Origin of the sequence: Streptomyces sp. ISL-1, assembly GCF_018614585.1 — a bacterium.
Lineage (GTDB): Bacteria > Actinomycetota > Actinomycetes > Streptomycetales > Streptomycetaceae > Streptomyces > Streptomyces maoxianensis.
On the sequence record NZ_JAGGOI010000012.1, the window covers coordinates 1 to 56986 of the forward strand.

General features: G+C 70.4%; 49 protein-coding genes, 6 tRNA genes and 1 riboswitch (1 of these 56 cut by a window edge). Of the genes, 24 read left to right on the forward strand and 31 right to left on the reverse strand.

Translation table 11 applies throughout. The annotated features are described in order from the left end of the window. Positions 1-313 precede the first annotated feature (313 nt). On the reverse strand, positions 314-910 hold the full coding sequence (locus J7E87_RS10305) for a MarR family winged helix-turn-helix transcriptional regulator (protein WP_215092336.1): 597 nt from the start codon (positions 908-910) through the stop codon (positions 314-316). 145 nt (positions 911-1055) lie between these two features. Here J7E87_RS10305 and J7E87_RS10310 point away from each other — a divergent pair, with 145 nt between their 5' ends. Continuing rightward, entirely contained in the window at positions 1056-2330 is a 1275-nt protein-coding gene (locus J7E87_RS10310; protein WP_215092338.1) for an MFS transporter, read from the forward strand. 18 nt (positions 2331-2348) lie between these two features. Here the strand turns inward: J7E87_RS10310 and J7E87_RS10315 are convergent, their stop codons facing one another. Together J7E87_RS10315 and J7E87_RS10320 are read right to left on the reverse strand one after the other, a co-directional pair. Continuing rightward, positions 2349-3998, reverse strand: coding sequence for a SpoIIE family protein phosphatase (locus J7E87_RS10315; protein WP_215092340.1), 1650 nt, complete (start codon positions 3996-3998; stop codon positions 2349-2351). A 116-nt stretch (positions 3999-4114) separates the two neighbouring features. After that, positions 4115-5635 carry an NAD(P)/FAD-dependent oxidoreductase gene (locus J7E87_RS10320; protein WP_215092342.1) on the reverse strand — a complete coding sequence of 507 codons (1521 nt, stop codon included), beginning with the start codon at positions 5633-5635 and terminating at the stop codon, positions 4115-4117. A 326-nt stretch (positions 5636-5961) separates the two neighbouring features. Here J7E87_RS10320 and J7E87_RS10325 point away from each other — a divergent pair, with 326 nt between their 5' ends. Beyond that, the gene (locus J7E87_RS10325) at positions 5962-6717 is read left to right on the forward strand and encodes a TetR/AcrR family transcriptional regulator (protein WP_215092343.1); all 756 of its coding nucleotides are present in this window, start codon (positions 5962-5964) and stop codon (positions 6715-6717) included. A gap of 221 nt (positions 6718-6938) precedes the next feature. Next, positions 6939-9038, forward strand: a complete 2100-nt coding sequence (locus J7E87_RS10330; RefSeq protein ID WP_215092344.1) for a sigma-70 family RNA polymerase sigma factor — start codon at positions 6939-6941, stop codon at positions 9036-9038. A gap of 70 nt (positions 9039-9108) precedes the next feature. On the opposite strand, the gene J7E87_RS10335 is transcribed toward J7E87_RS10330, so the two are convergent. Next, on the reverse strand, positions 9109-11220 hold the full coding sequence (locus J7E87_RS10335) for an asparagine synthase-related protein (RefSeq protein ID WP_215092345.1): 2112 nt from the start codon (positions 11218-11220) through the stop codon (positions 9109-9111). A 767-nt stretch (positions 11221-11987) separates the two neighbouring features. On the opposite strand from J7E87_RS10335, the gene J7E87_RS10340 reads away from it, so the two are divergent. From J7E87_RS10340 to J7E87_RS10355, 4 genes are all read left to right on the forward strand, one after another. Beyond that, positions 11988-13406, forward strand: coding sequence for an MFS transporter (locus tag J7E87_RS10340; protein ID WP_215092346.1), 1419 nt, complete (start codon positions 11988-11990; stop codon positions 13404-13406). An 87-nt stretch (positions 13407-13493) separates the two neighbouring features. After that, on the forward strand, positions 13494-14762 hold the full coding sequence (gene lhgO / locus J7E87_RS10345) for an L-2-hydroxyglutarate oxidase (RefSeq protein ID WP_308312893.1): 1269 nt from the start codon (positions 13494-13496) through the stop codon (positions 14760-14762). Between the two features lie 273 nt (positions 14763-15035). After that, on the forward strand, positions 15036-15827 hold the full coding sequence (gene trmB / locus J7E87_RS10350; RefSeq protein ID WP_215092348.1) for a tRNA (guanosine(46)-N7)-methyltransferase TrmB: 792 nt from the start codon (positions 15036-15038) through the stop codon (positions 15825-15827). A 60-nt stretch (positions 15828-15887) separates the two neighbouring features. Next, positions 15888-17231 carry a PrsW family intramembrane metalloprotease gene (locus J7E87_RS10355; protein ID WP_215092350.1) on the forward strand — a complete coding sequence of 448 codons (1344 nt, stop codon included), beginning with the start codon at positions 15888-15890 and terminating at the stop codon, positions 17229-17231. Between the two features lie 33 nt (positions 17232-17264). Here the strand turns inward: J7E87_RS10355 and J7E87_RS10360 are convergent, their stop codons facing one another. The 4 genes from J7E87_RS10360 to J7E87_RS10375 form a co-directional block, all read right to left on the reverse strand. Continuing rightward, positions 17265-18230, reverse strand: a complete 966-nt coding sequence (locus tag J7E87_RS10360) for an aldo/keto reductase (protein WP_215092352.1) — start codon at positions 18228-18230, stop codon at positions 17265-17267. A gap of 201 nt (positions 18231-18431) precedes the next feature. Beyond that, a complete protein-coding gene (locus J7E87_RS10365; RefSeq protein ID WP_215092354.1) occupies positions 18432-19496 on the reverse strand; it encodes a M23 family metallopeptidase in 1065 nt (354 codons plus the stop codon). A gap of 11 nt (positions 19497-19507) precedes the next feature. Further along, positions 19508-19662, reverse strand: a riboswitch (cyclic di-AMP (ydaO/yuaA leader). A 214-nt stretch (positions 19663-19876) separates the two neighbouring features. Next, on the reverse strand, positions 19877-21037 hold the full coding sequence (locus tag J7E87_RS10370) for a PP2C family protein-serine/threonine phosphatase (RefSeq protein ID WP_215092540.1): 1161 nt from the start codon (positions 21035-21037) through the stop codon (positions 19877-19879). A 235-nt stretch (positions 21038-21272) separates the two neighbouring features. Beyond that, positions 21273-21346, reverse strand: a tRNA-Met gene (locus J7E87_RS10375). A gap of 305 nt (positions 21347-21651) precedes the next feature. Between J7E87_RS10375 and J7E87_RS10380 the strand changes: the two genes are divergently transcribed. Continuing rightward, entirely contained in the window at positions 21652-22044 is a 393-nt protein-coding gene (locus tag J7E87_RS10380; RefSeq protein ID WP_215092356.1) for a hypothetical protein, read from the forward strand. Between the two features lie 41 nt (positions 22045-22085). Here the strand turns inward: J7E87_RS10380 and J7E87_RS10385 are convergent, their stop codons facing one another. From J7E87_RS10385 to J7E87_RS10405, 5 genes are all read right to left on the reverse strand, one after another. Then, complete coding sequence (locus J7E87_RS10385; protein ID WP_215092358.1) at positions 22086-23324, reverse strand: RNA polymerase sigma factor; 1239 nt, start codon at positions 23322-23324, stop codon at positions 22086-22088. Next, a complete protein-coding gene (locus tag J7E87_RS10390) occupies positions 23314-23730 on the reverse strand; it encodes a YciI family protein (protein WP_215092359.1) in 417 nt (138 codons plus the stop codon). Before J7E87_RS10390 ends, J7E87_RS10385 begins: the two co-directional genes overlap by 11 nt. Before the next feature lie 261 nt (positions 23731-23991). Further along, positions 23992-24264 carry a hypothetical protein gene (locus J7E87_RS10395; protein WP_215092362.1) on the reverse strand — a complete coding sequence of 91 codons (273 nt, stop codon included), beginning with the start codon at positions 24262-24264 and terminating at the stop codon, positions 23992-23994. A gap of 66 nt (positions 24265-24330) precedes the next feature. Then, on the reverse strand, positions 24331-24579 hold the full coding sequence (locus J7E87_RS10400) for a hypothetical protein (protein ID WP_215092364.1): 249 nt from the start codon (positions 24577-24579) through the stop codon (positions 24331-24333). After that, a complete protein-coding gene (locus J7E87_RS10405) occupies positions 24576-24791 on the reverse strand; it encodes a hypothetical protein (RefSeq protein WP_215092366.1) in 216 nt (71 codons plus the stop codon). The genes J7E87_RS10400 and J7E87_RS10405 overlap by 4 nt, the downstream gene beginning before the upstream one ends. A gap of 440 nt (positions 24792-25231) precedes the next feature. Here J7E87_RS10405 and J7E87_RS10410 point away from each other — a divergent pair, with 440 nt between their 5' ends. Next, on the forward strand, positions 25232-25732 hold the full coding sequence (locus tag J7E87_RS10410) for a DUF5994 family protein (protein ID WP_215092368.1): 501 nt from the start codon (positions 25232-25234) through the stop codon (positions 25730-25732). Positions 25733-25880: 148 nt separating this feature from the next. Here J7E87_RS10410 and J7E87_RS10415 read toward each other — a convergent pair whose 3' ends face one another. After that, on the reverse strand, positions 25881-26672 hold the full coding sequence (locus tag J7E87_RS10415; RefSeq protein ID WP_215092370.1) for a DUF1206 domain-containing protein: 792 nt from the start codon (positions 26670-26672) through the stop codon (positions 25881-25883). A gap of 423 nt (positions 26673-27095) precedes the next feature. Between J7E87_RS10415 and J7E87_RS10420 the strand changes: the two genes are divergently transcribed. Next, entirely contained in the window at positions 27096-27299 is a 204-nt protein-coding gene (locus J7E87_RS10420) for a hypothetical protein (protein ID WP_215092372.1), read from the forward strand. Between the two features lie 665 nt (positions 27300-27964). Here the strand turns inward: J7E87_RS10420 and J7E87_RS10425 are convergent. After that, entirely contained in the window at positions 27965-28309 is a 345-nt protein-coding gene (locus J7E87_RS10425; protein ID WP_215092374.1) for a DUF397 domain-containing protein, read from the reverse strand. 387 nt (positions 28310-28696) lie between these two features. After that, entirely contained in the window at positions 28697-28918 is a 222-nt protein-coding gene (locus tag J7E87_RS10430; RefSeq protein WP_215092376.1) for a hypothetical protein, read from the reverse strand. A gap of 173 nt (positions 28919-29091) precedes the next feature. Between J7E87_RS10430 and J7E87_RS10435 the strand changes: the two genes are divergently transcribed. Together J7E87_RS10435 and J7E87_RS10440 are read left to right on the forward strand one after the other, a co-directional pair. Next, positions 29092-29547 (forward strand): peptidoglycan-binding protein, encoded by a 456-nt coding sequence (locus tag J7E87_RS10435; RefSeq protein ID WP_215092378.1) that lies wholly within the window; start codon positions 29092-29094, stop codon positions 29545-29547. Between the two features lie 13 nt (positions 29548-29560). Then, positions 29561-29719 carry a hypothetical protein gene (locus J7E87_RS10440; protein ID WP_215092380.1) on the forward strand — a complete coding sequence of 53 codons (159 nt, stop codon included), beginning with the start codon at positions 29561-29563 and terminating at the stop codon, positions 29717-29719. Positions 29720-30043: 324 nt separating this feature from the next. Here J7E87_RS10440 and J7E87_RS10445 read toward each other — a convergent pair whose 3' ends face one another. Continuing rightward, the gene (locus J7E87_RS10445; protein WP_215092382.1) at positions 30044-30322 is read right to left on the reverse strand and encodes a hypothetical protein; all 279 of its coding nucleotides are present in this window, start codon (positions 30320-30322) and stop codon (positions 30044-30046) included. Positions 30323-30492: 170 nt separating this feature from the next. After that, entirely contained in the window at positions 30493-30684 is a 192-nt protein-coding gene (locus J7E87_RS10450; protein WP_215092384.1) for a hypothetical protein, read from the reverse strand. A gap of 168 nt (positions 30685-30852) precedes the next feature. Here J7E87_RS10450 and J7E87_RS10455 point away from each other — a divergent pair, with 168 nt between their 5' ends. Continuing rightward, positions 30853-31005 (forward strand): hypothetical protein, encoded by a 153-nt coding sequence (locus tag J7E87_RS10455; protein ID WP_215092386.1) that lies wholly within the window; start codon positions 30853-30855, stop codon positions 31003-31005. Positions 31006-31114: 109 nt separating this feature from the next. Here the strand turns inward: J7E87_RS10455 and J7E87_RS10460 are convergent, their stop codons facing one another. Continuing rightward, positions 31115-31873, reverse strand: a complete 759-nt coding sequence (locus J7E87_RS10460; protein ID WP_215092388.1) for an XRE family transcriptional regulator — start codon at positions 31871-31873, stop codon at positions 31115-31117. Between the two features lie 117 nt (positions 31874-31990). Here J7E87_RS10460 and J7E87_RS10465 point away from each other — a divergent pair, with 117 nt between their 5' ends. Both J7E87_RS10465 and J7E87_RS34970 read left to right on the forward strand, forming a co-directional pair. After that, entirely contained in the window at positions 31991-32191 is a 201-nt protein-coding gene (locus tag J7E87_RS10465; RefSeq protein WP_215092391.1) for a hypothetical protein, read from the forward strand. A gap of 252 nt (positions 32192-32443) precedes the next feature. Then, positions 32444-33652, forward strand: coding sequence for a methyltransferase domain-containing protein (locus tag J7E87_RS34970; RefSeq protein WP_251017237.1), 1209 nt, complete (start codon positions 32444-32446; stop codon positions 33650-33652). Positions 33653-33956: 304 nt separating this feature from the next. Here J7E87_RS34970 and J7E87_RS10475 read toward each other — a convergent pair. The 8 genes from J7E87_RS10475 to J7E87_RS10510 form a co-directional block, all read right to left on the reverse strand. Then, positions 33957-34032, reverse strand: a tRNA-Lys gene (locus tag J7E87_RS10475). Between the two features lie 307 nt (positions 34033-34339). Beyond that, complete coding sequence (locus J7E87_RS10480) at positions 34340-37444, reverse strand: FG-GAP-like repeat-containing protein (RefSeq protein WP_215092392.1); 3105 nt, start codon at positions 37442-37444, stop codon at positions 34340-34342. Between the two features lie 202 nt (positions 37445-37646). After that, positions 37647-40637, reverse strand: coding sequence for an FG-GAP-like repeat-containing protein (locus J7E87_RS10485; protein ID WP_215092394.1), 2991 nt, complete (start codon positions 40635-40637; stop codon positions 37647-37649). A 203-nt stretch (positions 40638-40840) separates the two neighbouring features. Then, positions 40841-43108: a DEAD/DEAH box helicase gene (locus J7E87_RS10490; protein WP_215092395.1), complete on the reverse strand. Its 2268-nt coding sequence runs from the start codon at positions 43106-43108 to the stop codon at positions 40841-40843. Positions 43109-43314: 206 nt separating this feature from the next. After that, positions 43315-43869, reverse strand: coding sequence for a hypothetical protein (locus J7E87_RS10495; protein ID WP_308312894.1), 555 nt, complete (start codon positions 43867-43869; stop codon positions 43315-43317). Between the two features lie 105 nt (positions 43870-43974). Then, on the reverse strand, positions 43975-44337 hold the full coding sequence (locus J7E87_RS10500; protein ID WP_215092397.1) for a CrcB family protein: 363 nt from the start codon (positions 44335-44337) through the stop codon (positions 43975-43977). Then, on the reverse strand, positions 44334-44822 hold the full coding sequence (gene crcB / locus J7E87_RS10505; protein ID WP_215092399.1) for a fluoride efflux transporter CrcB: 489 nt from the start codon (positions 44820-44822) through the stop codon (positions 44334-44336). Before crcB ends, J7E87_RS10500 begins: the two co-directional genes overlap by 4 nt. Beyond that, complete coding sequence (locus J7E87_RS10510) at positions 44819-45169, reverse strand: metallopeptidase family protein (RefSeq protein ID WP_215092401.1); 351 nt, start codon at positions 45167-45169, stop codon at positions 44819-44821. Before J7E87_RS10510 ends, crcB begins: the two co-directional genes overlap by 4 nt. A gap of 74 nt (positions 45170-45243) precedes the next feature. Here J7E87_RS10510 and J7E87_RS10515 point away from each other — a divergent pair, with 74 nt between their 5' ends. From J7E87_RS10515 to J7E87_RS10545, 7 genes are all read left to right on the forward strand, one after another. Continuing rightward, complete coding sequence (locus J7E87_RS10515; protein ID WP_215092404.1) at positions 45244-46797, forward strand: metallophosphoesterase; 1554 nt, start codon at positions 45244-45246, stop codon at positions 46795-46797. Between the two features lie 80 nt (positions 46798-46877). Next, positions 46878-46950: transfer RNA gene (locus J7E87_RS10520), tRNA-Glu, on the forward strand. A gap of 39 nt (positions 46951-46989) precedes the next feature. Continuing rightward, positions 46990-47064: transfer RNA gene (locus J7E87_RS10525), tRNA-Asp, on the forward strand. Between the two features lie 22 nt (positions 47065-47086). Beyond that, positions 47087-47160: transfer RNA gene (locus J7E87_RS10530), tRNA-Phe, on the forward strand. Between the two features lie 313 nt (positions 47161-47473). Beyond that, entirely contained in the window at positions 47474-51406 is a 3933-nt protein-coding gene (gene hrpA / locus J7E87_RS10535; protein ID WP_215092405.1) for an ATP-dependent RNA helicase HrpA, read from the forward strand. A gap of 92 nt (positions 51407-51498) precedes the next feature. Next, positions 51499-51573, forward strand: a tRNA-Asp gene (locus J7E87_RS10540). Between the two features lie 276 nt (positions 51574-51849). Then, positions 51850-52044 (forward strand): DUF6274 family protein, encoded by a 195-nt coding sequence (locus tag J7E87_RS10545; RefSeq protein WP_215092408.1) that lies wholly within the window; start codon positions 51850-51852, stop codon positions 52042-52044. Positions 52045-52378: 334 nt separating this feature from the next. On the opposite strand, the gene bldC is transcribed toward J7E87_RS10545, so the two are convergent. Both bldC and J7E87_RS10555 read right to left on the reverse strand, forming a co-directional pair. Then, the gene (gene bldC, locus J7E87_RS10550) at positions 52379-52585 is read right to left on the reverse strand and encodes a developmental transcriptional regulator BldC (protein ID WP_003949541.1); all 207 of its coding nucleotides are present in this window, start codon (positions 52583-52585) and stop codon (positions 52379-52381) included. Positions 52586-53072: 487 nt separating this feature from the next. Further along, positions 53073-53912, reverse strand: a complete 840-nt coding sequence (locus tag J7E87_RS10555; protein WP_215092411.1) for a hypothetical protein — start codon at positions 53910-53912, stop codon at positions 53073-53075. Between the two features lie 187 nt (positions 53913-54099). On the opposite strand from J7E87_RS10555, the gene J7E87_RS10560 reads away from it, so the two are divergent. Beyond that, positions 54100-55182 (forward strand): Glu/Leu/Phe/Val dehydrogenase dimerization domain-containing protein, encoded by a 1083-nt coding sequence (locus J7E87_RS10560; RefSeq protein WP_215092413.1) that lies wholly within the window; start codon positions 54100-54102, stop codon positions 55180-55182. Between the two features lie 277 nt (positions 55183-55459). Next, positions 55460-55711: a DUF3073 domain-containing protein gene (locus J7E87_RS10565; protein WP_108149724.1), complete on the forward strand. Its 252-nt coding sequence runs from the start codon at positions 55460-55462 to the stop codon at positions 55709-55711. Between the two features lie 84 nt (positions 55712-55795). Here the strand turns inward: J7E87_RS10565 and purM are convergent, their stop codons facing one another. Beyond that, the gene (purM, locus tag J7E87_RS10570; RefSeq protein WP_215092415.1) at positions 55796-56866 is read right to left on the reverse strand and encodes a phosphoribosylformylglycinamidine cyclo-ligase; all 1071 of its coding nucleotides are present in this window, start codon (positions 56864-56866) and stop codon (positions 55796-55798) included. Positions 56867-56899: 33 nt separating this feature from the next. Further along, positions 56900-56986: the 3' end of an amidophosphoribosyltransferase gene (gene purF, locus J7E87_RS10575; RefSeq protein WP_215092417.1), read on the reverse strand. 1431 nt of this gene lie beyond the right edge of the window; only the last 87 of its 1518 coding nucleotides appear in the window; its start codon lies off the right edge, out of view; it ends in the stop codon at positions 56900-56902.

Genomic DNA, 56986 nt, shown 5'->3' on the forward strand with positions numbered 1-56986 from the left:
CGGCCTTTCGGCTTTCCGGCGATTCCGACTCTATCAGAACCTTTCGGGCCTGATTCCCGGTCGAACTCGGGTTGTCATTCCGGCTCTTGAGCCGTTCCGACGTCCGAACTCTAGCGGATTTCCCAGGCGACTCATAATCGAGTCTTCGAAATGTATTTCGGCATGCCGAAATACATCTCCGCTGGGAGATCGTGCTGAGTAGGTTGCCGCATTCGCGGCGGGAGTGGCTGCCGCAGAACCGTTCCGGTCCCGTGACAACTCGAAGAACCTTACGTACCGGTGAAGTGTGTGTCAACTCCGCCCCACCCGTGCCCTAGTCCAGGTCGGTGAGCCTGCCGCCGGCGTCCGGCTGTGCGTGTTCCACGCGGCGCAGGACGCGGATCAGGAGCTCGCCGAGCACGCCCCGCTCGTCCGCCGAGAGGTCCTGGAGCAGGTCCTCCTCGAAGTTCGTTGCCATGCGCATCGCCTCGAGCCACTTCGTACGGCCCTCGTCCGTCAGTTCCACGATGACCCGCACCCGGTTGGTCTCGTCGCGGTCGCGGGTGACCAGGCCCTCGTTGGCCATGCGGTCGATGCGGTGGGTCATCGCGGCCGGGGTGAGACCGAGTCGCTTGGCGAGTTCGCCCGGGCCCATCCGGTACGGGGATCCCGCGAGCACCAACGTCTTCAGGACCTCCCACTCGGCGTTGCTGATGCCGAGTTCGGCGACCTGGCGGCCGTAGGCGACGTTCATCCGGCGGTTGAGGCGGCCCAGGGCCGAGACGACCTTCTCGACCTGGGGGTCCAGGTCACCGAATTCGCGCTGGTAGGCGGCGATCTGTTCGTCGAGGCTCGGCTCCTGGAGGCCGGGACCGGGGGCGGACGACTCGGGGCCGGGCGACTCGGGGGCCTCGGGGCTCTCGGTTGGCATGCGCCGAAGTATCGCACGGGGTGCATTGGTGTTGAAGTCCTTCAATGTGTACTGTTGAGGATCTAACTTTAGTATTGAAGTCTTCAGACTTCAGTCCTTCAAGACCTCAAGGCAGGTGAGTGTGACCAGGGCTACGGGTGCAGCGATGCGCCGGATTCAGGCGGGGACCGCGCTGAGCGCGTTCGGACTCGGCTTCACCGTTCCGTACCTCTACATCTATGTGTCGCAGGTGCGGGACCTGGGCGCGACGACGGCCGGTGTCGTCCTCGCGGTCTTCGCCATGGCCGCACTCGTCGCCCTCCCCTTCACCGGACGGGTGATCGACCGGCGCGGGCCGCTGCCCGTGCTGGTGGGGGCCGCCGTGCTCGCTTCCGCCGGCGCGGCGTCGATGGGGCTCGCGGGGAGTGTGCCGGCCGCCGTCCTGTCGGCCGCGCTGCTCGGGGCGGGTACGGCCGTGATGCAGCCGGCCCTCGCCACGATGATCGTCTGGTCCTCGGACGCCTCGACCCGTACCCGCGCCTTCGCCACGCAGTTCTTTCTCCAGAACCTCGGACTCGGCATCGGCGGGCTGATCGGCGGGCACATCGTCGACGAGAGCAGGCCGGGCAGCTTCACACTGCTGTTCGGCATCGAGGCCGCGATGTTCCTGGTGCTCGCGGGGATCGCGTTCAGCGTCCGGCTGCCTCGTTCGCTCTCACTGCAGGAGGCACGGCCCGAGAACGCCGAGGCCAAGGCCAAGGGCGGAATGCGCGCGCTGCTCGGTAACCGGGCGATGGTGCAGCTGTGCGTGCTGGGCTTTGTCGTCTTCTTCGCCTGCTACGGACAGTTCGAGTCGGGGCTCGCCGCGTACGGGACCGAGGCCGCCGGGATCGAGCCGGCCACCCTCGGGACGGCGCTGGCCGCCAACACCGCGGTGATCGTGGTCGCGCAGTTCGTCGTGCTGAAGTTCGTCGAGCGGCGCAGGCGCAGCCGGGTGATCGCGGGGGTCGGGCTGATCTGGGCCGTCGCGTGGATCACGGCGGGGTACGCGGGGCTCGGAGACGGCAGCCAGGCAATGGCGACGGCCGCGTTCATCTCCACGTACGCGCTCTTCGGGCTCGGCGAGTCGATGCTTTCGCCCACCATCGCGCCGCTTGTCGCCGATCTGGCGCCGGAGGCGATGGTCGGGCAGTACAACTCCGCTTTCGCCCTGGTCAAGCAGCTCGCGCTGGCGGTCGGTCCGGCCGTGGGCGGGCCGATGGGGGCGGCGCTGCACGGTCCGTACATCGTGACGTTCGTGCTGTTCTCGCTCGGCATCAGCGTGCTGGCGCTGCGGCTGGGCAGGCGGCTCACTCCCGTACAGGACCAGCCCTCGCTCGTGTCCAGGTCGCGGGTGGTGACGACGCACAAGCCGGCCGAGCAGATGGAGCCCGCTGCCTGACGAGGCACGCGGGAAGGACTACGCGGGCAGCGCGAACTCGCACCAGACCGCTTTGCCGCCGCCCGGAGTGCGACGGCTCCCCCAGGACGAGGCGATCGTCGCGACGATGGAAATCCCGCGGCCCGCCTCGTCCTCCGTTTCCGCGCGGCGGCGGCGCGGCAGGTGGTCGTCGCCGTCCGTCACCTCGATGATCAGGCGGCGGTCGGTGCGGCGGAGTCGAAGGCGCATGGGCGGGGTGCCGTGCTGGAGGGAATTGGCGACCAGTTCGCTGGCGGCCAGCACCCCCAGGTCGTGCAGCTCGGGGGAGAAACGCCAGGAGGCCAGGACGCCGGAGGCGAAGGCACGGGCGCGCGGCGCCGCTTCGACGCCGCCGAGCAGTTCGAGGGCGGCGTTGTGGAAGAGCTCGGCGGACACGCCCGTACGCGTGGGGTGCTGCACGACCAGTACGGCCACGTCGTCGTCGTGCTCGGCGGTCACTCCCAGGGAACGGATCAGCCGGTCGCAGACCACCTGCGGCGTGCCGGTCGCTCCCGAGAGCGCGCGCTCCAGGGCGGCCACTCCCTCGTCGATGTCCTCGCCGCGGCGCTCGACCAGACCGTCCGTATAGAGGACGGCACTGGAGCCGGGCGGGAGGGCGATGGTGCTGGACGTGTGGAGCCACCCGCCGATGCCGAGCGGCGGGCCCGTCGGTTCCTCGGCGCGGCGGACCGTGCCGTCCTCGTCCCGTACGAGGATCGGGAGGTGGCCCGCCGACGCGTAGACCAGCCGGCCTTCGTTCGGGTCGTGGACGGCGTAGACGCAGGTGGCGATCTGGCTGGCGTCGATCTCGGAGGCCAGGCCGTCGAGCAGTTGGAGCACCTCGTGCGGTGGGAGGTCGAGGCGGGCGTAGGCCCGGACGGCCGTGCGGAGCTGGCCCATGACGGCGGCCGCGCGTACCCCGCGGCCCATCACGTCGCCGATGACGAGCGCGGTGCGGCCCGCTCCGAGGGTGATGACGTCGTACCAGTCGCCGCCGACCGCGGCGTCCGTGCCGCCCGGCTGATATGTCGCGGCGATGCGCAAGTCGTCGGGCTGCTCCAACTCCTGTGGAAGCAGCGATCTCTGAAGGGTGACCGCGGTCTCGCGGTGACGGCGCTCGCTGGCGCGCAGTCGCTCGGCGGCCTCCGCGTGGTCGCTGACGTCGGCGGCGAAGACAAGGACTCCGCCGCCTTTCTTGGGGCTCTCGGCGGGCAGGCACGTGACGGTGTACGAGCCCTGGCCGCTGACCTTGCGGGACTTGACGGTGCGGGGCTTGCCGCTGCGCAGCACCTGGTCCATGAGTGGCAGCAGGCCCAGTTCGGCGAGCTCGGGGCAGGTGTCGGCGGCGGCCGCTCCGGCTGGGCGGTGGCCGAAGGCCGAGGCGTACGCGTCATTCACGTACGCGACGCGGTGCTCGGTGCCGTACACCACGGCGACCAGGGCGGGCAGCCGGCCGAGGATCTCGCGTACGGAGAAGTCATCGAGGGCGGGGACGTCGGACAGCGTGTCCGGCTGCTGTTCGTACTCGCCGCGGGCCGCCGGAACGGAGCCTTCCCCTCGCTGAGCGGGGGAGATCCCACGGTCGGTTCGCCGTGCTGCGGCGCGGCGCTGCGTACCGGGGAGCCTTGCGCTCCAACGCGTGAAGTTCACTGACTTTCAAGCCTCAATGGTTGTCGCCAAGGGTCACTCTGTGCAGGTGTGAGCCCACCTATGGTCACACGTCCAGTGTGACCGACCGGACTGACAGTCCTCGTCGTCCAGTTCACTCAGTTCCCTCTGGAGCCGCTCTGCGGGTCGCCGTCGGAGCGGGGCTCGGGGTCGGGTTTCGGTCCGGGCTTCGGTCCGGGCGGGAAGCCGGGTTCGGGCCCGCGTTGGGGTCCGTGGTGCGGTGCGCGGTCGGGACCGTGGCCCGGGCGTTTGCCGCCCGCGGCGAGTTCGAATTCGGCGCGCGGGTGTTCCAGCGAGCCGAGGGAGACGATCTCGCGTTTGAACAGCCCGGACAAGGTCCACTCGGCGAGCACCCGGGCTTTGCGGTTGAAGGTGGGGACGCGGCTGAGGTGATACACGCGGTGCATCAGCCAGGCCGGATATCCCTTGAGTTTACGGCCGTAGATATGCGCGACGCCCTTGTGGAGGCCGAGGGAGGCGACCGATCCCACGTACTTGTGGGCGTACTCCTTCAGGGGGCCGCCGCGCAGCGACGCCGTGATGTTCTCGGCGAGGACCTTGGTCTGGCGCACGGCGTGCTGGGCGTTGGGCGCGCACTCCTTGCCCGGTTCGGCGGTGACGTCCGGCACGGCCGCGGCGTCGCCCGCTGCCCAGGCGTGGTCGACGCCGGCGACGGTGAGCTGGGCGGTGCAGACGATCCGTCCGCGCTCATTGAGCGGAAGGTCCGTGGCGGCGAGGAGGGGCGCCGGCTTGACGCCCGCGGTCCAGACGACCGTGCGGGTCCGGAAGCGGGTGCCGTCGCTGAGTACGGCGACGCGGTCCTCGCAGGAGTCCAGGCGGGTTTCGAGGCGTACGTCGATATTGCGTGAACGCAGCTCGCGGATGGCGTACTTGCCCATCGCCTCGCCGACCTCGGGGAGGATGCGGTTGCTGGCCTCGACGAGGATGAACTTCAGGTCCTCGGGCTTGATGTTGTGGTAGTAGCGCGCGGCGTAGCGGGCCATGTCCTCCAACTCGGCGAGTGCCTCCACGCCCGCGTAGCCGCCGCCGACGAAGACGAAGGTGAGGGCGGCGTCGCGGATCGCGGGGTCGCGGGTGGAGGAGGCGATGTCCATCTGCTCGATGACGTGGTTGCGCAGACCGATGGCTTCCTCGACGGTCTTGAAGCCGATGGCGTAGTCGGCGAGGCCGGGAATCGGGAGGGTGCGGGAGATCGACCCCGGCGCCAGGACCAGTTCGTCGTAGGTGATCTCCACCGGCCCGGTGCCCTCTTCCAGGGTGGCGAGGGTGGCGACGGTCGCCTTGCGCTTGGCGTGGTCGACTGCCTTGGCCTCGCCGATGACGATCTTGCATTTGTCGAGCACGCGGCGCAGGGGGACCACGACATGACGTGGGGAAATGGAGCCGGCGGCCGCTTCCGGGAGGAAGGGCTGATAGGTCATGTACGGGTCGGGCGCGACCACCACGATCTCAACCTCGCCCTGTGCCAGCTCCTGTTTCAGTTTCCGCTGGAGACGCAGTGCCGTGTACATCCCGACGTAGCCGCCGCCGACGACGAGAATGCGCGCGCCGGACGGGGGGCCGGGGGTCGTCCCCCGGAAGTTAGCAGCCTTCACCATCCCATGAGGCAACGGCCTCAGGCGTTTGTCCACAGCCTCAGCAAATTGTGTGACCGGAGGCTTCGCGCCACGCTGCGGCGGCGCTCCGCCGGATGGCGGGGAATGTGTGCAGGTCAGACGATGCGAAAGGGGTGATAGGAGGGGGTCTAAACAGGAACCTTCCGGCCCTTGCTCCGATCGGGGGGCGCTCTGTGCGGAACTACCCCCTTCTGAATTGCCCCTGGCTCAACTATGTTCATACCTCGTCGGGGTGTCCGGTCAAGGCACTTCCGGCAGACTGGGCGGGGAGGTCTCCGGGGGGAGACATCATGACCGGGGGAACGTGTATGACCATTCAGGATTCGCATTGGCAGGCTGCCGTCGCACAGGGTTCGACGGCCGACGGCAACGGACGGGCGGAATCGGGCGGGACCAGCCGCTCGGCACCGCTGCGTGTGGACGCACAGCGCAATCTCGAGCATGTACTGCGGGCCGCTCGCGAGGTGTTCGGCGAGCTGGGGTACGGCGCGCCGATGGAGGACGTGGCGCGCCGGGCCAGGGTCGGCGTCGGGACGGTGTACCGCCGCTTCCCGAGCAAGGACGTGCTGGTGCGGCGTATTGCCGAGGAGGAGACCTCCCGGCTGACGGAGCAGGCGCGTACGGCTCTGGGGCAGGAGGAGGAGCCGTGGTCGGCCCTCTCCCGTTTCCTGCGTACGTCGGTGGCTTCGGGCGCGGGACGACTGCTGCCGCCGCAGGTGCTGCGGGTGGGCGTGGACGACGAGTCGACGGTTGTCGTACGGGACGGGGCGCGGGTGCCCCATCAGCGGGTCGTCGCGCAGCCCGGGCTGCGGGTGGTCGGGTCTCGTCCGGTGCCGGCCGAGGAGCAGGACGACACGGGCGCGGCGGATCTGCTCGAAGTCGTGGGGCAGTTGGTCGACCGGGCGCGGGCGGCGGGTGAGCTGCGCGACGATGTGACCGTGGCGGACGTGCTGCTGGTGATAGCCACGGCCGCGCCCTCGCTGCCGGATGCGGCGCAGCAGGCGGCGGCTTCGGCCCGGCTGCTGGACATCCTGCTGGAGGGGTTGCGGCCGCGTTCCGCATGAGGAGCGCCGGTGGAAGGTAGCTGTCCGCCGCTCTGACCTGCTAACCAACTGGCTTTTGGGTAAGGTCGGTTGAGCCTTTCCCAAAGGAATGAGGGGATAGCTCGGATTCGGGAAGCCTCCCCGGATGAGTGGTTGATGTAGCAGAGGGTATGGAGCCGTGCCTCTCTGTGGCACTCTGGGCCAGTGTTTGGGTCTGATGGTGCTTTACGGGGGCTTCCGCGATGAGCGGTGACGGTCGGGACAAGTCACTCGACGGATCGGGCGGCAGTGAGTCGGCCGGGCTGTCCTCTGGGCAGGTGCCGAGGCAGGGCGGGCCCGGTGGGTTGTCGGGGGTGCCCGGCGCCTCGGGTCCCGCCGATGCGTCCGGCGGCTCGGGTCCCGCTGCTGGGTACGACGGCTCGGGTTCCGCTGATGGGTCCGGCACGCCGGGTCCCGTCTGCGGCTCGGGCGCGTCCGGTTCCGGCGTGGGTGGCGTTCACGAGCATCACGAGCATGCCGTGCCGTCGCAGCGTGAGGGCGGAAGCCTCGACTCCGTACTACCGCCGCCCGAACTGCCGATGTCCGACACCAAGTTGATCCAGCGGATGCGGGGCGGCGACGACAGCGCCTACGAGGAGCTGTTCCGCCGCCACTCGGTCGCCGTCCGCCGGTATGCGCGCACCTGTTGCCGGGACGCGCACACCGCCGACGATCTGACGGCCGAGGTGTTCGCACGGACACTGCAGGCGGTGCGCGGGGGTTCGGGGCCCGAGCACGCTGTGCGGGCGTATCTCCTCACGACCGTCCGGCGCGTCGCAGCCGCCTGGATGAAAACGGCGAAGAGGGAGCAACTGGTCGAGGACTTCGCGGTGTTCGCCGCGGAAGCCGCCCGCAGCTCTGACGTCGCCATCGACGCCGCGCTCGACCTGGGTGCCGATGTGCGCGCGATGCACGAGGCGGAGCAGTCACTGGCCGTCCGGGCATTCCGCTCGCTGCCCGAGCGCTGGCAGGCGGTGCTCTGGCACACCACCGTCGAGGAGGAGTCGCCGAGCGAGGTCGCGCCGCTCTTCGGGCTCACCGCCAACGCCACGGCGGTGTTGGCCAGCCGGGCCCGCGAGGGCCTCAGGCAGGCCTATCTGCAGGCCCATGTGAGCACCGCGCTCACCTCTGGCGGCGACTGCGCGCGGTACGCCGACCGGCTGGGGGCGTATGCCCGCGGAGGTCTGCGGATGCGGGCCGAGCGAGGGCTGCGCAAGCATCTGGAGGAATGCGCCAAGTGCCGGCTGGCCGCGCACGAGCTCGCACATGTCAACGCCGGGATTCCGGCGCTGCTGCCGGTCGCGGTCATCGGCTGGTTCGCCGCCGGGTACTCCCTCAAGGTCGCCGGGGTCGTGGCGGCCGGGGTCGTGGCCGGCGGGGCCGCGGGCGCGGCGGGGGCCGGTGCGGGCGCCGCTGCCGCGGGCGGTGCGTCGGGCTCCTCCGGGGGTGGAGCCGGTGGAGCCGCGGCATCGGAGGGGCTGGGCGCTGCGGCGAAGGCCGGCATCGCAGCGGCGTCGGCCGTCGCGGTGGCCGCCGGGCTGGTGTGGGGTTTCTCGGGCGACGACCCCAAGTTCGCCCCGGCGCCCGAGGCTAAGCCCCCGGCCGCGCAACCCGACGTACCGCAGAAGCCCGCCCCGTCACCGAATCCGGAGTCCCCGAATCCGGAGTCCCCGGCGACGCCCGCGCCGGGGTCGACCACGCCGTCGAGTAGTTCCGCGCCCTCGCCCGCACTCGTGCCGACCCCCGAGCCCACACCGAAGCCGACACCCGCCCGGCCAGGGCCCAGGCAGCCGGCCCCGCCCGCCACCGAGCCCGAGCCCACGCCGAAGCCGACACCCACTCAGCCCGCCCCGCCGCCCGCGACGGCTCTGCGGGTGTATCAGGTCAACCGGCTGGAGTACGGCGTGTTGGGCGACCACACCGCACCGGAGATACGCCTGCGCGGGAGCAGCTGGCTCTGGCAGCGCTCGGGCATGTCGATCGACGGCACGCGGTACGGACATGGGGTGAGCGTGCACGCCAAGTCCTCGGTCACCATCGATCTCAACCGGCAGTGCGCCAGCTATGACGCGCTGGTCGGGGTCGACGACCTGACGCTGGGTCTGGGCGCGTTGCGCTTCTCCGTCTACGGCGACGGCGATCGGCTGTGGCGGTCCCCGGTGATGCGCGGTGGCGAGGCGGCTGTGCCGGTCCATGTGTCGCTCGCCGGTCTGAAGACGATCCGGCTGGTCGTCGAACCGCAATCGGCGCTCGGCTCGGCCGCGCTCGGAGACTGGGCCCAGGCCCGGATCAGCTGCCGCTGACCGGGCACCTCACCTGGGCACTTGGGCACTTGGGCACCGGTGCTCACGGCCCGGGGCCGCCCCGCGGCCGTCACCCCGACTGCAGCGTCGGTCGGGGCGGAACCCCTCCCGCCACCGCTCTCTGCCTCGGTGCCGCCGTGCCCGTCCAGCACGTGCCCCGGCGCGAGAGCAGCCGCCGTAGCCACAGTTCCGTCGAGATCAGGTCCGCCAGGCCGTCCAGCGGGACCGGTTCGCCCTCCGACGCGGCGCGGAGAGCCTTGCGGATGACGCGGGCCTCCACCAGGCCCGCGTCCGCGAGCAGCGGCGCGTCGAAGAGGGCGATCAGGTGCGGGAGCGAGGCACGCAGGCCGGTGCCGGCCGCTGCCGTGGACGACGCGTGGGTTGTCGCGCCCCAGCCGGGTGGCAGGTCGTGGATGCCCGCGCCGGCAAGGACCTTGCGGAGAATTTCCGCGCGGGCGCCCGGCTTGACCCGTAGCGATTCGGGAAGGTCGCGGCAGGCTCGTACGACCTGGTTGTCCAGAAAGGGCGCGTGCAGGCGCTGGCTGCGGACTTCCGCGGCCTGTTCCATGATCCGCTGGTCCGAGGCGTGGCGGGTCAGCGCGGCGCGCGCGCGAGCCTCGCCGGGGCGCTGGACCGACGTCGGGCGCGTCGCCGCCCCCGTCAGGCGAACCGATACTTCAGCAAGTGCCTCACCCGTCAGCCAACGCGCGGCAGGTCCCGGCCGGGACCAGGTCAGCGCGGCGAGCGAGGCACCCAGCGGCCCGGTGCCGCCCCGCAGGCCGCCGGGTCTGTTCGCCTCGAGCAGGCGGTCAGCCGCCGTCTCCAGGCCGGTGCGGTAGGGCGTACGGGCCAGCCGCCGCGCCGCCCGGTACACCGTCAGCGGGATGAACAGCGACTGCGGCGAGGGGCCCTCGGCACGCGCCAACGCCGCGACCGGGCGCAGCAAATGACGACGCCGCCGGTCCAGCAGCAGGTCCGCCAGCCGCGCCGGATGCGCGTCCAGGACCTGCCGCGCACCCGCACCCGTGAAGTGGTCGGCGCTCCCCGCGGCCAGCCTGCTGCGGTGCCGGTCCGCCATGACCAGCGACGGCGCGGGCTCGTCGGTCAGCGGCCCTTCGAGGCTCGCGTACGGCAGGCTCTCCTCCCCGGCCGCGACCACCACATGGTGCAGCCGCGGATTCGCCGCGATCGCCCGCGCCCGTTCCAGCTCGGCTGCCTCTTCCGCCTCGCGGCCGCCCGTCGCCAGGTCGTTGAAGGTGACGGCCAGCAGCCGCTCCCCCGCGCCCGTGCCACGGCCGAGCACCGTGCCCGGCCGTCCCGGCAGCCCCGCCGCCAGCAGCGCGATCGTGCCCGACGCGCTGCCGCCGGACAGGTCCGCGCCGATCCCCGGAGCCGGACCCCCGCGCGCGGCCCGCCGTTCCGCCGGTCCCATCCCGGGTACGGGGCCGGGATCGGGCGGCAGGGTCTCGGGCGCGTGCCGTGGCGCGGTGAGCCTGGCCCGTACCGCATCGATCAGCGCGTCGCGTACGCCGTCCACCGCGCGCTCCGCCTCGATCTGCGGCCCGGCCACGGCGAGCGAGGCCACCTGCTCGTATCCGGTGATCTCCCTCGACCCCTCGCGCAGGATCAGCGCGTGCCCCGGCGGGATGCGCTTCACGCCGTCGTACGGAGTCGAGTCGCGCAGCGCCTCCGGCGTCTCCGGGCAGGCCAGCAGCGCTGCCAAGTGCCCGATGTCCAGCTGTGCTTCGATCAGATCGGCGAGGGGCAGCGCGGCGGTCGCGTACGCGGTGCCGTTCGCCCACGGGGTGTAGAAAACGGGTCTCGCCCCGGCCAGGTCGCCGACGATCGTGATCCGGCGGCCGACCTGCACAACGCACGTATAACTGCCGGGCCACGCGGTCAGATGCCGCAGCGCCCCGCCGCGCGCCGCGAAGAGCCCGACGCGCAACTCCTCGTCAGTGGCCGCGCAGCAGCCGAGGACGGCAAGCTTGGTGATGGGATCGACGGTTACGACGCGCACCTCATCGGGTCGCCAGTCGCCGACCGCCCAGAGCGGATCCGGGTCGCCCCACAGGAGTTGGGCGCCCACCGGATGAACTGTGCGCCCCTCGTCGGATCCTCCGACGGCCCCCGCCGTACCGAAGTTCGCGGCGATACTGCTCCAGCCCACCAACCATCGCATCGCCGCCTCCACAGGCTGTGGGCAAACCCGGCCCCTGGCCGTAGCCGTTCGGGAACATGCCGCTTCGGGAACATGCTGCCACGAAGGCGGCGCATAGGAGGGGCTCCGGGTCGCGCGCGCAAAAAATGAAACGCGCCCCTGGCATTGGCGATTTGGCGACGTTCCAGGACACGTCCAAAGCGCGACGGGAAGGACGGCCGACGCCCATACAGGCGCAAAGGGGACGCGAGGGACGGTCGGCATCCGGCCATTCTCCGGACGTTCTCCGGGCCGCTGACCCGTCCATCACCGGTGCATACACACAGTCCGGGAGGCGCTGTTCGCCTCCCGGACCGGTCCGCCGCCCGCGGGGATTGAAGACGGCGGTGTCCCCCAGCCCACTGGTTCCAGTACGCAGCGGGCCGACCCACGCAGGACTCATCGAAGCCCTCGTCCACCGGCCGGGCCAGAGCGCACGGACGGGCGCACAGCCACACACCCGGAGCACGCCAGGGAGCACGACGATGGCCGCCATCCACCCGCGTTCTCCTCCAACGCACAACAATCTCGCCATACGGAACACCGCCTCTTAACGGTCGGGATGCGGCGAACTACGCTGGGTTTACTGATGTTCTCCGCATGGGTGCATATTCCGAGGGGCTCGGCCAGGTGCTTTTGCAGCCGGGACCACAGAGCTGCTCGGAGCTGTTCACCAGCGGAGGACACAGCACGAATGCCGTGCGCCCAGGCAGCGACGCGGCGGCCGTCTGTGTGTCGAGGGGTGGCGCATGTCCAGGGAGCAACGCGGGCCGAACGAAAAGCTCGGCACCGTTCTCGCCCTCGCGGGAATCAGCAACGCCGGCCTCGCCCGGCGGGTCAACGACCTAGGCGGGCAGCGCGGTCTGACCCTTCGCTACGACAAGACCTCCGTGGCGAGATGGGTGTCCAAGGGCATGGTGCCGCAGGGCGCCGCGCCCCATCTCATCGCCGCCGCGATCGGCGCCAAACTGGGCCGTCCGGTGCCGCTGCACGAGATCGGTCTGGCGGACGCCGACCCGGCGCCCGAGGTCGGTCTCGCCTTCCCGCGCGATGTGGGCGAGGCGGTGAAATCGGCCACCGAGCTGTACCGCCTGGATCTGGCGGGGCGACGGGCGGGCAGCGGCGGCATCTGGCAGTCCCTGGCCGGATCCTTCGCAGTGAGCGCTTACGCGACGCCCGCGTCCCGCTGGCTGATAACCCCCGCCGACTCCTCGGTCGAGCGGTCGGTGGACGCGGCGGACGACACTCCCGCCCGCGTGGGTCACAGCGACGTGGCCAAGCTCAGGGAGGCGGCGGAGGACGCCCGGCGCTGGGACTCGAAGTACGGCGGTGGGGACTGGCGTTCGTCGATGGTGCCTGAGTGTCTGCGGGTGGACGCGGCGCCGCTGCTCCTCGGGTCGTATTCGGACGAAGTGGGGCGCGCGCTGTTCGGCGCGACAGCCGAACTGACCCGGCTGGCCGGGTGGATGGCCTTCGACACGGGTCAACAGGAGGCCGCTCAGCGGTACTACATCCAGGCGCTGCGGCTGGCCCGGGCGGCGGCGGACGTGCCGCTCGGGGGCTACGTACTGGCCTCGATGTCGCTGCAGTCGACGTACCGCGGCTTCGCGGACGAGGGCGTGGACCTGGCGCAGGCGGCCCTGGAGCGCAACCGCGGCCTCGCGACCGCCCGCACCATGAGCTTCTTCCGGCTGGTGGAAGCGCGTGCGCATGCGAAGGCGAGCGACGCGCCGGCGGCGGGGGCCGCGCTGAAGGCGGCGGAGGGCTGGCTGGAGCGCTCGCGGGATGGCGACCCCGACCCGTCCTGGCTGGGCTTCTACTCGTACGACAGATTCGCCGCGGACGCCGCCGAGTGCTACCGCGATCTGAAGGCGCCGCGACAGGTGCGGCGCTTCACCGAGCAGGCGCTGTCGCGGCCGACGGAGGAGTTCGTGCGCTCGCACGGGCTGCGGCTCGTGGTGTCGGCTGTCGCCGAACTGGAGTCGGGGAACCTGGACGCTGCCTGCGCGGCGGGCACGCGCGCGGTGGAGGTGGCGGGGCGGATCTCCTCGGCACGGACCACGGAGTACGTACGGGATCTGCTGCACCGGCTGGAGCCGTACGGCGACGAGCCGCGGGTGGTGGAGCTGCGGGAGCGGGCCCGGCCGCTGCTGGTGGCTCCGGCGTAGGACGGCCCGATGGCGCGCGAGCCCGGTCCACCTGGTTTAAGGGCATTGTCAGTGGGCCAGTGCACTATCGGGGTGGGAGGTGACGCGGTGACGGCGTCAGGGCAGGACTCCGCACATGGCTACGGGCACGGCCATGGGCGTGGCTTCGACTGTGACGTGCTGGTGATCGGCGGCGGGATCGTCGGCCTGTCCACGGCGTACGCGCTCACGCGCGCGGCCCCCGGCACCCGGGTGATGGTCCTGGAGAAGGAGCCCGGGCCGGCGCGCCACCAGACCGGCCGGAACAGCGGAGTGATCCACAGCGGGATCTACTACCGGCCGGGGTCGCTCAAGGCGCGGTTCGCGGTGCGCGGGGCGGCCGAGATGGTCAAGTTCTGCGCGGAGTACGGCATCGCGCACAAGGTCACCGGCAAGCTGATCGTGGCCACCGGCCGGGACGAGCTGCCGCGGCTGCACGCACTGGTCCAGCGCGGCCGGGAGAACGGCATTCCGGTGCGGGAGCTGGGCCCCGCCCAGATCGAGGAGTACGAGCCGCAGGTGCGGGGGCTCGCGGCGATCCGGGTCGGCACCACCGGGGTGTGCGACTTCGGGGCGGTGGCGGCGCAGCTGGGAGCCGCGTCCGGCGCGGACATCCAGTACGGCGAGGAGGCGGCCGCGATCGACCGCCGCGGCTGGGGCGTCGCGGTGCGTACGGCGTCGGGGGCGGTGATCAGGGCGCGGGTGCTGGTCAACTGCGCGGGGCTGCAGTGCGACCGGATCGCCCGGCTGGCGGGCGACGAGCCGCGGATGCGGATCGTTCCCTTCCGTGGTGAGTACTACGAGCTGACGCGGCCCGAGCTGGTCCGCGGCCTGGTCTACCCGGTCCCGGACCCGGCCTTCCCGTTCCTCGGGGTCCACCTCACCCGCGGCATCGAAGGCAGCGTCCACGTCGGGCCGAACGCGGTCCCGGCGCTGGCCCGCGAGGGCTACAGCTGGTCGGCGGTCCGCCCCCGGGACATGGCCGAGACGCTGGCCTGGCCGGGCTCGTGGCGGATCGCCCGCAGGCACTGGCGGTACGGAGCGGGGGAACTGCACCGCTCGCTGTCGAGGCGGGCGTTCGCGACGGCGGTGCGCAGGCTGCTCCCGGCGGTCACGGAGGACGATCTGCGCCCGGCGCCTGCGGGGGTGCGGGCGCAGGCGGTGCTGCGGGACGGGACGCTGGCGGACGACTTCCTGATCCGCGAGGGCCCGCGGACGGTGCATGTGCTGAACGCGCCGTCGCCGGCGGCGACGGCGGCGCTGCCGATCGGCCGCGAGGTGGCACGCAGAGCCCTGACCGCCCTGACGGGCGGCAACCTGGCCCGGGCCGGCCGCTAGCCCGGGCGAACCCTTCCGGAACCCGGGCCGGCCGCTGGTACGGGCGAGCCCCACCGGGACCGGGCCGGCCGCCAGTCCGACGCCGCCCCGCCCGGGACCCGTGCCGGCCGCCAGTCCAGGGTCAGCCCTGTCTCTCGCCGCTCGATTCCAAGTGGTGATCTCAAGCCCGTGCGGTGATTTCCGTGATCTCGAGCTCGTCCGGCGTTTGCGGACAAAGCCGACTACCGGGCGGCCCCGGACCCACCCCAACGCCCCCGTAGAATTGACCGCACTGTGTCTGAGCTCCGAAACCACACCCCCGACGGCCCCCCGGCCCCCATCCGCGCCGGTCGCGAGCCCCGCTTCCCCGGCGGGCCCGTCGCCGATCCCGCCGGGTCCCATCATGAGCGGCGTATCCGCAGCTTCCAGCCGCGGCGAAGCCGGGTGACCGCCGGGCAGGGCGATGCGCTTCAGCGGCTGTGGCCCGTCTGGGGCCTCGACATCGACGGCCTTCGTGTCCTCGACATCGAGGAGATGTTCGGCGGGCTGCCCGTCGTCCTGGAGATCGGTTTCGGGATGGGCGAGGCCACCGCGCAGATGGCCGCAGCGGACCCCGGCACCGGGATTCTCGCCGTCGACGTCCACACCCCCGGCCAGGGCAACCTCCTCGGTCTGGCCGAGCGGAACGGACTGTCCAACATCCGGGTGGCCAACGGCGACGCGATCATCCTTCTGCGGGAGATGCTCCCGCCCCGCTCGCTCGACGGGCTGCGCGTCTTCTTCCCCGACCCCTGGCCCAAGAAGCGGCACCACAAGCGGCGGCTGATCCAGCCCGAGTTCCTCACCCTGGCCGCCGCCCGCTTGAAGCCCGGCGCGATCCTGCACTGCGCGACCGACTGGGAGCCGTACGCCGAGCAGATGCTCGAGGTGCTCTCCGCCCACCCGGACTTCGAGAACACCCAGGAGCACGGCGGCTACGCCCCGCGCCCCGCCTTCCGCCCGCTCACTCGGTTCGAAGGACAAGGCCTGGACAAGGGCCACAAGGTGCACGACCTGCTGTTCCGCCGCCCATTGGGGCCCGCGTAACGCTGCGGAGCACCCCGGACACCGTCGCCAGTTGTCAGTGTCCCTGGTTAGGGTCAATGGGTGTCCGAGTCGTCCCCGCAGCACCCCGCACCGCATCCCGCGGTCCCGGCGTACGAACAGCAGCAGGTCGCCGAGCTGTTCGCCGCCGTACCGGAGCGTGCCCGCTGGCGCTACAAACCGCGCCGCGCCGCCCGGCTCTGGCACAGCAGGGCGGTACGGGCGGGGGTGCTGATCACCCTCCTCGCCCTCTCCGGACTCGTCATCCTCGCGCTCGTACGCGAACAGACCGGCACCCAGGGCTTTTTGGTGGGTCTCGGTCTCGCGACCCTTCCCGTCCCGCTCCTCGCCGCGGCCTTCCGCTGGCTGGACCGGGTCGAGCCGGGGCCCTGGCGAAATCTGCTGTTCGCCTTCGCCTGGGGCGCGTTCGCCGCTGCCCTCGTCGCGATCATCGCGAACTCCTTCGCGACCCGCTGGATAGCCACCGCCACCGCCGACCCGGCGAGCGCGGACACGCTCGGCGCGACGGTGATAGCCCCGATCGTCGAGGAGAGCGCGAAGGCCGCCGCGATCCTGCTGATCTTCATCTTCCGCAGACGGGACTTCACCGGGATCGTCGACGGCGTGGTCGTGGCCGGCTTCACCGCGACCGGCTTCGCCTTCACCGAGAACATCCTCTACCTGGGCACCGCCTTCGGCGAGGATCAGGAGATAGGCACATCGGGGATCGCCTCGGTGACGGCGGCGACCTTCTTCGTACGCGTCGTCATGTCGCCGTTCGCTCACCCGCTCTTCACCGTGCTGACCGGCATCGGCTTCGGGATCGCCGCGCTCGCCACCCGGCGCCAGCGCATCCGCCGGATCGCGCTGCCACTGCTCGGCCTCGCCCTCGCCATGGGCATGCACGCCCTGTGGAACGGCTCGTCGTCGCTCTTCGGCCCGTGGGGCTTCTACGCCGTGTACGGAGCGTTCATGGTCCCCGTCTTCGGGCTGCTGACCTGGCTCACGGTCTGGACCCGGCAGCGCGAGCTGCGCACCATATCCACCGAGCTGCCCGCGTACGCCGACGCCGGCTGGCTGGCCGCCGCCGAGCCGCACGCGCTCTCCTCGATGCGGGCGCGCACGATGGCCCGCGACGTCGCCCGGCGCGCGCACGGACCGGCCGCCGCGCACGCCGTGTCGGAGTACCAGCGCTTCGCTACGTCCCTGGCCTTTCTGCGCCACCGGGCCCACCGGGGCGCGGCGGGCGCGGACTTCGCGGAGCGTGAGCGGGAGCTGCTGCACCACCTGTGGCAGCGCAAGGACGTCGCCGGTCCCGCGCTGACGTACGCGGCACGGGCGACGGGGCGGGTGTGGACGCCGCCGCCGTACCGGGACTACGGCGGCTATAACCCGTACCGCCGCTAGTTCTGACCGGGATCCGCCACAGACCCGCTGCCCTCAGGCGGGGGACGGGCTCGAAGTGTCCGATGCCGCGGTCAGCTCGTCCAGCTCCTCGGCCGTCAGCTCCAGCTCGGCGACCGCCGTCAGCGCCGGCAGCTGCTCGACCGTACGGGCCGAGGCGATCGGCGCGACGACGGTCGGCTGCGCGGCCAGCCAGGCGAGCGCGACGGTCGCGACCTCGGCGCGGCGCGCCTGCGCGACCTTGTCGAGCGCGGCGAGGACCGACAGGCCCCGCCTGCTCTCCAGGTACTTGCCCGCGCCCGCGGCCCGTGCGCTGTCCACCGTCACACCCGGCCGGTACTTACCGCTGAGGAACCCGGAGGCGAGCGCGGAGTAGGGGACGGCGGCGAGCCCGGCACGGGCGGCGGTGTCCCGCAGCTCACCCTCGTACGTCTCGCGGGAGACGAGGTTGTAGCGCGGCTGCAGTGCGACGTAACGGGCAAGCCCCTCGCGCTCCGAGAAGTCCAGTGACGCCTGGAGCCGTTCGGCGCTGAGGTTGGACGCGGCGATCGCGCGGACCTTGCCGGCCTTCACCAGCTGGTCGAGTGCGGTGATGATCTCCTCGACGGGGACGCTCGGGTCGTCGAAGTGCGTGTAGTAAAGGTCGATGTAGTCGGTGCCGAGCCGCTTCAGGGAGGCTTCGGCCGCGGCCTTGACGGTCGTGCCGGACAGGCCCTTGAACTGCGGATGCGCACCGGCCTTCGTCGCGACGACGATGTCGGAACGGTTGCCGCGCGCGGTGAGCCAGTGGCCGATGACGGTCTCGGACTCGCCGCCCTCGTTGCCCGGCGCCCAGGAGGAGTACGCGTCGGCGGTGTCGACGAAGTTGCCGCCTGCGGCGGTGTAGGCGTCGAGCACGGCGAAGGACTGCGCCTGGTCGGCGGTCCAGCCGAATACATTGCCGCCCAGCGCGAGCGGGGAGACTGCGATGTCGGACGGGCCGAGAGTCCGGAGAGAAGTCATGAGTTGATCAACGACCGGGGTGGTGCGCGAGTTCCACGCGCTGTACTGGTCTACGCGCTGTACTGGTCTACGCGCTGTACGGTCCACGCGCTGTACGGTCTACGCGCTGTACGGTCCACGCGCTGTACGGTCCACGCGCTGTACCGGCAGCCCTGGCGTCGGGGGGTGTGCGCCAGGGCTGCCGGGGACTGTGGCCCAGGATCAGACGCTGAGGCCCTTGCCGCGCAGCCACGCCATCGGGTCGATTCCCGACCCGCCCGACGTGTGAACCTCGAGGTGCAGGTGCGGGCCCGTCACATTGCCCGTCGCGCCGACGCGGCCGATCGTCTCGCCCGTCGTCACCTTCTGCCCGGCGCTGACCGAGATCGAGGACTGGTGGGCATACCAGACTTCCGTGCCGTCCTCGAGCTCCAGCACCGTGCGGTAGCCGTAAGAGCCTGACCAGCCCGCCGACTTGACGGTGCCGCTGTGCACCGCCTTGATCGGCGTGCCCGTCGGCGCGGCGAAGTCCAGGCCGGTGTGGTAGCCCGAGGACCACATGGAGCCTGACTCGCCGAACGTGGATGTGATCGTGTACGAGGACGTGGGCAGGGCGAAGCTCTGCGCGAGCTTGGCCAGCCGCGCAGCCTCCGCCTTCGCCGCCGCGGCCTCCTCGGCCGCGCGCTTCTCGGCCTCGGCCTGGGCCTCCGCCGCGGTCTGCTGCTTCGCGGCCTGTGCCGCGGCCTTCTCGGCCGCGAGCTTCTCCGCGACCGCCTTCGCCTCGGCGTCCGCCTCCGACTGCTGCTGCTCGGCCTGCTGAAGGATGCGGGCGCGCAGCGCCTCACCGGCGCCGGCCGCGCTGTCGGGTCCGGCCTCGGTGGCGGGGTCCGCGGCGAGAGACATCGCCGTGAGCGGGGCCGCGTTCACGTTCCCCGCGTCGGCGTCCGACGCGTCGTCGGACATCAGGTTGCCCACGCCCGGCAGGGACTTGGCGTCGGGCAGGTTGTCCGCGATCGAGTCGGGGAGCGATATGGAGACCGGCGGCTTGTTCTGCGCGGTGGCCATGCCGCCCGCGCCAACCGCGGCGATCACGCCGACGCCGAGCACTGTTGAACTGCGGGCGAGCCCGCCGCGCTGCTTCATGACACGGTGCCGACCGCGCACCGGACGAAGGGAGTCCTCGGTGGGGTTCCATTCCTCCCAGGCCCGTTCCGCCACTTCGTTACCGAAGAAGTCAGTTTCCGGGGTTCCGAAGGGTGCTTCGGGGGCAGGCTTGTTGGACGCCACGAAGGCGTGCTCCTTTCCTTCCTTCTCGCCTACCGGGTTAGCTGACGGGTTCGGAGCAGGAAGGTCTCCTACGGGCGCCTCGACCGCGAAAGAGCGGCAAAAGGTGCCCGATTCACCCCAATTGGTGGTTCCCCGGTTCCCTTGCAGGATTCGGCGCGTGCGCACGGTGCCGTCTCTTGCGACGACTGGGACAACCGCGCTGCGTTATCGAACGTTAATAGACGCCGGGGCTGGATACCAAGCTGTTCCGACTGATCATTAACGACTCGGGCGGAACTTATCAGGACACAAGCGGCCGGAATCGGGCGACTTGATCGGCACTCGGACCCGAATCCTCACCTGACAGTCCATCAAGTGTTATGCGGAGGGGTGCGCTACGACTACGCACGGTGCCGGTCCCGCGTCCGTCCGGCGGCGGGACGGTGACCTTCACCCTCCTCGGGGTCGGAGTCTCCACCGGCTCTGACAACCCGCACGGTCCTGCGGCGGTCCGGCTGCCCCTCGGCGGGACGGCTGACCGCCAGCAGTGCCATGTCGTCAGTGGCCGCGCCGCCCGTATGCCGTCGTACGTCGTCGACAAGCGCGTCCAGCAACTCCTCGGGCCCGGGAAAGAGCCGGCCCGCGAGCCGCTCGCCGGGGTCGTAGAAGACGCCGTCCGCGTCGCGCGCCTCGGTCAGGCCGTCCGTGTAGAGGAGCAGCGTGGCCCCGGCGGGCAGCGGATGTGCCCGCGACCGGTCCGGCCACGCCGCCAGGTCGCCCATTCCCAGCGGCAGCGCGGCCTGGGGCGGCTCCAGGATGTCCACGACCCCGTCGGCGTACAGCACCAGCGGCTCCGGATGACCCCGATTGACCACCCGCACCACGCCCTCGCCGTGCGGGATCTCGGCGAGCACGGCGGTGGTGAACCCCTCGACGGCGTCCAGCTCGTCCCGCCGCGTGTCCTCGCGCGCCAGCGCCCGCTCAAGACGCGCGGCGACTCCTTCGAGCGAACGCTCCTGCTCGGCGGCCTCCCGGAACGCCCCGATGACCACCGCCACCTCTTCGACCGCCCCCAGCCCCTTGCCCCGTACGTCCCCCACCACCAGCCGTACCCCGAAGGGCGTGTCCTGTACGGCGAAGAGGTCGCCGCCGATGAAGGCGTCCGCCTGTGCCGCCTCGTACCGCGCGGCGATCTGGAGTCCGCCGATCCGGGCGGGAGGGGCGGGCAGCACGGCGCGCTGGGCGGTCTCGGCGATCACCCGGGCGGAGGCGAGGCGCTCACGGCTGAGCCGTACGAGGCGGTTGATGAGCAACGCGAGCCCGGAGACAGTGAGCACGGTGAACAGTTCGGTGAACGACGTGACCTCGGACACGGTCGCGTTGTAGTAGCGCAGAGCGAGCACGGACAAGGTCGCCGCGATGCCGGTCAGCAGAGTGGCGATCCAGGAGGAGAACGGCGCGGCGATCAGCGGGGCGGCCGCGAAGAACGGCACCGCCGTGAATTGGGGCGGGGTGAAGTAGTCGAAGACAAGACCGCCGGTGATCATCAGCGTGGGCAGCATACGGACGACACGAGGAGCCCTGTAGCCGCCGTCCTGCCGTCGGTGCGCCACCGGTTATCTCCTGCCGTCCGCCTGGCTGCGGACGGTACCGCGCCCTTCCCAGGCTGGCCGTAGCCGCGCCGGGCGGCGACTCACCATCGGCCGACCGGGCGACGCGGGGGTGAGTGACGGGTGCGCATGAGGGGATACGACAGTGGCCCGGCACTCTTATCGAGTGCCGGGCCACTGTCTTCAGTAGCGGGGACAGGATTTGAACCTGCGACCTCTGGGTTATGAGCCCAGCGAGCTACCGAGCTGCTCCACCCCGCGTCGGTAAACACAACCTTACGCCATCCGGAGCAAGATCAACTCCACTTGATGGACAGACCTGCACGGACGCCCCTCCGAGCCTGTCCCGATGCTATCCGAGCCCGTCCCGAACGGTCCCGGGCCCGCCCGGAGCCCGCCCGGAGCCGGTCCGGCGGGCTCCGGATTGGCCGTGGCCCAGCCGCACAGCGCCCTCGTCGCCGCCCGTCATCGCGAAGGGCGGCGAACTGCTGAGGGTGCTGCGCGGGGGCGGGGCGCCGCTGCACAGGGGCCGGCGGGCTGTTCAGCGGCGGCGCAGGCGGAGTGCGGTGAGCGCGCCGCCGACCGCGATCAGGGCCGCGGTGGTGATCGCCGCGTACCAGGTGGAGCTGGACGATCCGGTGCTGGCGAGGGCGCCGCTGGTGGTGACGGGGGTGTTCGCGGCCGCCGCCGTGGTTGTGGCGGAGGCGGACGGGGTCCCGGACGGCGTCGCGGAAGCGGTCGGGGAGGGCGAGGCAGACCCGGAGGGGCTCGCGGTCGGCTCGCCGCTCGGGGCGGTGCCGCGCTCGGGGGCGACCGTGATCTTGGACTCGGCCTCCAGGAACGGCATCGTGTTGCCCTCTGTCAGCGACGTCTTCGCGCGCAGCGTGAGCTTGACCGGCTCCTGGATGCCCTTGAAGTCGATGACGCGCCGCGCCCGCCGGGCGAAAACCCGCTGGTGACCTGGGCGTTGGCGGACCGGCCGCCGACGGGGCCGGACACCTCAGGCCTGCAGCCTGGCCGCCCGCATCTGGAGGTAGCGCGTCTCCGGGCCACTGAGGGTGCGCCGGGCCGCCAACTGGTAGGCGGCGCGTGCGCCTTCGACGTCTCCCGCCTTCTCCAGCAGATGCGCTCGTACGGCGTCGAGCCGGTGGTGACCCGCCAACCGGTCCTCCAGCTTGGCGACTTCGGCGAGCCCTGCCTCGGGCCCTTGCACCATGGCGACGGCCACGGCCCGGCCGAGTTCGGCCATCGGCTCGGGAGCGAGGCGTACGAGAAGGTCGTACAGGCCGAGGATCTGCGGCCAGTCCGTGTCATCGGCGCGCGCCGCCTCGTCGTGCAGCGCCGCAATCGCCGCCTGCAGCTGATAGGCGCCGGCCGGCCCCTCGGAGAGGGCCTCCTCCACCAGCGCGATGCCCTCCGCGATCGACTCCTGGTCCCAGCGGGCGCGGTCCTGCTCGTCCAGCGGGATCAGCTCGCCGTGCTGGCCGGTGCGCGCCGCGCTGCGGGCGTCGGTGAGCAGCATCAGCGCCAGCAGTCCGGCCACCGCACCCTCCTTCGGCAGCAGCCGGCGTACGGCCCGGGTCAGCCGGATCGCTTCGCCGGCGAGGTCGGCCCGGTGCAGATCGCTGCCGGAGGTCGCCGTATAGCCCTCGTTGAAGATCAGGTAGAGCACCTGGAGCACCACGGCGAGACGCCGATCACGGTCCTCGGGCCCCGGCTGCCGAAAGGGCATGCCCTTGATCTTCTGCTTGGCTCGGCTGATCCGCTGCGCCATCGTCGCCTCGGGCACCAGGTGCGCGCGGGCGATCTCGGCCGTGGTCAGACCGCCGACGGCCCGCAGCGTGAGCGCGACCTGCGCGGCCGGGGTGAGTTCGGGGTGGCAGCACAGAAAGAGCAGTGTGAGGGTGTCGTCCTCGGAGGGGGCGCGGCTCTCCCCGGGCGCGGGCGCCGTGAACGCGTCCCGCGGGGTCAGCGCCGCGACCGTCTCCTCGCGTCTGCGCCGGGCCTCGTCGCTGCGCAGATGCTCCGTGAGACGACGCGACGCGACCTTGATCAGCCAGCCGCGGGGATTGTCGGGCAGCCCCTGCTCAGGCCACTGCTGCGCGGCGGCGAGCAGCGCCTCCTGTACGGAGTCCTCGGCCGGGCCGAAGTGTCCGTACCGCCGTACCAGCGCACCGAGGACCTGCGGCGCGTGCAGGCGCAGCAGGTCCTCGACCTCGGTCGTACGTCTAACAGCCATCGCCTCCGCCGTCCAGGATGGGCCGGATGACCACGGGGTACTCGGGGGCCCCCTCGGGATTCGGGCACTGCGCGACGCGCGCGGCGATCTCGGTCACCCGGTCCAGGCTCTCGCAGTCGAGCACCCAGTACCCGGCGAGCAGTTCCTTGGTCTCTCCGTACGGGCCGTCGGTGATCACGGGCCGTCCGTCCTTGTCCGCGGTGACATGACGGGTCAGGGCCGGCTCGGCCAGTCCCTGTCCGTCCACGAGCTCGCCGGACTCGGAGAGGTCGTTGTTGATCTCACCCATGAAGGCGAACATCGCCTGCAGATCCTTCTCGCTCCAGGCCGGGCTCTGGGCGGACGCCTTGCCGCGCATCGCTTCGTAGTCGGCCTGCGTGCCCTGGACCATCACCAGATACTTCATGACGTCGCTCCTTCGGATGCGTAGCCGCCCCTTGTTGGCAACTCTCACAGGGGACGTCGCAGCCGATGACGGATTCTCGACACCGCGCGGAGATTCTTTTCGCGACCACTCGTCGAAACCACTCGCGGGGAACATGCGCGACCGCTCGGGGAGCGGGCAAGGGAGCGGCCCAGAAGCAGATCCGAGGGTCGGGGCAGCGCGGAGCCCCGACCGGCGAAGCCCTGTCGGGGCGCCCGCGTATCAGGTCCGCGGGGCGTCACCTCAGCCCTGCTCCTCCTCTTCAGCCTCCATGATCCGGATCCCTTGATGTGTCAGCGTGACCATCGCGGGAGTATTGCCCGTCGCCCAGTCGACCGCGATCAGCCCCTCGCCCACCAGATACGTGCAGGCCGCGGCCAGGTCCTCCTCATGAACACCGAGGTCGTCGCGCAACTGCGCCCCGGTGACACCCAGAAGGCGGTTGCCCTCAGTGGCTTCGTACAGGCGCTTCATGACCTGCTGCCGATAGGTCTTCCGCTCGCGCAGTGTTGCCATGACTGCCTGCCGTCCTCTCGTACTCGGCGCGGGTGCAGGAATCCTGCTGCGACGGCCGTCGTCCGCCTACGCGGGATCGTCACCCGTTGACCGGCTGGCCACGAGCCACGACCGCGCGGGCTCGGCGGGGTGCGTGGTGTCCACGGTGAGGTGGAGTCTGGTTCCACCGTCGTGGCCGGCGGGGTAGCTGCGCTGTTCGGTGGCGGAGAAGCAGCGCCGGAGAACCTCCGCGACCTGACGAGCGGTCGCGGGGGACGCAGCGACGATACGGACTTCGGCGCGCCCGGCGGCAGGCACTCGTCCCGCGGGGGTCATCCTCGACCTCCATCGTGCCGGTCGGGGTGGGTGCCGGCCTCGGGCGGTCCGGCGGGCCGGGTGGCCGGCCCGTGGCGCCTCGGCCTCCGGCGGCGGCCCAGTCCCTGCACGGCTTCGCCGTAGCGGAACGAGGCGATCCGTTGTTCGTGCTGGGTGTTCACCTGATGGATCAGAAAGACTCCGATGGCGATCATGGCGAGAATCACTGCCACGGTGATGACGGTCTCCACAGTCCTCACATCCCTTGGTCGCAGCGCTGGAGGCCGCTCGGGATCCCGAGCGGTGAGGACCCCGCCTCGCCGTCGGTCTCCCGTCCCTCTTCCTGGCGTACGGTCCTGGCGCGGACCCGCCCCCGGGCTTCACAATGCCAAGCTGTGTTGATGCTCGCCGAGAGCGGTACCCGCATCCGAGCAAGTACGGGACAGGCCCCCGGCTTCTTCACAGTACTCCGGCCAGGGGCCACAAATATGCGCGCGACCAGGCATTTCTTCCTGTTCCCCAGCACCGCGTCCCGGGCTCGTGCCAGTGGTCGCCGCCGACTACCGGGGTACGGTTGAGCCAAGGAGACTTCCCTGGCACGCAGCCACGCCGACACTGCCTACCCAGGTCTGGCGACCGGCGGGCGCACGACTCTCAGACGGGCGAAGACGCTATGGCCGACTCCGAGATCTCCAGCCCCGCCAAGCTCCTGCCGGACGCCATTTACCACGCCGAGAAACCCGGCACACCTCTCTTGCGGCTGGTAACGACCCGGGCCCGGGAGGGGATGCTGGACGGCGCCTGGTGGCCGCGTTCCCGCCGCATCTGCGCCGAGCTGCCCGGTCTTGTCACCGCGTTGACCGAATACCTCGGCCCCATCGACCGCGTCGGGGTGGATGCGTGCGCCTGGGAGGGACTTCCGACGCGCCTGATCATCGACGACCGGATCGTGCACATCGACTCGTTCCCCGTGGGTGACGACACCGTGCTCATCACTCCGGGCGACGGGGATCACTTCTCACTGCTGGTGGTGCCGCCGCAGGCAACGACCGATGCGGCGCGCGCCGCGATGGCCAGAGCCGTCCAGGCGCACACCACCACCGCCGAACAGATCCTGATCGACACCGGCGCCAACGAGGCCCGCCCGCGCCCCGGCCCGCCCGCTCACACATGAGGCTCGCGCATCGCTGAGGCGGGGGGCGACGACGCGCAGGGGCCACTGAACGGCCAAGCACCCGCGGGGGATTGATGCCGACCCCGACGCGCGCCCGCCACGGAGTCGACCGCGGCAGCTCGACCCGATCGCCGCCGCCGGTGAACGGTCACAAGCGGCGCCACCGCGCCGAAGCGAAGGAGAAGACGCCGAAGAGAATCAGCCCGACCGCGACGGCGACCAGGAGCCACGGCCCCATCGGGGTGTGGGCGAAGCTGCGGAGTGTCGCGTCCACACCCTTGGCCTCGTGCGGGTCGAAGCGGACGGCCGCCACCAGGATGAAGATCCCCGCCGCGGCGAACACGGCGCCGCGCGCCACTCCGCCGCCCACGCCGAGCGCGGTCACGGTCTGCCGCGTGCGGCGGCTCATTGCGCCGGTGTTCAAACGCCGCAGGAAGCGCCGCATCGCGGCTCGTACGGCGAGCACCGCGCCGATGCCGATCAGGATGCAGCCCGCGACACCCACCAGCCAACGTCCGTACGGCAGTTCCAGCGCCGATGCCGTCCAGTCCTGAGACTGCGCATTGCCGCTGGAGCCCTCGTCGCTCCCGGCGGCAAACGCGGCAGTCGCCCAGCAGACCGCGGCGTAGAAGAGCGCCCGGCCACCGTCCAGCAGCCGGGAACCGGCCTTCCGCCGAGGCCCCCTGGTCATCACCGCGCGGGCGCCCCGCCAAAGAGCCATGCAGCCGAAGCCGACGACAAGCGCCCACAGCATCACTTTCCCGAAGGGCTGCTCCGCGACCTGGCGCAGCGCGCCCTGGCGATCAGCCTCCTCGCCGCCGCTTCCCAGAGCGATCCTGACGGCCAGCGCGCCGATGAGGACATACACGACACCCCGGGCGACGAAACCCGCCCGCCCCGCGACGGTCAACGTCTGCTTCTCCGCGGAGCGGCGAGTCATGAATCTCGGGGCCCGGCCCCGCCCGTGTGCGTGAGACGACGTCACGATGTCCCCCTCGAGTCTGGGCGCGCGGTACGCGTCCTGAGTCCCCGAGTGCCCCCGGCTGAGGGACTGATGCGCGTTGCCTGCGGCCGATATGTTCGCCACCACCCCCGACCCGGCCCCCCTGCGGACGACTCGTCGCTGCCAGGGGCCGGGCCTCCCCGACTCGTACTGCCAAATGCGGACTACTGCCTGACACCCACTCAGGGAATGCCGGGACATCTGGCGTGGACAGTGCGGCCCGGAGCAGGACAGGGCCTTCACCCGGACGTGTCCTGTACCCGCAGCACACCAACGTCCGAAGCGTCCTCGACGGGCTCGCGGCGGGCCTGCGGACAGCAGTCGGGGGGTGGCCCCGAGCCCTCGGCGTACAGTCCGAGCATGACGCGGCACACCGAAGTTGCCCCGAAGCCCGTGACGACGGGCACTGAGATCACCCGCACGGACTGCAAGCAGTGCGGCACCGAGGTGCACGGCATCGATGGCCGCTACTCCTGTCCACTGTGCGGGTGGGTGAACCACTGGAGCGAGGGACACAACGAGCTCCCGGCCGAGGTCGACAACCCGGGACCTACCACTGGCTGAGCAGCGCTACCGTCGGCCGCCGGCGGGCACTGCCCCGGTCTGCCCGCATCCCCCTCGCCGACAGGCCGGGGCTCACCTCGTGTACTGCGGAGCCTGCGGCGGTGGTACCCGACACACAGCCACTGAGGTGTGACCGTCCGCCCACAGGGGCACCCGCACGATCGGGCCCCGCCGCGCATCCCCCCGTCGCGGCGGGGCCTCTCTATTGACGGTGCTGCGGGCGTAGTACGCAGCTGCTGCCGCAAAGGCCCCGCTACCAACGGGGGCGTCGCCCCAGTCGATCGGCACCATGCGGCGACCGTAGCTTTGGAGTTGACGCCTGTCAGGTAGTCCCACAAGGCGCGTTAAGCACCCAGTTGCACAACCACACGACGGCCCCCAAGCACGGACACGCGTACGCGCTTCGGGGCCGTCCGCTGCCCCGGCATGCCCCCATCACGGGGGACGGATGGCAGACCGGGGCATTGAAGGGGGCTAGGCGGTCGCCGGCGTGCTACGTACAGGACGACCCCTCGGGGTTGCCCCTCCGCAGCTCTCGCACGAGACGACGACCACGCCCTCATAGATCATCGGAACCGTCCGCCGACTCCAGCACTCCCGGCATGCGATGCCGCGGAACCGCTGGATGGACCTGTGTGCCGCGGCAACCTGGCTCGCGTCCATGCTCAGATAGCCGCGGCGAGCTCCAGAGCGGCCTGCAACTCCTCCTCGCTCGCCCGGAGATGGTCGAACTCACCCGCCATCACGCCGTCGAAGAACTTACTGATCTCCACTCGGCTCATGTACAGAACCGGGCTGTCCGTGTCCTTGTCGTCGGAGATCGCCACCATGCGGGTGCCGTCCGGGATCCTGTCGTGCGGGTGGCCCTCGGCCGTTCCGGCGTCGGCCAGGATCACGCAGTCCTTCACGATCGGATCGAGGTCGGTCCGCCCTGCCTTGCGCCAGTCCAGCCCGGGGGCGTTCGCGTTCTCGAAAGCGACTGTCCCGCGACCATTGCTGAGTGTGCCCATGAGTGGTGTCCTCGCTCGTGGATGTTCTCGGTCCTTGCAGTCCCGCCCCGGCCGGATTTCCTGGCGAGGTGCTCCGGTCGGGACGCGGGCTCAACGGGGTGTACGCAGTCGGCCGCGCGACTTCTCAGCGGGGCTCGTCGCTCTCACCTTCGGCGGTCTCGCAATGCACGCCGGCCTGAGCGATGCGACGGGCGCATGACGGCGCTGTGCGAGGCGTCCCGGGCGAGGCGGTCCCAGTCGTCCACGAGGCACACGATGGGGCCGATGGCCGCGTCCATGGCTACGCACTGCGAGCTGAACTCGGCAGGGGCAGGGGACACCCGTCGCGCGGTGCAAGCGGTGCGGGGCCTGTGGACCGAACAGGGCATCATCGTCGAGGCACAGCGGTCAGGACGACGACGCGGCCCACACATCGGGGCCGCCGCCACGCCACTCGATCAGCTCCGGATCATCCACGCTCGTATCCGCCTCAGGCAGCCCCGCACGGCGCAGGAACTCCAACAGATCGAGCAGGTGGTACGCCACGCCGACGGGCTCACCGCGGATCGTCACCTGCCTGCCGCCCTCCGGCGACAGCGGATGAACGACCACAGGCGCCTCATCAGCCATACCACCAGCGTCCGTCCGGACCGATCCGGACGCATCCGGACAGCACAGAGCCCCGACCATCACGGCCGGGGGCTCACGCGCGCGTGCGTCTCCGGACAGTCCGGGCACGATTCGATTGCCTGAGGCAACCAGTGGGAGGAAATGCCCGCCCCGAAGGATTGACCGGGCCGAGGGTGACCGACTGTACGTCCTGTTCCACCTGGCGGCGGGGCTCGTTCCGCGGACCCCGCGCCAAGGCAGTTGGCGACACACTCCGGGCTCACCTCGGGCTCACCTGCGGCGGGGAACACGAAAGCGCCCCGAAGCCGCCCGCGGCGACGCCCGCAGCCCGAGGTGTCCCTCGCCCACATCGTCTCGGCGGCACGGCACGGCACGACCCCGCCGCGGCGCAGGGCCACACCTCGCACAAGAACGAGGTCCTGACCGTCGAGAAGGCGCTGAAGGCCAAGGGCCTCATCGCCGGCCAGTACGTCGACGGCAGCTTCGGCACCAAGACCGTCGCCGCGTACAAGGCCTGGCAGCGCCGCTGCGCTTCCCGGCACGGCCGCCGACGGCATCCCGGCAAGGACTCTCTGACCCGCCTCGGCAGAGCCCGCGGCTTCACCGTCACCACCTGGCAGCGATCGTGAGGGGGGCGACGGCGTGATGCGGCACAAGTCCACCGAACGCGGCCGGTCCTGGCGGGGCGACATTCTTGCGGTGCTGGGTGCCCTGCTCGCGGGCGCTGCGTTCCTCACCGGCCAAGACCTGGCCGAAGAACTGCGCACGGCGAACGAAGCCCGGGATGCACTCGCCCAGTAAGTGCTCGGCGAGACCGTGATGGGGCCGCCCGGTCCCGCGGGTCCGGCCGGACCGGTTGGTCCTCAAGGTGAGCAAGGCGACAAGGGAGATCCCGGGGAACGCGGACCCGCAGGACCCGCCGGCGCCAGCTGCGAGGATGGCTACAGCTGGCAGACCCCCGACTACGATCCCGACGCGCGGGTGTGCCGCAAGGACGGCGCACCGCAGCCGAACCCGGATCCGCCCGGCCTGCTGTCCCTCGGCATGGACCCGGCCCGCCGCCAGTACCCGTAAGGCACCGCGCCCTCTCGCCTTCGGGTGGGAGGGGCGCTTTGCTGTAGTGCGTTATATGGCTTGTCGTTCTCGTTCTTCGCCGAGGTCGTGGACGCTGGCGGTGAGGGTGCCGTCTTGCTGTTCGTAGTGGGACAGGGCGAGGCCGAGGCCGAAGAAGGTGGGGGCCCATTCGCCGACGAAGATGCCCCACCGGTCGGCGCGGGCCATGCCGGCGCCGGGTTCGGCATTAAGGCTCAGCGCCCAGGTGGCGATGGACAGGCCGATGGATGCCATGGCGGCCATGTAGGCGTGTTCGCTGCGGAGGCCTTTCTCGTGCAGCATCTGGATCATCACGTGTCTCCCTGGTGTGTGGGGGTCAAGGCACTTTCACCAGGGTCACCCGACTGGCGGACACTCGCATCTGGAGGCCGCCGTTTGCGGCAGTGGCTGCGCGAGATGAACTCGCGGGCAGCCGCAAAGTGATCTACCAATCTGGTAGGAGCTGGTAGATCACTAGTAGTTCACGCCGCGAGTCCGGCACCACCTTGCGCGGCCCGCTCCGTCCGATGGGCGCGGGCCCACGCCACGACCAGCCGCTCATACTCCGGCCGTCGCTCCTCAGGCAGCACGCCGCCGGACCACAGCTCGCGGATCTCGGCGTTGACCTGCGCAACAGACCGCACGGAATCACGGTCCGCAGGGGTGGGATTCATGCGGCAAATCCTACGGGCCGCCGCTGACAATGGGCTGAACGCAAGGAAGCGCCCCCTGCCTGATCCCTCACGGGGTCGGGCAGGGGGCGCTTTCGTGCGTCCGGGCTGCGTTGTCAGACCCCGGTGCCATGCTCTCCCTCAACTCTGCGCGGAGGGAGGTGAAGACAAATGTCGAAGAACCAGAAGGCGGCCGTGGTTCTGCTCGCTGCCGTGGCTGGCCAGGCGTACCTGGGCAAGGTGGCCAAGCAGCAGGCAGCCGTGCTCGGGCTGTCGGCCGTGGCGGTGATGCTGCTCGGCCTGGCGGTCGGCGCCGCGCTCTAGCCGCAAAGCAGCGCCCCTCCCCGCACCAATCGGGGAGGGGGCGTCTCGCTTTTGGCAGTGACCGAGGCTTTAGCGCACCGAAGTCAGCGGCCTGCCCCGCACCGTCAGGTCAGGCGTCGGGCCGCTTGTTGTACGCCGCGAGGGTCGCCTTGTTCGTCGATGCGTCCTGGAACACGAGCTCCCACGGCCCGGTGTTCACGTCGAACTCCTTGCCGAACCCGACCCACTTGCCGGTCATGCGACGGCTGGTCGGTTCGAGCAGCTGGATCGCACCGTGATACCGGGCGCCCCGGTAGTAGCCCTCGGTCGCGGTCTGCTCGGTCCACGTACCGGTGGCGACGTGACCGTCTATCTCCAGATCCATCGTCAGCGGGCTGTCGCTGGAGCCGGGCAGGCTGCGGACCGTGAGCCGGTTGCCGTGCTGCAGCGCCACCACGTAGTGCAGTCCGGTGAACGCCGAGTCGCGGCCAGAGCTGAAGTATTCGTAGCGGGACAGCCATACGCCCGAGTAGTTGCGGTGGCCGCCCTGCTGTTCGGGCTGCGGCGAGGCGGCCGCGGGGGCAATGCCGTTCACGGAGGATTCGACGTCGTGGCCGCCCTGCCCGTCGTTGGAGATTCGCGCCATCGGCACGGCGCCGGCGAAGCCGAGGGACTCGATGGGCAGGCCGGTGACGTACTCCAGGGCACGGGCATAGACAGGGCGGGGCGCGGTAGTGGCGCCGGATTCCCACCGTTGCACGAGCCGCTTGTTGGCGTCGTTGGGCTGGCCCCCGCGGGTGCCGGCATCTCGCACGGCGCGGGCGAAGTCGTCTTGAGACATGAGCAGGCCCATGCGGACTGCTCGCAGTGCGCTGTTCGGTGTGGGCATGCGCTCACGGTAGACCCAACTCGCCCTGAATGACACCGAAATGACGCCCCGTGTGTCGCCGCTTTGACGCCTGCACTGACGCCGCGCAACTCTCTGTGTCCCCGCCATCTTGAATGCGTGACGACTACAGGCAGCGGCAAGGATCACCCGGGTCTCGCCATCAGCGTGTACCGCGTCGATCCCAAGACGAACGTGCGAACGCCCGTCAAGGCGTGCACACTCCCGGCAGTCAAGGCGATGCCGTTCTCCATGGCCTACCCGCCCTGCGCCTGCCCGCGCTGCGCCTGCCCGCGCTGCCGTGGGGCGAACACCCAGTGAGCCCGATGTGGGACCAGGTCGAGCACGGAAGCGGCGTGTGCTCCGCATGCGGCCGACACACGAACAACGGGCTCGTCCACTGGGTGCATCGCATGTCCAGCCCCGACGTCCGCGTCGTCATACACGCCGACCCCGCCGACTGCCAGCCGCCTGTAGCTACACCCCACCGACTCCCGTCCGCACCGGTGCACCCCTGACCCGGTGCGGACGGGACTGGCCCTCGCCCGAGGACACGTCCACACAGGAGGAAGCATGACCATCGCGTTAGACCGCCCCGTGGGCACCACCGACCCGGCCGAGCTCGTCGGTTCCGAGATGACGGAGCGTCTCAGCGCCCGCATCGTCACGGACCACCCCGAGATCGACCACGCCACCGCGCGGCGCATCATCGCGCAGACCGCCGCGTTCCTCGCCGCCGGCGCCCAGCGCCCCGACCTGGAGTTGTCCCCGAGCAAGCTCGTAGACATCGGCTGGCACACCTGGATCCTCCACACCGTCGACTACGCCGTGTTCTGCGAGCAGGTCGCCGGGCGGTTCATCCACCACGTCCCGACCGCGGACGGCAAGCAGGTCGACGGCGGCCCCGAGGCGGCACGGGAGCGCACCCTGACCGCCATCGCGGGGCGGGATTCACCATCGAGGCCGATCTGTGGCCTCCGGCCGCCAAGATGGGTGAGTGCAGCCAGTGCCACGCGGGCTGCTCGGACAGCCCGAACGGCGGCAAGAAGAAGTAGCAGGATCACGTCGGCCGCCCGGTCCATGCACCGGGCGGCCGGCCCCGCGAACGGAGCAGCAGTGACGGACACCAAGGCGTGGGACACCTACTCCACGCAGAAGCCCGAGCGGCGCCCCGCCAACGCGGTCGGCGCAACGACCTGGTTCAACTGGACCCAGTACCCCGACCACGGCCCGGGCGCGGAGGTCCTCGGCATCGGCCCGGGCGCCGCCGTGCTGGACCTCGGCTGCGGCAAGGGCGGCAACCTTGCCCACTGCGCCACGCTCGGGGCCCGCGCGGTCGGCGTCGACGTATCCCTCGCCCAGCTGAAGGCCGCGGAGGCACGCTGGGGCGACGTCGACGGTATGGCCCTGCGCCGCGGCGACGCCGTGCAGCTCCTCACCGACACGGCCGAGGACTTCGACGCGGTCTACTCCGTGTTCGGCGCCGCATGGTTCACCGACCCGGACGAGCTACTGCCCGTCATCCGCAAGCGGCTGCGCCCGGGCGGCGTCCTCGCCTTCTCTCAACGCCCCGCGATCGAGGGCTGCTACGGGTGCCAGGCCTCGTACATCAACCGGCCGGAGGACGAGGACCCGCTCGTCGTGAAGCGCTGGGATTACGAGCCCGAGCGGTGGGTGGGGATCCTGGCCGAGCACGGATTCACCGCGGCGTCGGCTCGCGTCCTGCCCGCCCCGTCCGGCCCTCGGAAGGTCGGCACACTCCTGGTCCGCGCCCGCGGATAGCGCCCGCTCCCCTCACCGCCCCGGTCTGTCTGCGTCCCCCGTCGGGCAGGCCGGGGCTCTCTGGCCGAAAACTTCGGCCTCGTCGCGACGGACGAGCCGCCCTCCCCCGTAGAGCAGGTGTCGGGGAAATCCCGGCACCCGAAAGCCGCCCCGGTCTGTCTGCGTCCCCCCGTCGCGGACAGGCCGGGGCTTCTTCATGTCTTGATCGTTTGACTCTCGGGCCAGCAGGGGGCCAGCAAGTGCCCGAATCAGGACTTGAAACGCAGCGAGCCCCAAGCCAGAGGATCCCTGACCTGGGGCTGAGTGGTAGGCCGTGTGGGACTCGAACCCACAACCAACGGATTAAAAGTCCGCTGCTCTGCCAATTGAGCTAACGGCCCTCGGCACAACACCCCTGAGCATAGCCGGACGCTGCCCGACAGCCGATCGGGTATCGGCTGTCGGGCCGCCCGACCGTCAGTTGAGGGTTACGTAGCCCTTGCAGCGGCTCGACGTGAGCAGCTTGCCCGAGACGAAGTTGCCCCTGCCGTTGCTGTTGTACAGGTCGCCCGCCCCGGCCGCAGTCCCGGCAGGGCCCGTACGGCGTCCGACTGCCGTACGGGCCCTGCGTCAGTCGCTCACGGCAGGACTCAATCGCTCCAAGGCGTCAATTCGGCGCATCCATTGGCGCAAGGGCGCTTGGAACGGTCAGAACAGTTCGGCGTACTTCTGCCAGCCGGTCCCGATCTTCACCCGGGCCGTGAACGTGCCCTGGCCCGTGCCGTTGTAGCGCCACAGGACTCCGGCCGTGTCACGAGCCACCAGATCGGACTTACCGTCGCCGCTGAGGTCGCCGATGCCCACGACGGCGTTATAGATCTGCCAGCCGCTGCCGACTTTGACACGGTTCGTGAGGGTGCCTTGCCCCGTGCCGTTGTAGCGCCACAGTGCCCCGGAGGCATCGCGCGTCAGAACATCTCCCTTGCCGTCACCGTTCAGATCGCCTGCGCCGACGATCATGAGGCCCTTCCAGCCCTTGCCGATGCGGACACCCGCCCGCACACCGCCGCCGTCCGCATTGGCCACGTACAGGAAGAGGTCACCCGTGGTCGTCTGGCGGGCCAGCATGTCGGGGCGGCCGTCGCCGGTGAGGTCCCCGGGGGAGACCATCACGTCGAACTGGTTCCAGCCGCTGCTGCCGACCAGCTTGTCCGGCACCTCGGGCCAGGGCTCCCTGGAGCAGCCTCCGTCCATCAGGTACAGACGACCGGGCCAGCGGCGGACCAGGAAGTCGTTGCACCGGTCCCCGTTCAGATCCCCCACGGGGACGATCTTCGCCCGGTCGTCGAGAACGCGTCCGCCTTCGTATCCGCCGATCGTTCCGTTGCTCCGGCCCGGCCTGAAGGACATGACCGGGTTGCCCTTGCTGAGGGTGATCAGGTCGCCGATCGTGTCCCGCCCCTCGAGGTCCCGCCACGCCGGCGTCCCGTAGATCTGGCGGAAGGTACCGCTCCAGGCCCCCGGGGCACCATGGCCGTCGGCGGGCTGCGCGGTCACGGTCCAGGTGTAGCGGCCGTTGGGCAGCTGGGCGTAATCGTCCGAGTTTCCGGTCCATTCAGCGGAGAGGACGTGCCTCGCCTCGCCGCCCTTCTGGGTGCGGACCGTCTTCCCCGTGCGGGGGTCCTTGAGGGTCAGGGTCCAATAAACCACCGGCTTGGACAGACGCACCTGGAACTTCCCGGTGTCGCTGTAGACCGTCCGGCCGTCGCTGCCGTCCGCGCCGGTCCCCCAGTGCTGGTACTCCGTCTTCCACCCGCTGAGCGGCTGTGTGGTGACTCCCACCGGCACGACATGCACGCGCTGAGCAGCATCCGCGTACGCGACATGTCCGCCGTACTTGTCGACCGTCCAGGTCACCCGGCGCTGCGGCTGCTGCGTGGCGGGGAAGTCGGCCAGCGTGCGGTCGACCGCCGTGCCGGAGGAGAAGTCCGTCAGCTCGAGCTTGCCGTCGTCCTTGTTGTGCCGTACGAGATAGCCGTCACCGAGCAGGGCCTCATCGGCCGGTACGGGGACGGACTGCTTCTCTGTACGGTCGTACACACCAGCCCGGGTGCCGCAGGACCAGTACAGCCAGCGGCCGAGTGCCTGAAGCTCATCGGGAATGCAGCCCGAGCCTGTGTCGATCTCGCCCGCGGGCTTATTGGCCGCCAGGTCGTACGCGGTCAGGGTGCCGGTGGCCCCGGCCGCGCTCCACAGCGTGTCGGCCCACAGAGCGGAGGCCACCGGAGCGCGCGTCAGAACCTTCTTCTCGGTGCCGCCCCGGGTGTTGTAGACGGTCTGCTCGTTCGTCGCTCTGTGGGTGTAGACGACATAGTGGTCGGCCGCGTCGGCGATGGTCCCGCCGGACAGACCGGTGGGCAGCGGGCTGCCGTAGCGCGTGGTGATCTGGTCGATTCCGTCCTGCGTGTGGGCGAGGCTGACCAGGTCCCCGCCGTCGGCATACAGCTGATGGCAGTCGGGGGCGGACGGCTGACAGTAGACGCCGAGATCCCCGATGACGCTGCGTGCACCGTACTCAGGCGTTCCCTGCACACGGAGTTCCCGTGCATACGCCCGGCGCTTGCCGATGCTGTCATCCGCGACGAAGAGGCTGCCTCCACCCACTGCGATGCCCTGCACCGTGGCCGGCACCGGCGACAGGTCCACCACCCGGGTAACGTTGGGCGAGCCGTCCGCGCCCTCGGTGATGCGGTACGCGCCCCAGTCGGCAGTGCCCCTGACACCGCCCACGATCGTGGCGGAGCCGTCCTCGGCCGAGGCGATGTGCAGTGCGCTGTCCTTCAGCAGCCGACGCGGTTCACCACCGTTCATGGGAGTCGCCATGACCGGCTGGCCGGGGCCCTTGAAGTGGATCACCCAGTCGCCGACGATGGCGATCTCATAGCTGGTGCGGTCCGCGGCGAGGGGAGCCGGGAGCACCGTAGGCGTTGCACCGAGATCGGACCTGGGAACGACCTTGATCTCGGTCTGCACGGTCCCGCGTGCGTACCAGGCGACATGACGGGGCGTCAGCAGTACGGCCGGCCGGTCGAGCAGCTGGGTGTGGCCGGTCATCCGCGCCGTCGCGACATCGACCTTCGCCAGCCGCGGGATCCCGTCCACCTTCAGCCGGAGCAGGATGGACTGCGAATCACCGCCGGCCGCAGGGCCGGGCCAGATCATCTCGGCGCCGTCGGGCAGCCCTTCGACCGGCCGACTGCGTACGGCACCGTCCTCAGCGAAGTCGAGCAGCTGGGGCTCCACCGCCTTGGTGGTCGTGGTTCCGCCGGACTCGACGGTCACGGTCTTCACGGCGAGAACGGTGTTGCCGTACACCCCGCCGAAGACGAAACCCTGCGGCATGGTCATGAACCGGGTGGTCCCGGCCGCCATGTCGCGCAACTGGATCGACCCGTTGCCGAAGTACACGATGGTGTCCGTGCCAGTGCCTCGCGTGGATCCCCAGCCGGTCCCGGTCGGACCCGCGGGAAACGACTGTCCGTCCGAGTAACGCGTCCAGACGTATTGGGTGGAGTTCCGGCGGTTGAAAAACCCGAGCCGACCCGCCCCGTCCGCGTCCAGCGCGGAGCCGGTGGCCAGGAGCCCCATGAATTGCTCTGATGTGCGGAGGGTGGCCGGGATCTCCACGGCCTCCCCCTGGGATACGGAGGCAACACCCGGGTCGGCCTGCGCGGTCGCGGAGCCGAGCCCGGCCGCGAGAGAAAGCGAAATGGTCGCGGCTGCGGCGCCGCGTATGAGGGCACGATGGGCCACTCAGTCCCTCCCCAGGACAAGAAGATGGCATGGGGGACCAAGCGCCTGTCCGGCACCGGAACCTTGTTTGAGCTGCCCCCCGGCAGAACCCCCCACGCGAGTGGACGGATCGTAACAGCGGCAACAGCCGTCTCACAGACGCAAACAGGGCCCCGTACGTCACCGGATGACCGATGGCGTACGGGCCCTGTTCCCGACCGCTCTAGAACAGCCGGTAGCTCTGCCAGCCCGCGCCGATCCGCACGCCGCCCGCGAACGTCCCGGTGCCCGTGCCGTTGTGGCGGTAGAGGTTCCCCGATCCGTCGCGTGCCACGAGGTCCGCCCTGCCGTCGCCCGTGATGTCGCCGACCCCCACGAGCGCGTTGTACCCGCGGCCCCAGCCCGAGAAGACCCGCGCCCCCGCCTTGAACGTGCCGTTGCCGGCACCCTCGTAGCGCCACAGCCCACCGTTGGCGTCGTGCGCCAGCAGGTCGGGCCGGCCGTCCCCGGTGATGTCACCGACGCCGAGGACCTTGGTGTACGCCTTCCAGTTCGTACCGATCCGGACCCGCGTCGCCGAGAAGCGGCCGTCGTTCGCGCCCGCGTAGAAGTAGATGTCCCCGGTGGACTTCTGGCGGGCCACCAGATCGGCGCGGCCGTCGCCGTTCAGGTCGCCGGGCGAGGTCAGCACGTCGTACTGCCCCCAGCCCGTGCCGATGCTTGTGTACGCGGTCCGGGCGTTCAACGGCTGGCCGCAGCCGGGCCGGTAGGCCCGCAGCTCTCCCGTGCCCAGGCGGATCAGCACGTCGTTGCACCGGTCGCCGCTGAGGTCCCCGAAGGGGACCGCGAGCGCGGAGGTGGACCAGCCGCTGCCCGTGGTCTTGCCGGAGAACTTCCCGGAACCGCCGCCGTGGAAGGTGAAGTCCCCGGTCCCGCTGAGCGTGAGCAGATCGCCGATACCGTCCGGCAGGATGCCGACATGGTCGTGCCGCACCGGTGCGCCGTTCCGCAGGCCGACCGGCCCCGACGCGGTGAAGGCCGGGCCCTGACCGTTGGCCGGCGCGGCCGTCAGCGCCCAGGTATAGCCGCCGTTGGGCAGGTGGCCGCCGGTGGCCGTCCGCCCGTCCCAGTACGCCTCGATCACACCCTTGGGCGCGGCGCCCGACAGGGTACGGACGACCTTGCCGTTGACGTCCCGCACGGTCACCTGCCAGCCGGCCACCGGCCTGGACACCAGCCAGCGCCCGCTCCAGCTCGCGCCGCCCACCGTCACCAGCGTGGAAGCGGTGGCTTCGACGGCCGAGACCGGCTGCGTCGGGACACCGCTCGGGGCCAGATGGATCCGCTTGTCCTCGGCCGCATACGCGACCGGGCCACCGAACTTGTCGACGGTCCAGGTCACGCCTCGCCTGTTCACCGCGGTGCCCGGCAGGTCGCCGACGGTGCGAGTCTCGTCGGCCGACCCGTCCTGGAAGGCGATGAGCAGCAACTTGCCCGCCACCTTGTCGTGGCGTACGAGATAGCCGTCGCCGATGAGTGCCTCGCCGGACGGTACGGGGATGTTCTTGCGGGCCGTACGGTCCCACACCCCGGCCTGGCCGGTCGGGCCGCAGGACCAGTAGATCCAACGCCCCACCGCCTGAAGCTCCTTGGCGACGCAGGGAGCGCCCGTGGCGAGGGTCGACGTGGCTCCGGTCGGGAGGTTCTCGGCCGTGAGCACCCCGGCGGACGCCGACGGCGTCCAGAGGGTGTGGCCCCAGACGGACGCGGCGGTGACCGGGCGAGTGCGGATGGGCTTGAGGTCGTGGTGGACGCCGAGGTCGCCGACGTACTGCTGGACGGGATCGGTGCCGTTGACGATGGCGTACCGGCCGGTCATGTCCAGGACGGTGGCCTGCTGGGAAGGCAAGGAGAAGTAACCCGCGGCGTCGTCCTTGGCGAGCGACTGGACGGACATGCCGTCCGGGATCCGCATCATCCGCACGGATCGCCCATTGCCGGCCGACCATGCGCCGGACTCCGGGCCCTCGGCGAAGCGGTCCGACCGCACGGGGTCACCGGGCGACAATGCCGCGCCCTGCGTCGTGACGGTCCGGGTGACGTAGACGGGGGCGAAGTTGCTGTCGGCCTCGTTCGTGGCCAGCGTGCCGTTCGCCAGGGAGATGCGCCGGATCTGTGCGGGCTCCGGCGCGATCTTGACCAGTTGCCGCTCGAAGTCGGATTCGAGCATGTGGTGCACGAACCAGAGGCCCGCGTCGAGCCCACCCGTCGCCAGCAGATTCCCGTTCGGATCCTGGATCAGGTCCCCGTCGGCATGCGCCAGCCGGGTCCGGGGAGGCTGACCGGTCTTGGGCACGGCCACCAGCGGCATACCGCTCGTGTTCCGCGAATCATTGGGCGTGCCGACCACATCGCGCGCCACGACCACGTCGTCACCGACGATGCCGAGCGACGACACGCTGCTCCCCGCCGCCCCGGGCATGGTCCGGGTCTCGGGCTCAGCGGTCGGGTTGTCGAGCGGGGCAATACGAATCGGCTGCCCGGCCGCGTACCAGGCCAGCCGGTCCTTGACCACGGCGACGGTCACCCCGGTCGCGGGCACCTCCGGTCCCTGGGTGAAGCTCCCGGTGTCGATGGAGAGCAGTCCGAGGCGGGTCCGGGACGACGCGTCCGCGTACGCGAAGACGACGGTACGGGCATCGGCCGCGAGCGGGGCCCGCCGGATCCGGGCGCCGGGCGGCGTCGTGACCTGCTGGACGACGACCGATCCATCGGCGTCGAACCGGTGCAGCCGCAGATCGCCGATCTCCCCGCCGGAGCCGGATTCGCCATAGGTGACGGCCGTCTCCCCGTACGTCCCCAGGTACGTGCCCGTGGCGAGCGGCAGCCGGCGGACACTGCCGTCGGCCATCCCCCTCAACTCGACTGCTCCCGCCTGCGGGAGCGCCACTGTGTCCGATCCCGCGCCCGCATAACCCGGATACCCAAGGATGCTGTTCAGACCGGCGACCAGGGTGGACTTCCCGTCGGAGTACCGGGTCCACAGGAAGCCCGCTGTCCCGTCCACCTGACGGAGAAAGCCCTGCGTGCCGGCGGAGATCAGCGAACTGCCCCGCGGCACGTAGCGGTCGGACTGGAAGACCGTGTGGGCGGGCGTGGGCGCGGGCTCCGCCGCCACCGCTGACGGACCGACAGGCCCGAGTCCCGATGTCATTCCGATGGCAACGACCGTGCCGGCCGCTACGGCCACACGCGCGAGCGCACGACGATTCAACGAAGTCCCTCCCCAGAACGTGAAAGCGCCGTGACCCCCCACGACGTCGGCGGATCGTAACAGCACCCCCTCACGCAGCAGGGCCCGTACGACACCGAAGTGCCGTACGGGCCCTGCCAGTCAGACCCTCGGGTCAGACCGGATCAGCTGTTGCGCTTCCAGCGCGGCTTGTCGTCACGGCGCCCGAAGGAACCGGTGCTCGTGCCGGTGCCGGTCGTGCCACCGCGGTGGTCGTCGCGGCGGCCGGTCGGGCGGTCGCTGCCGCCGGTGCGGAAGCCGCCCGCGGGGCGGTCGTCGCGGCGGTCGCGGTTGAACGGGCGGTCGGTGCCACGGTGGCCGCCGGTCGGGCGGTCGTCACGGCGGAAGCCGCCCGAGGAACGGTCGTCACGGTTGACGCCACCCGAGGGGCGGTCGCTGCCACGACGGTCGTCACGGTCGTCGCGACGGAAACCACCGGAGGGGCGGTCGTCGCGGCGGAAGCCACCCGACGGGCGGTCGCCGCCGGAGCGGAAGCCACCCGAGGGGCGGTCGTCACGGCGCTCGAAGGAACGGCCACCACGGTCGTTGTCACGGTTGAACCCACCGGTCGGGCGGTCGTCACGGCGGAAGCCACCGGTCGGACGGTCGCCGCCGGAGCGGAAGCCACCGGAGGGGCGGTCGTTGTCGCGACGGAAGCCGCCACGGTCGCCGCCGCGGTCGCCACGGTCATTGCCGCGGTCACGGTTGAAGCCACCGCGGTCGTTGCCACGACGGTCGTCGCGGTCGTCCCGGCGGAAGCCGCCACGGTCGTTGCCACGGCGCTCGAAGCTGCCGCGGTCGTCGCGACGCTCCTCGGCCGGCGCCTGCTCCGGCACCGCGGCGATCTCGGCCTCGGCAGCCTCGGTCACCTCGGCGACAGCCGCCTCCGGGTCCTCGCCACGCTCGCGCGCGGCACGGGCGACCAGGCGGTCGGCCTCCTCGCGGAGCTCCGTGGCGCGACGCTGGACGCGCTCGAGCTGCTGGCCCAGCTCCTTGACCTCGCGCTCCGCCTGCTTGGCGGCGTTGTTCGCGGAGTCGGCCTGGACCTCGGTCAGCGAACGCGCGCCGGTGATCTCGGCGACCTCCGGGTCGAACACGCCCGCTCCGGCCACGATGTGGCGTGAGGCGTCGACGCCCGCGTCCTCCATCAGACGGAAGATCTGGCGGCGCTGGTGCGGCAGCGAAAGGGAAACCACAACACCGGACCGGCCGGCGCGAGCCGTGCGGCCCGAGCGGTGCAGGTAGTCCTTGTGGTCGCCGGCCGGGTCCACGTTCAGGACCAGGTCGATGCCGTCGACGTGGATGCCACGGGCGGCGACGTCGGTCGCGACTAGCGCGTTGACGTGGCCCTTCTTGAAGTCCTCGAGGACGCGGGTACGCGCACCCTGCGTCATGCCACCGTGCAGCGCGTCCGCCTTCACGCCCGAGTCGACGAGCTGCTCGGCGATACGGTCGGCGCCCAGCTGCGTACGGACGAAGATGATGGTGCGGCCCTTGCGGGCGGCGATCGCCGCGGTGACCGGCGCCTTGTCCTTCGGCTTCACGACGAGGACGTGGTGCGTCATGGTCGTGACGTTGCCCTGGGCGCTGTCGACCTCGTGGCTGACCGGGTCGACGAGGTAGCGGCGCACCAGCGTGCCGATCTCGTTCTCCATGGTGGCGGAGAAGAGCATGCGCTGGCCGCCGGCCGGGATCTGGTCGAAGAGCTCGGTGACCTCGGGCAGGAAGCCCAGGTCGGACATCTGGTCGGCCTCGTCGAGGACGGCGACCTGGACCTTCTCGAGCGAGCCGGCGCCACGGTTGATGATGTCGCGCAGACGGCCCGGGGTGGCGACGAGGACGTCGACGCCGCGCTCGAGCGCGTAGATCTGGTTGCTCATGGACGTACCGCCGCAGACGACCTTCATCTTGAGGCCGAGCACATCGCCGTACGGCTGGAGCGCGTCCGCGACCTGCATCGCGAGCTCACGGGTCGGGGTGAGGATGATGCCGCGGGGCTTCTTCTTGTCGGTTTGGCCGCCGGCCAGGGTGGCGAGCAGCGGCAGACCGAAGGAGAGGGTCTTGCCGGAGCCGGTGCGGCCGCGGCCCAGGATGTCCTTGCCGGCCAGGGCGTCCGGGATGGTCGCGGCCTGGATCGGGAAGGGCGTGGTGACGCCGTTCTGCGCGAGCTTGCGGACGATGCCCTCGGGCAGGCCAAGGTCGGCGAAGGTGACAGTGGGCTCAGCGGCCTCGGTGTCAGCGACCTCGACAACCTCGACGTCAGCGACCTCGATGGCCTCGACGGTCTCGACAACCTCGATGGCCTCGACGGACTTGACGACCTCGGCAGCGGAAGCCGCCACGGCCTCGTTGTTCTCGGGCATGACGGCGTGATCAGTACTGAAAGTGGACATGCGAAATGCGAAACCTTCCGGAGTCTCGGCACGCGCCCAAACTCCGTGATTCGCAATTCGACCGCCTCAATGCGGTCAGCCACGGCTAGGGGGAGTACGCGCCACGCGGCGCTCTTCTGTTTCGGCGCCGGGCAATGGGATCAAACGATCTGCCACGATACGCAGCCTCCCCCACAAAAGGCAAACCCGGTCCAAAGTGACCCTCGCTACATGGGCCCCACCTGCGGTGACGCCTCCGGTTCCGCACTCATCCCCTGCCCGGCGACCCCTTGTATTGCCATCGCGTGCACCTCCGGAGCGGACGACGGCGGCGGCGGATCGGAGGGCTCGCTCGGCTGTGGCGTCGGACTCACCGGCGGCGGCTCGGACGGGGTCGGCTGCGGCGGCTGTTCGGACGAGGACGCTCCGCCTCCGGTCGGCGGGGGATTCTGCGGCGGCTGCGGCTTCGGCTGCGGCCCGCCCCGCGGGGGCTTGACCCCGGGCTGCGCGGAACCGCTCGGCTTCGGCGACGCGCTCTCGCCGTCCGCACCCTTCCCGCCCGCCTTGCCCGGCTCGCCGCGCCCGCCGGCCGCCTGCCGCCCGCCCGGTGCCGCCTGCCCGCCGTCCGGCTCTGCCACCGCCCCACGCCGGTCCGTTGTCGTACGAGGCGCCGGTTTCCCGCCATCGTCGTCGCTCACGCTCATACAGCCTGCCGAAGCCGCGACCGCCAGCGAGGCGGCGATCGCGACAACCAAACGGCCGGGGGCGGACAACTGGCGCACGGCGGCACCTCCAGGACACGGGATGCGGGTTTCCCTGCCCAACTCCCTGTGCCCCACAAGGGACACGCCCCCAGCCCCCACAAGGAACCCGCCCCTGGACGCCCGCTACGCCACGAGCCCGCGCGCCAACTCCGCGCCCAGGACCACCGATCCCAGCCCCACCAGCAACGACGCGCCCACATTCGCCGCCGCCAGGAACATCCACCCGCGCTCGGCCAGCCGAAGCGTCTCGTACGAAAACGTCGAGTACGTCGTCAGCGCCCCGCACAGACCCGTACCGAGAAGGGCGTACGTCCCCGAGCCGACCGCCGCCCCCGAGAGCGCGCCCAGCACCAGGCACCCGGCCGCGTTGACGACGAATGTCCCCCACGGGAACACCGAGTCGTGGCGCGCCTGCACCGCACGGTCCGTCAGATACCGCAGTGGCGCGCCGACCGCCGCGCCCACCACCACCAGCAGCCAGTTCACCGCAGGGCCTCTCGGGTCACGACCGCCCTGGTCGCCGACGCCGCCAGCCACACCGCGGCCATCGCGCCCGCGACGGTCCCCGCCGCGTAGGCCATCGCGGTATCCGCCTCCTCACGCTCGAGGAGGTCGGAAAAGTCGAGCGCGTACGTCGAGAAGGTCGTGAAACCGCCTAGTACCCCGACTCCGAGGAACGGCCGCACCAGCGGATGTGCGCTCCGGCCGCCCTCGCTGACCAGCGCCATCAGCACCCCGATCAGCGCGCAGCCCAGCACATTGACCCAGAAGGTCGCCCACGGGAACGCGCCCGGCGCCGCGGGCCACAGCACGGATGCGGCGTAACGCGCCGTCGTCCCCGCCGCGCCGCCCGCCGCGATCGCCGCGAGCACCGGCCACTTGTGGCTGCCCGCGGTCTCGGCGCGCTGCGCCGGCACATGCAGATCGACGTCCGGATCGATCGCCTCCGGCGGTGTATCCGGACCGGTCACCCGTACCCCAGCGCGTGCAGCCGCTCGTCGTCGATCCCGAAGTGATGGGCGATCTCGTGCACCACGGTGATCTCGGTCTCCGCGACCACGTCCTCGCGGGTCTCGCACATCCGCAGCGCCGGCCCGCGGTAGATGGTGATCCGGTCCGGCAGCACGCCCGCGTACCACTCGCCGCGATCGGTGAGCGGAGTCCCCTCGTAGAGCCCGAGCAGCTCGGGGTCGTCGGCGGCGGGCTCGTCCTCGACGAACACCGCGACGTTGTCCATCAGCCGCATCAGCTCCGGCGGGATCCTGTCCAGCGCTTCGGCGACCAGTTCCTCGAACTCCTCGCGCGTCATCTCCAGCACCCGGCCATTGTCACGTACGCCGTGCGACGGGTCGCCCCGGCATGGCCGCCCGCCTTGCTGGGCATACGGGACCAATGGCCCGCGAAGCCCCGGAACGGATCCGAGCCGCGCTCACCCGGCTCCAACGGCACTACCGATCACGCAACACCGGCCCCACCATCACCCTCGTCCACACCCCGCACCCCTGGGCCCGCGCGCTGGGCCTTGCCGCCGTGGTCCTTCTCGGTGCCTGGCTCGGCCTGCTGATCGTCGGCAGCGTCCGTACGCCGGTCGGCCCGATGGACACGAGCATGACCCTGCGCCCCTCCCTGTCCGGCGGCACAAAGATCAACGTCTCGCCGCTGGGCGCCCTGGAGCTCGACTCCCATGTCGCGCCCATCCGGCTCGACGTCGACGTCGACCAGCTCGACCCGGCCCGTTCCCAGGCCCTGGTCGAACACCCCGAACGCCTCTCCGGGCTCCAGGACGAGGTCGCCCACGACGTGACGGACGGGACCACCGAGCTGGCCGTACGCTCCTGCGTCGCCGTCGTCTCCGGCGCGACCGCCCTCGGCCTCGCCGTCTACCGCCGCCCGCGCCGGGCCCTGGCGGCGGGCGGCCTCGCGCTCGCCCTCCTGGCCGCGTCCGGCGTCTCCGCGTACGCCACGTGGAACCCGAAGTCCGTCCTGGAGCCGAAGTTCTCCGGACTGCTTTCCAGCGCCCCCTCGGTCGTCGGCAACGCCCGCTCCATCGTCACCGAATTCGACGTCTACCAGCAGGAGTTGGCGCGCCTGGTCACCAATGTCACCAAGCTGTACGAGGCGACCTCGACGCTCCCCACGTACCAGCCGGACCCCCGCACGATGCGGGTGCTGCACGTCTCCGACATCCACCTCAACCCGGCGTCGTGGCACATCATCGGCTCGCTCGTCGAGCAGTACGGGATCGACGTGATCATCGACTCCGGCGACACGATGGACCACGGCACCGCCGCCGAGAACAGCTTCCTCGACCCGATCCCCGACCTCGGCGCGCCCTACGTCTGGGTCCGCGGCAACCACGACTCGGGCACCACGCAGGCGTATCTCTCCCGCCTCAAGAACGTGCACGTTCTCGACGACGGCCGGGCCGTCACCGTCGCCGGCCTGCGCATCGCGGGCATCGGCGACCCCCAGTTCACCCCCGACCGCTCGGTCGTCGCCGCGGGCGACCCGGCCGAACGCATGGCGGGCATCCGCTTCGCCTCCGCCCTGCGCGACCAGACACGCGCGGGCACGCCCGTGGACATCGCGATCGCCCACAACCCGGTCGCGGCCCGCGAGACGGACGGCGTGGTCCCGCTGGTACTGGCCGGCCATGTCCACCACCGCGAGACGGAGCTGCTCAAACAGGGCACGCGCCTGAAGGTCGAGGGGTCGACGGGCGGCGGGGGCCTGCGCGCCCTGCAGAACCAGAAGCCGGAGAAGGTGCGGGCGTCGGTCCTCTATCTGGACCGTACGACCAGACGGCTGCAGGCGTGGGACGAGATCACGCTGGGCGGTCTGGGCCTGACGACGGCCGAGGTCAGCCGCCACCTCCCGGACGAGAACGCCCCCGGCGCGACGCCGTCCCCGAGCGCTCCCTCCGTCACCCCCTCCGGGCGCCGGTAAACCGTTTTGGCGATAGCTCCCCGCATCCCATATGCTTCTCACGTCCCCGACGCGCTGCGAAGCGCCCAGGCGGGCCCTTAGCCCTCATCGTCTAGTGGCCCAGGACGCCGCCCTTTCAAGGCGGTAGCACGGGTTCGAATCCCGTTGGGGGCACGCATCACCATGTGCGAGACTTGCGCTCGCACATTGCTTGGTCCTGTGGAGCAGCTTGGAGTGCTCGCCACCCTGTCAAGGTGGAGGCCGCGGGTTCAAATCCCGTCAGGACCGCTGCGGCTGTCGAAGGCCGCGTGGCTGGGTAGCTCAGTTGGTACGAGCGATCGCCTGAAAAGCGATAGGTCGCCGGTTCGACCCCGGCCCCAGCCACAACCGAAAGCCCCGGCCCCCGCGGACCGGGGCTTTCGCCGTACCCGCCACCAGCCGGCCGGCCACCCCGCCGGAGCGGAGGCCGCGTCCGCGGCGAAGCCGCAATCGGACACAGCGATTCCCGTCAGGACCGCTGCGGCTCTCGCCGGACCCACGCCGGTCCCACGTGAGCTGCGCCACGCCGGCCCCACGTGAGCCGCATGAGCGGCCTCTCACTTCGCGCAGAAACGGACCGTTCTGCTCCGCGCTCCACCACCTCGTGGTGGAAATGTGTTCGCCAGTGCTTTCCCAGGGGTGCGATCCTGGGATCCGTATGTCTACTTCCTTCGCCGACCTTCAGACCCTGCTGGCCGGGGCGTCCCTGCGCGATGCCCACCGGCTCGGCCGCCGTCTCGAAGGCTCCCGCCGTATCCGTAAGCCCGAGGCGCGGCAGGCCGCGCTCGAGGAGATCGCCGCCGAGGCCGAGCAGTCCGCGGCCCGCACGGCCCGGCGCGCCGGCCGGGTGCCCGAGATCACGTACCCCGAGCAGTTGCCGGTCAGCCAGCGGAGGGACGAGATCCTCGAGGCGATACGGGACCACCAGGTCGTGATCGTCGCGGGCGAGACCGGCTCGGGCAAGACAACCCAGATCCCGAAGATCTGTCTGGAGCTGGGCCGCGGCGTACGCGGCATGATCGGCCATACGCAGCCGCGAAGGATCGCCGCCCGCACCGTCGCCGAACGTGTCGCGGAAGAGCTCCGCACCTCCCTCGGCGAGGCGGTCGGCTGGAAGGTCCGGTTCACGGACCAGGTCGGCGGCGACACCTTCGTCAAGCTGATGACGGACGGCATCCTCCTCGCCGAGATCCAGACGGACCGCGAGCTGCGCGCGTACGACACGATCATCATCGACGAGGCCCACGAGCGGTCCCTCAACATCGACTTCCTGCTCGGCTATCTCGCCCAGCTGCTGCCCAGACGCCCCGATCTCAAGGTGATCATCACCTCCGCGACGATCGACCCGGAGCGCTTCTCCCGCCACTTCGGCGAAGCCCCGATCGTCGAGGTCAGCGGCCGTACGTACCCCGTGGAGGTGCGCTACCGCCCCCTCCTCGAGGACGACAGCGATGACAGCGACCGCGACCAGATCACCGCCATCTGCGACGCCGTGGAGGAGCTCCACGGCGAGGGCAAGGGCGACATCCTGGTCTTCCTCTCCGGCGAGCGCGAGATCCGCGACACCGCGGACGCGCTCAACAAGAAGCAGTACCGCTTCACAGAGGTGCTCCCCCTCTACGCACGGCTGTCGCACGCCGAGCAGCACCGCGTCTTCCAGCCGCACACCGGCCGCCGGATCGTCCTCGCCACGAACGTCGCCGAGACCTCGCTGACCGTCCCCGGCATCAAGTACGTGATCGACCCGGGCAACGCCCGTATCTCCCGCTACAGCCATCGCACCAAGGTCCAGCGACTCCCCATCGAGCGGATCAGCCAGGCCAGCGCCAACCAGCGCAAGGGCCGCTGCGGCCGTACGTCCGACGGCATCTGCATCCGCCTCTACTCCGAGGACGACTTCGACTCCCGTCCCGAGTTCACCGATCCCGAGATCCTGCGTACGAATCTCGCCTCCGTCATCCTCCAGATGACCGCCGCCGGCCTCGGCGACATCGAGAAGTTCCCCTTCATCGACCCGCCGGACCACCGCAATATCCGCGACGGCGTCCAACTGCTCCAGGAACTGGGCGCGTTCGACCCGGCCCAGAAGGATCCCAAGAAGAAGCTCACGCCGCTGGGCCGCCAGCTCTCCCAGCTCCCGGTCGACCCGCGCCTGGCCCGTATGGTCATCGAGGCCGACAAGAACGGCTGCGTCCGCGAGGTCATGGTGATCGCTGCCGCGCTCTCCATCCAGGACCCGCGCGAGCGGCCCGCCGACAAGCAGACGCAGGCCGACCAGCAGCACGCCCGCTTCAAGGACGAGACCTCCGACTTCCTCGCCTTCCTCAATCTCTGGCGCTACATCCGCGAACAGCAGAAGGAGCGCGGCTCCTCCAGCTTCCGCCGGATGTGCAAGCAGGAGTATCTGAACTTCCTGCGCATCCGCGAATGGCAGGACATCTACGCGCAGCTGCGCACGGTGGCCAAGCAGATGGGTCTCCATCTGGAGGAGCACTCGGCGGACACCATGGCGCCGGAGCAGTCCGTCCACACCTCGCTGCTGGCCGGTCTGCTGTCGCACATCGGCCTCAAGGACACCGACAAGAACGAGTATCTGGGCGCCCGCAGCGCCAAGTTCGCGGTGTTCCCCGGCTCGGCGCTCTTCAAGAAGCCCCCGCGCTTCATCATGTCGGCAGAGCTCGTCGAGACCTCCCGGTTGTGGGCGCGGGTCAACGCCAAGGTGGAGCCCGAGTGGATCGAGCCGCTCGCCGGGCATCTGCTCAAGCGCACCTACAGCGAGCCGCACTGGGAGAAGGACGCGGCGGCGGTGATGGCGTACGAGCGGGTCACGCTGTACGGCGTGCCGATCGTCGCGCAGCGCAAGGTGAACTACGGGCGGATCGACCCGGAGACGTCCCGCGATCTGTTCATCCGCAACGCGCTGGTAGAGGGCGACTGGCGTACGCACCACAAGTTCTTCGCCGACAACCGCAAACTCCTCACCGAGGTCGAGGAGCTGGAGCACCGGGCGCGGCGGCGCGACATCCTGGTGGACGACGAGACGCTCTTCGACTTCTACGACGGGCGAGTGCCTGAAGACGTCGTCTCCGGCGCGCACTTCGACTCCTGGTGGAAGAGCAAGCGCCGGGACGAGCCCGAACTCCTCGATTTCGAGCGCGAGATGCTCATCAACGAGAAGGCCGGGCAGGTCACCAAGGACGACTATCCGGACTCCTGGCGGCAGGGCCCGCTGAAGTTCCGGGTGACCTACCAGTTCGAGCCGGGCGCCGACGCGGACGGTGTGACCGTCCACATCCCGCTCCAGGTGCTCAACCAGGTCACCGGCGAGGGCTTCGACTGGCAGATCCCGGGGCTGCGCGAGGAGGTGGTGATGGAGCTGATCCGCTCCCTCCCCAAGCCGATCCGCCGGCACTACGTCCCCGCCCCGAACTACGCGAAGGCATTCCTGGAGAGGGCTGTGCCGCTCCAGGAGCCGCTGCCCGTCACGCTCGCGCGCGAGCTGCAGCGCATGGTCGGCGTCCCGGTCACGGCGGACGACTTCGATCTGTCCCGGGTGGCCGACCACCTCAAGATCACGTTCAGGATCGTCGACGAGCGCCGCAAGAAGCTCGCGGAAGCAAAGGATCTGGAGTCGCTGAGGCTCCAGCTCAAGCCGGCGGCGCGCCAGGCCCTCTCCAAGGCCGCCGCGGCCGCCACGTCCGGGCCCGCCGGGGAGTCCCTGGAGCGCACCGGCCTCACGGACTGGACGATCGGCACGCTGGCCCGCGTCTTCGAGACGCGCAGGGCCGGTCAGCCGGTCAAGGCATACCCGGCGCTCGTCGACGCCGGTGAGAGCGTGTCCGTACGTCTCTTCGACACCGAGGCCGAGCAGCAGCAGGCGATGCGGCAGGGCACGCGCAAGCTGATCCTGCTCAACATCCCGGTGAACCCTGCCAAGTTCGCCTCGGACAAGCTCAACAACCAGCACAAGCTGGCCCTGTCCCGTAACCCCCACGGCTCGATCCAGGCGCTCTTCGACGACTGCGCCATGGCCGCGGCGGACAAGCTGATCGCCGACCACGGCGGACCTGCCTGGGACGAGGAGTCGTTCCGCAAGCTGTACGACAAGGTCCGCGCGGATCTCGTCGATGTGACGGTGCGGACGGTGGATCAGGTCCAGCAGATCCTGGCCGCATGGCAGGCCTGCGAGCGCCGGCTGAAGGCGACGAACAGCCTGACCCTGGTCGCCAACGTCCAGGACGTACGCGAGCAGCTGGCGGCCCTCATGCCACCCGGCTTCGTCACCAGGACGGGCCTGCGGCGGCTGCCGGACCTCATGCGCTATCTGGTCGCGGTGGACCGTCGGCTCCAGCAGATGCCGACGGCAGTGCAGCGCGACACGACGCGCATGGAGAAGGTCCACGAGATGCGGGACGAGTACGCCTGGCTGCTGGAGCAGATGCCGCAGGGCCGCCCGGTCCCGCGGGAGGTCCTGGACATCCGCTGGATGATCGAGGAGCTTCGGGTGAGCTACTTCGCGCACGCGCTGGGCACGGCGTACCCGGTCTCGGACAAGCGCATCGTGAAGGCGATCGACGCGGCGGCGCCGTAGCGCGCCCTTCGCCTTGCGTGAGTTCGACCGGACCGGCTGACCTGCTGTACAGTCTTGATTCGCAGCGCACGGCAAGAAGCGCGGCGACATCTGGTCCTGTGGAGCAGCTTGGAGTGCTCGCCACCCTGTCAAGGTGGAGGCCGCGGGTTCAAATCCCGTCAGGACCGCAGTGATACGAAGGCCCGCATCCATAAAGGACGCGGGCCTTCGTCGTGCGTGGAGACGGCTGCGGGAGGCCGCGCCCGCGGCACAGCCGCAATCAGAGGCAGCACATCCCGTCGGCACCGCCCGCCCCTCACAAGGCCTGCATCCACCAAAGACGCGGGCCTGGGGCGTGCCCGCACCCCCTCGTGGCGCGGCCTTCCCCATCCGGGCATCTTGACGACGTCATCTGCCACCGGTACTCAGGAACTAGGGGACGGCACACACCGGAGGTGACGTGCATGGCGGCGTCCGCGGCGAGGGAGCACGAGACCAGGGCGCTGCTGCGTGCCCATCTGAAGGCCGCCTCTTCCGGCTACCGGCATCTGACCCGTAGCTGCCCCATCTGCGATCGCCTCCAACGGCTCGCCATGGAGCCCTCCACACCGGGCTCCACCCCCGCCCCCGATGAGGACGAGGGGCCCACCACCGAGTGACAGGCGGGACTTTGGCAAGGGTTGTGCAATGTGACGGGAGTCACCGAACGGGTTTTTCGAACCGGTGAACTTACCCCCTCCCTACAACCGGCCAATTTAATATGTGCCATTGCACCACCCTCTGAGCACGTCCGCCCGCCTCCTCCCCACCCCCGAACCACCTCCCCGGCCGGACGCACCCCAGTCCTCCCACGGGCACAAAAAAGATCGCGCTGGACTCGGCGGAGTCCAGCGCGATCAATGACGAAGTCCGTTGGGGCGAACGCCCGTCATGTGGAGCTATGGGTGGGCTTACCGGGATGGGGGGCCCGGAAATGCCCGATCAATTGGGTGTTCAGGCCTCGCTACGCTGCTGCGGAATACCCGCAAGCAGTGCGCGGACCTCTGCCTCGCGATACCGACGATGCCCACCGAGCGTGCGGATGGACGTGAGCTTGCCTGCTTTGGCCCAGCGGGTGACCGTCTTCGGGTCCACGCGGAACATCGTGGCAACCTCAGCCGGGGTCAGCAGCGGCTCGGCATCAGGGGTGCGAGCGGTCATGAGCGGCCTCCTCGGGAGAACCGATCCATCTCGGTTCTTTCCTCTAAATTCTGCACCTTGACCCGCGTTGCCCGAAATGGCGGACGCGGGTCGAGTCGGTTATAGGACGAACGGCTTGTCCTCGGCACTACAACTACACCATCTGTCCAGCCACGTCGGCCAAACCGACGGAATTGCCCTCTGAGGTGTTCATCAGTGGCGGAAGGCCGATGGACCATGCCATAACGGACAGTTACGCCACAGTGACGATCAGTCACAGTGCGATCAGGAGTCGTCAGACCCCCCATAGAGAGCAATGCCGAGCTTTCCGCCCTTAGTTGGACGGAAGGAGCCCTCACCGGGCTCCTTGTCCTATTTTGACACGACGGTAGGTGATAGGCGCAAGGGCCCAGTAAGTGCCGTCCGTCACGCTTGAGACAAAGGCCCGGATCGGGGCCTACGTCCTGGACCGATGGCCCCGATGATCCTCAACGCACCTCAGAAACGCTCAGTTCGCGAACTGAAGGTGCCTCACGGCCCGCCAGCGCTCCACCAGACGCGCGTACGCCTCGCCCGCGCCCTCGCCGTCCCCGGCCTGCAGCGCCGCGATCCCAGCGGCCAGATCCGCCGCCGAGCGGTCCTCGGCGAGCTGGGGTCCCGTGAGGGCGTGCACCAGGCCGCCGTAATCGAGCTCGACCAGGGAGCGCGGATGGAACTCCTCCAGCCAGCGCCCCACGTCCACAAGGCCCTCGGTCAGCTGTCCCTCGTCGATCGTCTCTCTCAGCGTCTTCAGGGCGCGCGCCACCCGCCGCCTGGCCTGCACCATGGGCGTCCGGTAGCGCAGCACGGACGCCGCGGGCCCGGCCGGCTCGTACTCCCGCTCGGCGTCCGAGAAAAGCACGAACCAGCGCACCGGCACCTGCCAGAGGGCCGTACGGATCCAGGGGCGCGCGTCCGGGTTGCGCTCGCGCCACTGCTGGTAGTCCGCGGCCGCCTGCCCGCGCACCACCGGCGGCAGCACCGCGTCCAGGAGCGCGGCGGGAAGCTGCTCCGACAGCTCCTCCAGCGCCAGCCAGCCGCGCAGCCTGGTGCGCCACGGGCAGACGCACACCACGCCGTCCACCTCCGTGACAAAGGCGTCGCCGCTCTCGTGGACCGGCACCGGGACCGGCGGGGTGGGCAGCAAATCGGCCAGCGAGCGCCGCAGTTCGTCCTGTGCGGTGGGGGTGTGCTCCCGGCCGGCGTAGCGGGCCCAGTGGCGCCGCTCCGGCTCGGGAAAGGCCGCCAGCGGCTCGTAGACCCGCAGGTAGGCCGCGTACGGGATGAGGACGGAGGACAACGCTGGCATGCCGCGAATCCTTCCACGCCGGTACTCCGCCAGGGGGTGATCCTCGGCACTGGGTCGGATCTACGCGCGCGTAGGACTTACCCTCGTGCCGAAACTTAAAGCTTCCCCACCCCTTCCCCTGCCACAAGCGACGGGGAGACCCGAAGGAAGCCCTACCTCCGCCGCTTCGTACTTGGGAGTCACCACCGTGACCGATGTGACCGACGGCGTCCTGCACACCCTGTTCCGATCGGACCAGGGCGGACACGAGCAGGTCGTGCTGTGCCAGGACCGCGCCTCTGGCCTGAGGGCCGTCATCGCCATCCACTCGACCGCCCTGGGCCCGGCCCTGGGCGGCACCCGTTTCTACCCGTACGCCACCGAGGAAGAGGCCGTCGCGGACGCGCTGAACCTGTCCCGGGGGATGTCGTACAAGAACGCCATGGCCGGCCTCGACCACGGCGGCGGCAAGGCAGTGATCATCGGCGACCCGGAGATGATCAAGACGGAGGAGCTGCTGCTCGCCTACGGCCGGTTCGTGGACTCGCTCGGTGGCCGCTACGTGACGGCCTGCGACGTCGGCACGTACGTCGCGGACATGGACGTCGTGGCCCGCGGGACGCGCTGGGCCACCGGCCGCTCCCCCGAGAACGGCGGCGCCGGCGACTCGTCGGTCCTCACGGCGTACGGCGTCTTCCAGGGCATGCGGGCCTCGGCCCAGCACCTGTGGGGCGACCCGACGCTGCGCGGCCGCAAGGTCGGCGTCGCGGGCGTCGGCAAGGTCGGGCACCACCTGGTCGACCACCTCAGGCAGGATGGCGCCGAGGTCGTGATCACGGATGTGCGCGAGGAGTCCGTACGCCGGATTCTCGACAGGCACCCGCAGGTCACAGCAGTGGCGGACACGGACGCCCTGATCCGTACCGAGGGCCTGGACGTCTACGCGCCATGCGCGCTCGGCGGCGCGCTGAGCGACGCCTCCGTGCCCGTGCTCACCGCGAAGGTGGTGTGCGGCGCGGCCAACAACCAGCTCGCGCACCCGGGCGTCGAGAAGGACATCGCGGACCGCGGGATCCTGTACGCCCCCGACTATGTGGTGAACGCCGGCGGAGTCATCCAGGTCGCCGACGAGCTGCACGGCTTCGACTTCGACCGCTGCAAGGCGAAGGCATCGAAGATCTTCGACACCACGCTGGCAATATTCGCACGTGCGAAGGAAGACGGGATTCCGCCGGCCGCGGCGGCTGACCGGATCGCCGAGCAGCGAATGGCGGAGGCCCGCGGCCACTGACGAGGCAGGCTCTGGCCCGCCGACTGGGAGACAAGACTCACCCCGGTCGGCGGGTCGACTGCCGAGAAGAGGTTAAAATCGCAGCTGACCAGCGAGGACGGGACTCCTCGCGGGTTCTGCGAAGTGGCGCGTCATGCGGGCGGCGTACCGTATGGCCGCGGAAGCAGGTACCGTTGAAGTCCTACGGACCGGTCTCTCCATGGAGAGCCCGTTCTGAATCATGAACGCGTGTCAAGACTCTGGGGCCGTCGAGCCCCGTCACCGAGGGGGTCGAGCCATGGGGCGCGGCCGGGCCAAGGCCAAGCAGACGAAGGTCGCCCGCCAGCTGAAGTACAACAGCGGCGGGACTGACCTGTCGCGTCTGGCCAATGAGCTGGGCGCATCGCCTTCGAGTCAACCACCGAACGCTGAGCCGTTCGAGGATGACGACGAGGAAGATGACCCGTACGCACAGTACGCGGAGCTGTACAACGACGACGATGACGAGGACGACGAGTCCGGTCCGTCGTCACAGCGCCGCGGCGCTTGACGTACGTACACCTCAAAAAGCGTTGCCACGTGACCCGGTCAGGGGCGTTCGCCCCGGACCGGGTTTCGCGCTGCCCCTGGGGGCTCAGTTCGCGTAGTCCCCGGTCAGGGTCGCACCGCCGGTGTGCTCGCCGCGCTCGGTGACCTCACCGGCGACCCAGGCGTCGACGCCGCGGTCCGCGAGCGTGGTCAGCGCCGCGTCCACCGACTCCTCGGGGACGACGGCGATCATGCCGACGCCCATGTTGAGGGTCTTCTCCAGCTCGAGACGCTCGACCTGGCCGGCCTTGCCGACGAGGTCGAAGACCGCGCCGGGGGTCCAGGTCGAACGGTCAACAACCGCATGCAGATTGTCCGGAATGACCCGGGCGAGGTTATTGGCAAGACCGCCGCCGGTGATGTGGCTGAAACCGTGCACCTCGGTGGTTCGGGTGAGCGCGAGGCAGTCAAGCGAGTAGATCTTGGTGGGCTCGAGCAGTTCCTCGCCGAGGGTGCGCCCGAACTCCGCCACCTGCTCGTCCAGCGCCATGTTCGCGCGGTCGAAGAGCACGTGCCGTACGAGCGAGTACCCGTTGGAGTGAAGGCCGGAGGACGCCATGGCGATCACCGAGTCACCCTTACGGATACGATCCGCGCCCAGCAGCCGGTCGGCCTCGACCACGCCCGTGCCGGCGCCGGCGACATCGAAGTCGTCCTCACCCAGGAGCCCGGGGTGCTCGGCGGTCTCGCCGCCGACCAGCGCGCAGCCGGCCAGCACACAGCCCTCGGCGATGCCCTTGACGATGGCGGCGACGCGCTCCGGGTGGACCTTGCCGACGCAGATGTAATCCGTCATGAAGAGCGGCTCGGCGCCGCAGACGACGAGGTCGTCGACGACCATGCCCACGAGGTCGTGGCCGATCGTGTCGTACACGCCCATCCGGCGGGCGAGGTCGACCTTCGTGCCGACGCCGTCCGTTGCCGAGGCCAGCAGCGGGCGCTCGTAACGCTTGAGGGCGGAGGCGTCGAAGAGACCGGCGAAGCCGCCGAGGCCGCCGAGGACCTCGGGGCGCTGCGTCTTCTTCACCCACTCCTTCATCAGCTCGACAGCGCGGTCGCCCGCCTCGATGTCGACACCTGCGGACGCGTAGCTGGCACCGGTGGACTCAGCAGACATGGCCAAGAACTTTCGTGTCGTAAAACGGGGGCGTTACGGGCGACGGAGCGCGTCGGCGGCATCGGTGCCGCCCGCCAGCTCGGTCTCCAGAAGCTGCTTGCCGAGCAGTTGGGGATCGGG

What these genes read in the sequence shown, in the direction of transcription:
- J7E87_RS10305 (WP_215092336.1), bottom strand. Translation starts at nt 910, where the DNA reads ATGCCAACCGAGAGCCCCGAGGCCCCCGAGTCGCCCGGCCCCGAGTCG.
- J7E87_RS10310 (WP_215092338.1), top strand. Translation starts at nt 1,056, where the DNA reads ATGCGCCGGATTCAGGCGGGGACCGCGCTGAGCGCGTTCGGACTCGGC.
- J7E87_RS10320 (WP_215092342.1), bottom strand. Translation starts at nt 5,635, where the DNA reads ATGGTGAAGGCTGCTAACTTCCGGGGGACGACCCCCGGCCCCCCGTCC.
- J7E87_RS10325 (WP_215092343.1), top strand. Translation starts at nt 5,962, where the DNA reads ATGACCATTCAGGATTCGCATTGGCAGGCTGCCGTCGCACAGGGTTCG.
- J7E87_RS10330 (WP_215092344.1), top strand. Translation starts at nt 6,939, where the DNA reads ATGAGCGGTGACGGTCGGGACAAGTCACTCGACGGATCGGGCGGCAGT.
- J7E87_RS10335 (WP_215092345.1), bottom strand. Translation starts at nt 11,220, where the DNA reads ATGCGATGGTTGGTGGGCTGGAGCAGTATCGCCGCGAACTTCGGTACG.
- J7E87_RS10340 (WP_215092346.1), top strand. Translation starts at nt 11,988, where the DNA reads ATGTCCAGGGAGCAACGCGGGCCGAACGAAAAGCTCGGCACCGTTCTC.
- J7E87_RS10360 (WP_215092352.1), bottom strand. Translation starts at nt 18,230, where the DNA reads ATGACTTCTCTCCGGACTCTCGGCCCGTCCGACATCGCAGTCTCCCCG.
- J7E87_RS10370 (WP_215092540.1), bottom strand. Translation starts at nt 21,037, where the DNA reads ATGCTGCCCACGCTGATGATCACCGGCGGTCTTGTCTTCGACTACTTC.
- J7E87_RS10385 (WP_215092358.1), bottom strand. Translation starts at nt 23,324, where the DNA reads ATGGCTGTTAGACGTACGACCGAGGTCGAGGACCTGCTGCGCCTGCAC.
- J7E87_RS10390 (WP_215092359.1), bottom strand. Translation starts at nt 23,730, where the DNA reads ATGAAGTATCTGGTGATGGTCCAGGGCACGCAGGCCGACTACGAAGCG.
- J7E87_RS10395 (WP_215092362.1), bottom strand. Translation starts at nt 24,264, where the DNA reads ATGGCAACACTGCGCGAGCGGAAGACCTATCGGCAGCAGGTCATGAAG.
- J7E87_RS10400 (WP_215092364.1), bottom strand. Translation starts at nt 24,579, where the DNA reads ATGACCCCCGCGGGACGAGTGCCTGCCGCCGGGCGCGCCGAAGTCCGT.
- J7E87_RS10410 (WP_215092368.1), top strand. Translation starts at nt 25,232, where the DNA reads ATGGCCGACTCCGAGATCTCCAGCCCCGCCAAGCTCCTGCCGGACGCC.
- J7E87_RS10415 (WP_215092370.1), bottom strand. Translation starts at nt 26,672, where the DNA reads ATGACTCGCCGCTCCGCGGAGAAGCAGACGTTGACCGTCGCGGGGCGG.
- J7E87_RS10420 (WP_215092372.1), top strand. Translation starts at nt 27,096, where the DNA reads ATGACGCGGCACACCGAAGTTGCCCCGAAGCCCGTGACGACGGGCACT.
- J7E87_RS10425 (WP_215092374.1), bottom strand. Translation starts at nt 28,309, where the DNA reads ATGGGCACACTCAGCAATGGTCGCGGGACAGTCGCTTTCGAGAACGCG.
- J7E87_RS10430 (WP_215092376.1), bottom strand. Translation starts at nt 28,918, where the DNA reads ATGGCTGATGAGGCGCCTGTGGTCGTTCATCCGCTGTCGCCGGAGGGC.
- J7E87_RS10445 (WP_215092382.1), bottom strand. Translation starts at nt 30,322, where the DNA reads ATGATCCAGATGCTGCACGAGAAAGGCCTCCGCAGCGAACACGCCTAC.
- J7E87_RS10450 (WP_215092384.1), bottom strand. Translation starts at nt 30,684, where the DNA reads ATGAATCCCACCCCTGCGGACCGTGATTCCGTGCGGTCTGTTGCGCAG.
- J7E87_RS10455 (WP_215092386.1), top strand. Translation starts at nt 30,853, where the DNA reads ATGTCGAAGAACCAGAAGGCGGCCGTGGTTCTGCTCGCTGCCGTGGCT.
- J7E87_RS10460 (WP_215092388.1), bottom strand. Translation starts at nt 31,873, where the DNA reads ATGCCCACACCGAACAGCGCACTGCGAGCAGTCCGCATGGGCCTGCTC.
- J7E87_RS34970 (WP_251017237.1), top strand. Translation starts at nt 32,444, where the DNA reads ATGACCATCGCGTTAGACCGCCCCGTGGGCACCACCGACCCGGCCGAG.
- J7E87_RS10485 (WP_215092394.1), bottom strand. Translation starts at nt 40,637, where the DNA reads ATGACATCGGGACTCGGGCCTGTCGGTCCGTCAGCGGTGGCGGCGGAG.
- J7E87_RS10490 (WP_215092395.1), bottom strand. Translation starts at nt 43,108, where the DNA reads ATGTCCACTTTCAGTACTGATCACGCCGTCATGCCCGAGAACAACGAG.
- J7E87_RS10515 (WP_215092404.1), top strand. Translation starts at nt 45,244, where the DNA reads ATGGCCCGCGAAGCCCCGGAACGGATCCGAGCCGCGCTCACCCGGCTC.
- hrpA (WP_215092405.1), top strand. Translation starts at nt 47,474, where the DNA reads ATGTCTACTTCCTTCGCCGACCTTCAGACCCTGCTGGCCGGGGCGTCC.
- J7E87_RS10545 (WP_215092408.1), top strand. Translation starts at nt 51,850, where the DNA reads ATGGCGGCGTCCGCGGCGAGGGAGCACGAGACCAGGGCGCTGCTGCGT.
- bldC (WP_003949541.1), bottom strand. Translation starts at nt 52,585, where the DNA reads ATGACCGCTCGCACCCCTGATGCCGAGCCGCTGCTGACCCCGGCTGAG.
- J7E87_RS10555 (WP_215092411.1), bottom strand. Translation starts at nt 53,912, where the DNA reads ATGCCAGCGTTGTCCTCCGTCCTCATCCCGTACGCGGCCTACCTGCGG.
- J7E87_RS10565 (WP_108149724.1), top strand. Translation starts at nt 55,460, where the DNA reads ATGGGGCGCGGCCGGGCCAAGGCCAAGCAGACGAAGGTCGCCCGCCAG.
- purM (WP_215092415.1), bottom strand. Translation starts at nt 56,866, where the DNA reads ATGTCTGCTGAGTCCACCGGTGCCAGCTACGCGTCCGCAGGTGTCGAC.